The organism is Methanobrevibacter woesei (assembly GCF_003111605.1).
Classification (GTDB): domain Archaea; phylum Methanobacteriota; class Methanobacteria; order Methanobacteriales; family Methanobacteriaceae; genus Methanocatella; species Methanocatella woesei.
The window spans coordinates 112,757-170,427 of sequence record NZ_MZGU01000006.1 but is presented as its reverse complement, the minus strand read 5'-3'; the positions used below and the strand labels follow the sequence as shown (position 1 = coordinate 170,427).

Annotated in this window: 59 protein-coding genes and 1 tRNA gene (2 of these 60 running past the window's edge); 44 read left to right on the top strand and 16 right to left on the bottom strand. The window is 31.4% G+C overall.

Annotated features, from left to right (window positions below; all coding sequences use genetic code 11):
* Positions 1-17: the 3' portion of a 6-phospho-3-hexuloisomerase gene (hxlB, locus tag MBBWO_RS07190; RefSeq protein ID WP_116670217.1), read on the top strand. It extends 574 nt beyond the left edge of the window; the window shows 17 of its 591 coding nt (coding positions 575-591); its start codon lies off the left edge, out of view; it ends in the stop codon at positions 15-17.
* Between the two features lie 14 nt (positions 18-31).
* On the opposite strand, the gene fdhD is transcribed toward hxlB, so the two are convergent.
* Positions 32-781: a formate dehydrogenase accessory sulfurtransferase FdhD gene (gene fdhD, locus MBBWO_RS07185; protein ID WP_116670216.1), complete on the bottom strand. Its 750-nt coding sequence runs from the start codon at positions 779-781 to the stop codon at positions 32-34.
* A gap of 163 nt (positions 782-944) precedes the next feature.
* Complete coding sequence (locus MBBWO_RS07180; protein ID WP_116670215.1) at positions 945-1,952, bottom strand: Ig-like domain-containing protein; 1,008 nt, start codon at positions 1,950-1,952, stop codon at positions 945-947.
* A gap of 236 nt (positions 1,953-2,188) precedes the next feature.
* Between MBBWO_RS07180 and MBBWO_RS07175 the strand changes: the two genes are divergently transcribed.
* The 4 genes from MBBWO_RS07175 to MBBWO_RS07160 all read left to right on the top strand — a co-directional run bounded on the left by MBBWO_RS07175 (position 2,189) and on the right by MBBWO_RS07160 (position 7,214).
* On the top strand, positions 2,189-2,764 hold the full coding sequence (locus tag MBBWO_RS07175; RefSeq protein WP_116670214.1) for an FmdE family protein: 576 nt from the start codon (positions 2,189-2,191) through the stop codon (positions 2,762-2,764).
* A gap of 353 nt (positions 2,765-3,117) precedes the next feature.
* Positions 3,118-3,909, top strand: a complete 792-nt coding sequence (locus MBBWO_RS07170) for a formate/nitrite transporter family protein (RefSeq protein ID WP_116670213.1) — start codon at positions 3,118-3,120, stop codon at positions 3,907-3,909.
* Positions 3,910-3,938: 29 nt separating this feature from the next.
* Positions 3,939-5,996: a formate dehydrogenase subunit alpha gene (gene fdhF / locus MBBWO_RS07165; protein WP_116670212.1), complete on the top strand. Its 2,058-nt coding sequence runs from the start codon at positions 3,939-3,941 to the stop codon at positions 5,994-5,996.
* 6 nt (positions 5,997-6,002) lie between these two features.
* A complete protein-coding gene (locus tag MBBWO_RS07160; RefSeq protein WP_116670211.1) occupies positions 6,003-7,214 on the top strand; it encodes a Coenzyme F420 hydrogenase/dehydrogenase, beta subunit C-terminal domain in 1,212 nt (403 codons plus the stop codon).
* Positions 7,215-7,292: 78 nt separating this feature from the next.
* Here MBBWO_RS07160 and moaA read toward each other — a convergent pair whose 3' ends face one another.
* On the bottom strand, positions 7,293-8,234 hold the full coding sequence (gene moaA, locus MBBWO_RS07155) for a GTP 3',8-cyclase MoaA (protein ID WP_116670210.1): 942 nt from the start codon (positions 8,232-8,234) through the stop codon (positions 7,293-7,295).
* The gene (gene mobB, locus MBBWO_RS07150; RefSeq protein WP_116670209.1) at positions 8,230-9,300 is read right to left on the bottom strand and encodes a molybdopterin-guanine dinucleotide biosynthesis protein B; all 1,071 of its coding nucleotides are present in this window, start codon (positions 9,298-9,300) and stop codon (positions 8,230-8,232) included. The genes moaA and mobB overlap by 5 nt, the downstream gene beginning before the upstream one ends.
* 399 nt (positions 9,301-9,699) lie before the next feature.
* Between mobB and MBBWO_RS07145 the strand changes: the two genes are divergently transcribed.
* From MBBWO_RS07145 to MBBWO_RS07105, 9 genes are all read left to right on the top strand, one after another.
* Positions 9,700-10,161, top strand: coding sequence for a helix-turn-helix domain-containing protein (locus MBBWO_RS07145; RefSeq protein ID WP_116670208.1), 462 nt, complete (start codon positions 9,700-9,702; stop codon positions 10,159-10,161).
* 1 nt (position 10,162) lies between these two features.
* A complete protein-coding gene (gene fwdF, locus MBBWO_RS07140; protein ID WP_116670207.1) occupies positions 10,163-11,254 on the top strand; it encodes a tungsten-dependent formylmethanofuran dehydrogenase subunit FwdF in 1,092 nt (363 codons plus the stop codon).
* Between the two features lie 8 nt (positions 11,255-11,262).
* The gene (locus MBBWO_RS07135) at positions 11,263-11,493 is read left to right on the top strand and encodes a 4Fe-4S binding protein (RefSeq protein WP_116670206.1); all 231 of its coding nucleotides are present in this window, start codon (positions 11,263-11,265) and stop codon (positions 11,491-11,493) included.
* Between the two features lie 12 nt (positions 11,494-11,505).
* Positions 11,506-12,075: a molybdopterin dinucleotide binding domain-containing protein gene (locus MBBWO_RS07130; protein WP_116670205.1), complete on the top strand. Its 570-nt coding sequence runs from the start codon at positions 11,506-11,508 to the stop codon at positions 12,073-12,075.
* Positions 12,065-13,441, top strand: coding sequence for a formylmethanofuran dehydrogenase subunit B (locus MBBWO_RS07125; RefSeq protein WP_116670204.1), 1,377 nt, complete (start codon positions 12,065-12,067; stop codon positions 13,439-13,441). Before MBBWO_RS07130 ends, MBBWO_RS07125 begins: the two co-directional genes overlap by 11 nt.
* 6 nt (positions 13,442-13,447) lie before the next feature.
* Positions 13,448-15,160, top strand: coding sequence for a formylmethanofuran dehydrogenase subunit A (locus MBBWO_RS07120; protein WP_116670203.1), 1,713 nt, complete (start codon positions 13,448-13,450; stop codon positions 15,158-15,160).
* Between the two features lie 5 nt (positions 15,161-15,165).
* On the top strand, positions 15,166-16,041 hold the full coding sequence (locus MBBWO_RS07115) for a formylmethanofuran dehydrogenase subunit C (protein ID WP_116670202.1): 876 nt from the start codon (positions 15,166-15,168) through the stop codon (positions 16,039-16,041).
* A 77-nt stretch (positions 16,042-16,118) separates the two neighbouring features.
* Positions 16,119-16,415, top strand: coding sequence for a DUF2097 domain-containing protein (locus tag MBBWO_RS07110; protein ID WP_116670201.1), 297 nt, complete (start codon positions 16,119-16,121; stop codon positions 16,413-16,415).
* A gap of 113 nt (positions 16,416-16,528) precedes the next feature.
* Positions 16,529-16,828 (top strand): DUF2097 domain-containing protein, encoded by a 300-nt coding sequence (locus tag MBBWO_RS07105; RefSeq protein WP_116670200.1) that lies wholly within the window; start codon positions 16,529-16,531, stop codon positions 16,826-16,828.
* Positions 16,829-16,967: 139 nt separating this feature from the next.
* On the opposite strand, the gene MBBWO_RS07100 is transcribed toward MBBWO_RS07105, so the two are convergent.
* The 6 genes from MBBWO_RS07100 to MBBWO_RS07075 form a co-directional block, all read right to left on the bottom strand.
* Positions 16,968-18,647: a DUF128 domain-containing protein gene (locus MBBWO_RS07100; RefSeq protein ID WP_116670199.1), complete on the bottom strand. Its 1,680-nt coding sequence runs from the start codon at positions 18,645-18,647 to the stop codon at positions 16,968-16,970.
* Positions 18,648-18,753: 106 nt separating this feature from the next.
* Positions 18,754-20,109 (bottom strand): type I glutamate--ammonia ligase, encoded by a 1,356-nt coding sequence (gene glnA / locus MBBWO_RS07095; RefSeq protein ID WP_116670198.1) that lies wholly within the window; start codon positions 20,107-20,109, stop codon positions 18,754-18,756.
* Positions 20,110-20,348: 239 nt separating this feature from the next.
* Positions 20,349-21,098 (bottom strand): HesA/MoeB/ThiF family protein, encoded by a 750-nt coding sequence (locus MBBWO_RS07090; RefSeq protein ID WP_116670197.1) that lies wholly within the window; start codon positions 21,096-21,098, stop codon positions 20,349-20,351.
* A gap of 9 nt (positions 21,099-21,107) precedes the next feature.
* The gene (locus MBBWO_RS07085; protein ID WP_116670196.1) at positions 21,108-22,280 is read right to left on the bottom strand and encodes an aldo/keto reductase; all 1,173 of its coding nucleotides are present in this window, start codon (positions 22,278-22,280) and stop codon (positions 21,108-21,110) included.
* Positions 22,281-22,427: 147 nt separating this feature from the next.
* Positions 22,428-22,537, bottom strand: a tRNA-Met gene (locus MBBWO_RS07080).
* 107 nt (positions 22,538-22,644) lie between these two features.
* A complete protein-coding gene (locus tag MBBWO_RS07075; protein WP_116670195.1) occupies positions 22,645-23,256 on the bottom strand; it encodes a zinc ribbon domain-containing protein in 612 nt (203 codons plus the stop codon).
* Between the two features lie 127 nt (positions 23,257-23,383).
* On the opposite strand from MBBWO_RS07075, the gene ahcY reads away from it, so the two are divergent.
* On the top strand, positions 23,384-24,634 hold the full coding sequence (gene ahcY / locus MBBWO_RS07070; RefSeq protein WP_116670194.1) for an adenosylhomocysteinase: 1,251 nt from the start codon (positions 23,384-23,386) through the stop codon (positions 24,632-24,634).
* A 72-nt stretch (positions 24,635-24,706) separates the two neighbouring features.
* Positions 24,707-25,357, top strand: coding sequence for a DUF2119 domain-containing protein (locus MBBWO_RS07065; protein WP_116670193.1), 651 nt, complete (start codon positions 24,707-24,709; stop codon positions 25,355-25,357).
* Positions 25,358-25,528: 171 nt separating this feature from the next.
* Here MBBWO_RS07065 and fen read toward each other — a convergent pair whose 3' ends face one another.
* The 5 genes from fen to cyaB form a co-directional block, all read right to left on the bottom strand.
* A complete protein-coding gene (gene fen / locus MBBWO_RS07060; protein WP_116670192.1) occupies positions 25,529-26,512 on the bottom strand; it encodes a flap endonuclease-1 in 984 nt (327 codons plus the stop codon).
* A gap of 10 nt (positions 26,513-26,522) precedes the next feature.
* Positions 26,523-27,083: a chorismate--pyruvate lyase family protein gene (locus tag MBBWO_RS07055; protein WP_116670191.1), complete on the bottom strand. Its 561-nt coding sequence runs from the start codon at positions 27,081-27,083 to the stop codon at positions 26,523-26,525.
* A 9-nt stretch (positions 27,084-27,092) separates the two neighbouring features.
* A complete protein-coding gene (gene hacA, locus MBBWO_RS07050) occupies positions 27,093-28,346 on the bottom strand; it encodes a homoaconitase large subunit (RefSeq protein ID WP_116670190.1) in 1,254 nt (417 codons plus the stop codon).
* 9 nt (positions 28,347-28,355) lie between these two features.
* Complete coding sequence (locus MBBWO_RS07045; protein WP_116670189.1) at positions 28,356-29,525, bottom strand: homocitrate synthase family protein; 1,170 nt, start codon at positions 29,523-29,525, stop codon at positions 28,356-28,358.
* Positions 29,526-29,606: 81 nt separating this feature from the next.
* Positions 29,607-30,146, bottom strand: coding sequence for a class IV adenylate cyclase (cyaB, locus tag MBBWO_RS07040; RefSeq protein WP_116670188.1), 540 nt, complete (start codon positions 30,144-30,146; stop codon positions 29,607-29,609).
* Positions 30,147-30,338: 192 nt separating this feature from the next.
* Here cyaB and MBBWO_RS07035 point away from each other — a divergent pair, with 192 nt between their 5' ends.
* The 17 genes from MBBWO_RS07035 to pfdA all read left to right on the top strand — a co-directional run bounded on the left by MBBWO_RS07035 (position 30,339) and on the right by pfdA (position 43,915).
* On the top strand, positions 30,339-30,884 hold the full coding sequence (locus MBBWO_RS07035) for a TATA-box-binding protein (RefSeq protein WP_116670187.1): 546 nt from the start codon (positions 30,339-30,341) through the stop codon (positions 30,882-30,884).
* A gap of 12 nt (positions 30,885-30,896) precedes the next feature.
* Positions 30,897-32,447, top strand: coding sequence for a phosphoserine phosphatase SerB (serB, locus tag MBBWO_RS07030; RefSeq protein ID WP_116670186.1), 1,551 nt, complete (start codon positions 30,897-30,899; stop codon positions 32,445-32,447).
* A gap of 41 nt (positions 32,448-32,488) precedes the next feature.
* Complete coding sequence (locus MBBWO_RS08150; RefSeq protein WP_165807942.1) at positions 32,489-32,641, top strand: hypothetical protein; 153 nt, start codon at positions 32,489-32,491, stop codon at positions 32,639-32,641.
* A 108-nt stretch (positions 32,642-32,749) separates the two neighbouring features.
* Complete coding sequence (gene topA / locus MBBWO_RS07025; RefSeq protein ID WP_116670185.1) at positions 32,750-34,909, top strand: DNA topoisomerase I; 2,160 nt, start codon at positions 32,750-32,752, stop codon at positions 34,907-34,909.
* Between the two features lie 206 nt (positions 34,910-35,115).
* A complete protein-coding gene (locus MBBWO_RS07020) occupies positions 35,116-37,824 on the top strand; it encodes an STT3 domain-containing protein (RefSeq protein WP_116670184.1) in 2,709 nt (902 codons plus the stop codon).
* 60 nt (positions 37,825-37,884) lie between these two features.
* The gene (locus MBBWO_RS07015; protein ID WP_116670183.1) at positions 37,885-38,979 is read left to right on the top strand and encodes an OBG GTPase family GTP-binding protein; all 1,095 of its coding nucleotides are present in this window, start codon (positions 37,885-37,887) and stop codon (positions 38,977-38,979) included.
* A gap of 22 nt (positions 38,980-39,001) precedes the next feature.
* A complete protein-coding gene (locus MBBWO_RS07010) occupies positions 39,002-39,553 on the top strand; it encodes an adenylate kinase family protein (protein WP_116670182.1) in 552 nt (183 codons plus the stop codon).
* Between the two features lie 405 nt (positions 39,554-39,958).
* Positions 39,959-40,324, top strand: a complete 366-nt coding sequence (locus MBBWO_RS07005) for a ribonuclease P protein component 4 (RefSeq protein ID WP_116670181.1) — start codon at positions 39,959-39,961, stop codon at positions 40,322-40,324.
* A complete protein-coding gene (locus MBBWO_RS07000) occupies positions 40,293-40,550 on the top strand; it encodes a YhbY family RNA-binding protein (RefSeq protein ID WP_116670180.1) in 258 nt (85 codons plus the stop codon). Before MBBWO_RS07005 ends, MBBWO_RS07000 begins: the two co-directional genes overlap by 32 nt.
* Before the next feature lie 93 nt (positions 40,551-40,643).
* Positions 40,644-41,081 (top strand): 30S ribosomal protein S19e, encoded by a 438-nt coding sequence (locus MBBWO_RS06995; RefSeq protein WP_116670179.1) that lies wholly within the window; start codon positions 40,644-40,646, stop codon positions 41,079-41,081.
* A gap of 32 nt (positions 41,082-41,113) precedes the next feature.
* Positions 41,114-41,470, top strand: a complete 357-nt coding sequence (locus MBBWO_RS06990; protein ID WP_116670178.1) for a DNA-binding protein — start codon at positions 41,114-41,116, stop codon at positions 41,468-41,470.
* 7 nt (positions 41,471-41,477) lie between these two features.
* A complete protein-coding gene (locus MBBWO_RS06985; RefSeq protein ID WP_116670177.1) occupies positions 41,478-42,062 on the top strand; it encodes a DUF7411 family protein in 585 nt (194 codons plus the stop codon).
* A 21-nt stretch (positions 42,063-42,083) separates the two neighbouring features.
* Entirely contained in the window at positions 42,084-42,239 is a 156-nt protein-coding gene (locus tag MBBWO_RS06980; protein WP_004032463.1) for a 50S ribosomal protein L39e, read from the top strand.
* A gap of 12 nt (positions 42,240-42,251) precedes the next feature.
* Positions 42,252-42,497, top strand: a complete 246-nt coding sequence (locus tag MBBWO_RS06975) for a 50S ribosomal protein L31e (RefSeq protein ID WP_116670176.1) — start codon at positions 42,252-42,254, stop codon at positions 42,495-42,497.
* Between the two features lie 36 nt (positions 42,498-42,533).
* Positions 42,534-43,205 carry a translation initiation factor IF-6 gene (locus tag MBBWO_RS06970; RefSeq protein WP_116670175.1) on the top strand — a complete coding sequence of 224 codons (672 nt, stop codon included), beginning with the start codon at positions 42,534-42,536 and terminating at the stop codon, positions 43,203-43,205.
* Between the two features lie 24 nt (positions 43,206-43,229).
* The gene (gene rpl18a, locus MBBWO_RS06965; RefSeq protein ID WP_116670174.1) at positions 43,230-43,454 is read left to right on the top strand and encodes a 50S ribosomal protein L18Ae; all 225 of its coding nucleotides are present in this window, start codon (positions 43,230-43,232) and stop codon (positions 43,452-43,454) included.
* A 20-nt stretch (positions 43,455-43,474) separates the two neighbouring features.
* The gene (pfdA, locus tag MBBWO_RS06960) at positions 43,475-43,915 is read left to right on the top strand and encodes a prefoldin subunit alpha (RefSeq protein WP_116670173.1); all 441 of its coding nucleotides are present in this window, start codon (positions 43,475-43,477) and stop codon (positions 43,913-43,915) included.
* A 185-nt stretch (positions 43,916-44,100) separates the two neighbouring features.
* Here the strand turns inward: pfdA and MBBWO_RS06955 are convergent, their stop codons facing one another.
* The gene (locus MBBWO_RS06955; RefSeq protein ID WP_116670172.1) at positions 44,101-44,502 is read right to left on the bottom strand and encodes a hypothetical protein; all 402 of its coding nucleotides are present in this window, start codon (positions 44,500-44,502) and stop codon (positions 44,101-44,103) included.
* Between the two features lie 249 nt (positions 44,503-44,751).
* Here MBBWO_RS06955 and ftsY point away from each other — a divergent pair, with 249 nt between their 5' ends.
* The 11 genes from ftsY to MBBWO_RS06900 all read left to right on the top strand — a co-directional run.
* Positions 44,752-46,122 carry a signal recognition particle-docking protein FtsY gene (gene ftsY, locus MBBWO_RS06950; RefSeq protein ID WP_116670171.1) on the top strand — a complete coding sequence of 457 codons (1,371 nt, stop codon included), beginning with the start codon at positions 44,752-44,754 and terminating at the stop codon, positions 46,120-46,122.
* A gap of 1 nt (position 46,123) precedes the next feature.
* Complete coding sequence (locus tag MBBWO_RS06945; protein ID WP_116670170.1) at positions 46,124-47,605, top strand: sodium-dependent transporter; 1,482 nt, start codon at positions 46,124-46,126, stop codon at positions 47,603-47,605.
* Entirely contained in the window at positions 47,595-48,671 is a 1,077-nt protein-coding gene (locus MBBWO_RS06940) for a CapA family protein (RefSeq protein ID WP_116670169.1), read from the top strand. Before MBBWO_RS06945 ends, MBBWO_RS06940 begins: the two co-directional genes overlap by 11 nt.
* Positions 48,672-50,132 carry a sodium-dependent transporter gene (locus tag MBBWO_RS06935; protein ID WP_116670168.1) on the top strand — a complete coding sequence of 487 codons (1,461 nt, stop codon included), beginning with the start codon at positions 48,672-48,674 and terminating at the stop codon, positions 50,130-50,132. It begins immediately after the preceding gene.
* 181 nt (positions 50,133-50,313) lie between these two features.
* Entirely contained in the window at positions 50,314-52,404 is a 2,091-nt protein-coding gene (locus MBBWO_RS06930) for a DEAD/DEAH box helicase family protein (protein ID WP_116670167.1), read from the top strand.
* 4 nt (positions 52,405-52,408) lie between these two features.
* Entirely contained in the window at positions 52,409-52,558 is a 150-nt protein-coding gene (locus MBBWO_RS08145) for a hypothetical protein (RefSeq protein ID WP_165807941.1), read from the top strand.
* Positions 52,559-52,570: 12 nt separating this feature from the next.
* Complete coding sequence (locus MBBWO_RS06920; RefSeq protein ID WP_116670165.1) at positions 52,571-54,484, top strand: AAA family ATPase; 1,914 nt, start codon at positions 52,571-52,573, stop codon at positions 54,482-54,484.
* Entirely contained in the window at positions 54,477-54,896 is a 420-nt protein-coding gene (locus tag MBBWO_RS06915) for a hypothetical protein (RefSeq protein WP_116670164.1), read from the top strand. The genes MBBWO_RS06920 and MBBWO_RS06915 overlap by 8 nt, the downstream gene beginning before the upstream one ends.
* Positions 54,889-56,184, top strand: a complete 1,296-nt coding sequence (locus MBBWO_RS06910; protein WP_165807940.1) for a cobalamin-dependent protein — start codon at positions 54,889-54,891, stop codon at positions 56,182-56,184. The genes MBBWO_RS06915 and MBBWO_RS06910 overlap by 8 nt, the downstream gene beginning before the upstream one ends.
* An 80-nt stretch (positions 56,185-56,264) precedes the next feature.
* Positions 56,265-56,723 carry a dCTP deaminase gene (locus MBBWO_RS06905; RefSeq protein WP_116670162.1) on the top strand — a complete coding sequence of 153 codons (459 nt, stop codon included), beginning with the start codon at positions 56,265-56,267 and terminating at the stop codon, positions 56,721-56,723.
* On the top strand, positions 56,720-57,671 hold the 5' portion of the coding sequence (locus MBBWO_RS06900; protein ID WP_116670161.1) for a thiamine pyrophosphate-binding protein. 599 nt of this gene lie beyond the right edge of the window; 952 of the gene's 1,551 nt are visible here — the first part of the coding sequence; it begins with the start codon at positions 56,720-56,722; the stop codon falls past the right edge of the window. The genes MBBWO_RS06905 and MBBWO_RS06900 overlap by 4 nt, the downstream gene beginning before the upstream one ends.

The following is a 57,671-nucleotide window of genomic DNA, read 5'->3' as shown; positions in this document are numbered from 1 at the left end:
ATACTGTGCTTGAATAATTCATTTCTTTTTTTTAAAATATTACTCTTTCTGGGTTTGTATAGATATTAAAACGGTTTCCTCTTAAAAATCCAACGAGGGTGATATTTCCTTCTTTAGCTATTTTACAGCCAGATAAACTAGGTGCTGCATTTGAGACAAGCATTTGTATTTGGGCTCTGTCTATTTTTATAACCATATCTGCCGGCATTCTACCACTATATATAATATATGATTTTCTTAAATCAACACCTTCTAGTAATCCTGCACCAATAGCTTTATCAACTGCAACATGTCTACTTACATCTTCTTTTACAATGAATTTGTCTTCGTAAACTAATGCAGCAACATGTGCTCCTCCAGTGGCAGACCAGATTGCAGCTTTTTCTTTTAATTTTTCCATATTTTCTATTAATTCTTCTTTTGTCACTTTTAGTGTACTGGGGAGTGGATTAACTTCATTTATCTTGCAGCGTTGTCCACCAGATGCATCAGAACATAAAACTGTTTCTTTATCGGCTACATTTTCTTTTTTTACCTGAACATTAATAATGTCATCAGAAATAGCTATTGATTTGATGTCTTCTACATTATCAATTAATGATTCGCCAAGGAGATAACCTGCAGTAAATTCTTCTAAAGAGTCATAAATAACAGAAAATCTACGAGTAATTGTATTGTTAATTATCATTTCAACTATTTGGTCATTTACAACAACTTCCTTTTTCTCTTCTTTTATTCCATTTTTGTAGATTACTGCATCAATATTTTCTGTTAATTTCAAGGGAAATCCTCCTTTATAATTTATTATTTTTTAGTAAATTATTTATATAATTCTTATGGTATGTAGTTCATATCAATATAGAATAGGTGCCAAAGACTAATTTTAAATTAGAATTATAATTATTTTTATTTAAAAAAAGAGAAAAGTAGAAAAATTAAATTTTCTACTGTACAGTAACGGTGGTATAAACTAATGCATTTGCATAGAACATATTATCTATAATACCTACCATGAAAGTGTATTTTCCTTCAGGTAATCCAATTCCAATGGATGCAACACTATTTTCATCAGATATTGAATAATATGCAATATCATTGTAAACAAAGTATACTCTTTCTCCAGCTATAGGTTTACCGTTACTGGTTACTGTAAATTCTAACCTTCCATTTTTATTAATTGTAGTGTTTGTAACTTTAACACTTGTTGGCATTTTGTTAACAGTGATTTTATTTGAAGTTACTGAGCTACCACAAGTAGCTGTTATGATGTAGTTTCCTGGGTTGAGGTTGATGTTTAGTTTTGCTGTACCGTTTTCGTTGGTTATTCTTTCGTAGATAACTCCGTTAATGTTTAAGTATACTTTTTGGTTAGCAATTGGGTTTCCTTGTCCATCAACTACGGTCACATAGTATTGGGTGCCGTTTTTGTAGTATTTAATAACATTGTCTGAAGTTAAAGTACTTAAAACAGTTATTGTGGAATTAATGGAAGTTCCATTAAATGTAGCTGTTACAGTGTAAATTCCAGGGTTTAAATTAATAGCTAAACTAGCAATACCGTTTTCATTAGTAATTCTAGTGTAATCAATACCATTGATTGTAATGGTTACAGTTTGGTTAGCTAATGGATTTCCATTACTGTCAGTTATAGTCACTTCGTATCTAGTTCCATTTTTGTAAAACATCTCAAGATCTTCAGTAACTATTGGTGAAGTAATAGTAGTCTCATTATCTCCTTCTGTAGAGTTTTCTACAGGGATGTCAGTAGTGTCATTTTCTACTGGAGATTCAGGTGTGTCAGTTGTGTCATCTGGGATAGTTGGGATATCAGTTGTCTCATCTCCAACTACATCTACAGCTGTATCATTTACATCTGCAGCACTAACTGCTGAAATGGATAATAAAGAAACTAATAAAACCATAAATATTAATAGTTTTTTGGTAGTTTTCATTTTATCACTATTTTTTAAGATATTTTAAATTTCACATCCTGTAAAATTTTTTTTACACTTTACGTGTAACAATATAAGTATACTCTTTATGCAGTATATAAATTTTATTAGAAAAGATTTTTTTTTTAAAATTATTTAATAAAAAAGAAAGATATGTATTAATGTTTTTATTTAATAGTGTATGATGTGTAAATTATTCGATTTAATATTAATATAATATAATAAAAAGAGGTTTTATTATGAATGAAGAAGATTATATGGAACAGTTAAAAATAGCTGGTGACTTCCATGGTGAAATTTGTGGAGGGGTAACAGTTGGAACTAAAATGGCTATGTATGGTCTTGAATTAATGGGAATGGAATTAAATCAGAAACATAAAAACTTAATGGTCTTTTTAGAAAATGAACGATGTACTGCAGATGCTATTCAGGCAGTAACCAAATGTTCTATGGGTAAAAGATCTTTAAAACAAATGTATTATGGGAAATTTGCAGTTACTTTTTACAACATGGATACGGGCGAAGCTATTAGGATAACTGATGCTGATGCTAATAAAAAATCTTCATGTAAAGAAGATATTCCAGACATGATTGAAAGGTTTAAGACAACCCCTCCTGAAGATCTATTCAATGTACAAAAAGTAAAAATTAAGGAGCTTGATGAATCTCAAATTCCAGGAAATCCTCATAAAACAGAAGTTTGTTCAGTTTGTGGCGAAAAAGTCACTGATAATCATCATGTAATAAAGGATGGTAAAGTGATGTGTAAGGCATGTGCTGAAGGCGGTTACTACGAGGTAATTGATGAGTAATATCGTATAACTTTTCACATATCTTTTTATTTAATAATTTTTTTATTTTTTTTATTTCACTTATTTTTTTTAATATATTATTTTGAAGTTTTATATTATTATTTTACTATTTAATATTTTTGTTTTTAATAATTAAACGATTTTTATACGATATGTATTGTACTATAATGATTAATTATTATAGAAAAAAAATTACTTTGTTATATTTAAGTATTTCTTTTTAATTCTAATAACAAAGTCTTTTTATTATAAATTGAAAAATATTAACTACATAATACTAATGAACAGTGCTGATAATGGGTTCATATGTATTATATTTTTGATATGTAGGAAAGATAAAGAGGTTTGAAATTATGAGTTCATCTTTTAAAGCTCCGGCTGAAGCTGCAAAAGCTGTTGCAGCAACAGGCGGAATAAAAAATAATTCACCTATTGTGAATTTAATCTTGCTCTCTTTCTTAGCAGGAGCATATATTGCATTCGGAGGTTTACTTGCTGAAATTACTAATGCAGGTATGCTTGCAGCAGGATTCCCTGTTGGATTATCTAAATTCGCATTTGGTGCAGTGTTCCCTGTCGGATTGATGCTCGTTGTAATTGCGGGATCTGAATTATTCACAGGTAATGTAATGTATATGGTCATGGGATGTTTAAACGGTGAAGCATCCATTGGCGGTCTTGCTAGAAACTGGATTGTAAGTTGGATTTTTAACTTTGTTGGAGCATTATTCGTTGCATATGTATTAGCATATCTTGGAGGTGTTGTTGCAGACCCTACAATTTCTGCTGGTGCAATGACAGTAGCTGAGACAAAGATTGGTCTTTCATGGGATCAAGCATTCATTAGAGCAATTGGTTGTAACTGGCTTGTATGTTTAGCTGTTTACCTTGCATTTGCATCTGATGATATTATTGGTAAAATTTTCGGTATTTGGTTCCCAATCATGGCGTTCGTTACCATTGGATTTGAGCACAGTGTTGCAAACATGTTCTTCTTACCATTAGGTATGTTCTTAGGCGCTGAAGGTGTAACTTGGAGTACAATTATCCTCAACAACCTTATTCCTGTAACTTTAGGTAATATTGTTGGTGGAGCTATTTTCGTAGCATGTATATATTACTTTGTTTATGTGAGAAAGTCATAGTTTTAAATTAACATTTGGAGATTGTAAAAATGGTTGAGATTAAGTATGTACCAACAATCTGTCCATACTGTGGTACTGGGTGTGGACTTAATTTTGTTGTAAAAGATGGCAAAATTGTTGGTGTAGAACCTTATAAAAGACACCCAGTAAATGAGGGTAAAGTTTGTCCAAAAGGAAACTTTGGTTATGAATTTATTAATAGAGAAGACAGATTAACTACTCCTTTAATAAAAGAAAATGGTGAATTCAGGGAAGCTTCTTGGGATGAAGCATTAGATTTAGTTGCTAACAAACTTAAAGAAGTATCTGATGAAGATCCTAATAAAGTAGGATTCTATGCTTGTGCTCGTTCACCAAACGAAAACATTTATATTACTCAGAAACTAGCTAGGGTAGCTTGTGGTACTCAGAATGTAGACCATTGTGCACGTATTTGTCACGGTCCTACTGTTGCTGGTTTAGCTACTACCTTTGGTTCAGGAGCAATGACAAATGGTTTCGACAGTATTAAAGAAGCTGATGTTATATTCTGTATTGGTTCAAACAACATGGAAGCACACCCATTATTTGGACGTAAAATAATCCAAGCAAAACAAAATGGTGCTAAATTAATTGTTGCGGATCCAAGATACACACCAACTGCAAAATTAGCAGATGACTATATCGAGTTTAAAACAGGTACTGATGTAGCTTTATTAAATGGTATGATGAAAATCATTTTAGATAATGATTTACAAGATGACGAATTCATTAAAAACAGAACTAAAGGCTTCGAAGAAATGAAAGAAGTTGTCATGAAATATGACGTTGAAAAAGTTGCTGAAATTACCGAAGCTACTGTTGAACAAATTACTAACGCTGCATTAGATTATGGAAGAGCAGAAAAAGCAGCTATTGTATATTCCTTGGGTATTACCGAACACTCTCACGGTGCTGATAATGTAATGTCCTGTGCTAACTTAGCAATGTTAACTGGTAACATTGGTAAAGAAGGTACTGGTGTAAATCCATTAAGAGGACAAAACAACGTACAAGGTGCTTGTGATATGGGAGCTCTCCCTAGTGACTATGTAGGTTACAGAAAAGTAGCTGATCAAGAAACTACTGATTGGTTTAATGAATATTATGGAACTAACTTACCTGCAAAACCAGGTTTAACTCTTGTTGAAATGATGAATGCTGCTCATGCAGGAGATTTAAAAGTACTTTATATTCATGGTGAAGACCCAGTTCTCTCTGATGCAGATATTAAACACACCAAAGAAGCACTTGCTAACTTAGACATGTTGATTGTTCAAGAATTATTCATGACTGATACTGCAGAATGTGCGGATGTTGTTTTACCTGCTGCAGGTTGGGGTGAACAAGAAGGAACCTTTACCAATGGTGAAAGAAGAGTTCAATGTTTACACAAAGCTCAAGAACCACCTGAAGGTGCAATGTTAGATTGGAAGATTATGGAAGAAATTGCAGTTAGAATGGGAGTTCCAAGAGAAAAATTCCATTATGAATCTGCTGAAGAAATCTTTGAAGAAATCAGAGAATGTGCACCAATCTTTGCTGGTATGAACCGTGAAAGATTAGACACTCCTGAAGCACTTCACTGGCCATGTCCTTCAGAAGATGACCCATGTCAACCATTAATGCACAAAGATAAATTTGCACACCCTGATGGTTTAGGTGTTTTCCAAGCTCTCGAACACTTAGGTCCTGTTGAAGTACCTGATGAAGAATACCCATTATTATTAACAACTACTAGGATATTGTTCCATTATCACGCAGCAATGACTAGAAGATGTAAAACTTTAGATAATGAGGTTAAAACTGGATTCATCGAAATAAATACTGAAGATGCAGAAGAATTAGGTATCCTTAATAATGAAATTGTTAAAGCAAGTTCTAGAAGAGGAGAAATTGAAATTCCTGCTAGGGTAACTGATGATATTAAGAAAGGAATTGTAAACATTCCTATGCACTTCTCTGAATGTGCTGCAAACATGTTAACAAATTCTGATTCTTTCGATCCAAAATCTAAAATGGTTGAATTAAAAGCATGTGCTATTAAAGTAGAGAAAATCGAGGGGTAGTTAAAAATGGCTGTAAATGTAGATGATATGTATTATGCGTACTCTGCTAATAGTGATATTGCAAGTAAAGGTGAATATGGTGGGGTTGTTACCACTATAATGAAATATTTATTAGAAAACAATATCGTTGACGCTATTGTTGCTGTAGAGGAAGGAGTTGACATTTACGATGCAGTACCTTGCCTTATTACCGATCCTGAAGATGTAATTAAATCTGCAGGTTCAATTCATTGTGGTACCTTAAACTTAGCTAAATTTGTTTCAAAGTACCTTGATGGTTGCCGTGACATGAAAATAGCTGTCACTTGTAAACCTTGTGATGCAATGACTATGAGAGAATTAATGAAAAAGGGTAAAATCATTGAAGACAATGTAATCATGATTGGTGTAAATTGTGGTGGAACCATGTCACCTGTTCCAACCATGAAAATGATTGAAGAAGTCTATGAATTGGACCCTAAAGATGTCGTTAAAGAAGAAATTGCTAAAGGAAAACTCATCATGGAAACTAAAGATGGCGAAGAAAAAGCTATCAGTATTGATGAACTTGAAGAAGACGGAATGGGTAGAAGAGAAAATTGTCAAAGATGTGAACTTAAAATACCTTCAAATGCTGACTTAGCATTAGGTAACTGGGGAGTTATTGGTCCTTTAGCCGGTAAAGCTACTTTTGTTGAAGTATTCAGTGAAAGAGGTGCTGATGTACTTGATAAAGTTATTGAAGCTGGCGTAATTAACACTGAAGAACCAATCGAAAAAGGAATCACCATAAGGGAAAATATTAACAATATCATGCTTAAAAACTCTGCCAAGAAGAAAGCCGCTGATATTGAAGGTACTACTGGAGACATTATTGATGTTTTCCATGCATACCAAGATGAATTCTCCAAATGTATGAAATGTTATGGTTGTCGTGAAGCATGTCCATTATGTTTCTGTGAAGACTGCTGTCTTGAAGCAGAAGGTCCTGAATGGGTACCTGGTGGATACACTCCTGCAGCACCATTCTTCCACTTAACACGTATGGTCCATATGGTTGATGCATGTACCAACTGTGGTCAATGTTCTGAAGTATGTCCATCTGAAATTCCTGTTTCAAAAGTTTGGGCAACTGTAAACAACAAAGTAAAAGAAGTATACGGATACATGAGTGGATTTGACACTGGTGAGCCAATTCCATTTACTGAATATCCAAAAAAAGATAATGTACACAAATAAATAGAGTTTTTTAACTTTATTTATTCTTTTTTTTACTTTTTTTAAAATAATAAAAAATAGCTATTTTTAAAATAAGATTTAATCTTCTTTTTCATGAGTGTAAGGTTCACGATTATTAATACCTTTTATGTACTGTTTTTTAAGTATCTCATCATCTGCACCTTCACGCATATAGCTTAAAAGTTCAACAAGATTATCATTTCTAAGTAAACATGGTTTTACTTTACCATCAGGTGTTATTCTAAGTCTTGTACAGTTTTTGCAGAAGTTGGTATTTTCTATTGGTTTTACAAGTTCTATTTCTCCACCATCAATGAAGTATTTTTTACGATTCTGCATAAATTCCCTTGTTTTTATATCATCAGCTATTTTGGTTAACTCTTCTTCTAATGAAGTTAGATCATAATGGTACTCTGCATTGAATTTAGAGTCATCGCAGTTTTCACTTTCCATTAACTCAATAACTTGAAGGACGATACCATATTCTTTTGTGAAATAGAACATGTCTTTTACTTCATTTTCATTAATACCTTTCATTAAGACCATGTTGATTTTTACAGGGTTTAATCCAACCTCTACTGCTTTTACAATTCCGCGCTTTACTCTGTCAAGATAATCTCTTTTTGTTATGAATTTATAAGTTTCAGGATTTAATGTGTCAAGACTTACATTTACTCTATCTAAACCTGCATCTTTTAGCTTTTCAGCATATTTTTCAAGCATTGTCCCATTTGTTGTAATTGAAATATCTCTGAAATTTAATTTAGATATTTTTTCAATTATTTCAACAATATCTTTTCTAATTAATGGTTCTCCTCCAGATAATCTTACTCTTTGAATTCCAAGGTCTTTGGAAATTTCACAGATTTTATAAATTTCTTCAGGAGTCATTTCATCTTTAGAATTTACCATTCCATCATGATGACAGTAAATGCAGTTTTCATCACATCTATTGGTAATTGTGATTCTTAGTGAAATAATTGGCCTATTAAATGGGTCTTTTATAGCTTTCATTTTAATCTAATATTATTTTTAGTTCAATTTTATAAATATCTTCAATGTTGAAGTCAGTGTCTAGAGATTTTACCATTGCAAAAATAGATTCTTTCATAATTCCACAGACAAAGGTGTTTATCTCAATTGGTTTGTTGTTAATAGCTAATGTAATTTCTGCTTTTTCAACATTTCCTGATTCGATGCTGTTTATAGTAGTTTTTATCTTTTCAAGACTTTTAATATTGTAATCATCAAGTTTCAATGATTTTACAAGCCCTTCAACAGCATTTTTGATATAATTTTCTACAAATTTGTTAATAACTATTTCTTTATCATTAACTTTAATTAAGGTTGTTGTATCAGATAAGGAGATTATATTTTCTTTTAGATTAGGGTTGGCAATAACTAAATCAATTTTTTCAAAGTCTTTTACATTATATTGTTCGGTATTTAATGTTTTTATTAATCCGAGAGTTATTTTTTCAATAAAATCACTAACAAAGCTGTTTAATCCTACAACTTTTCCGTCAATAGCTAAATTTACATTTGTTTTATCTAATTCCTCGATTTTAATGTTTCCTTTAATTATATCTTTAGCTATTGATAAACCTTCATTATAACCGCAGGTTTTATGGAATAGTGTGTCAATTATGTCACAGCCTTTTTCTTCAATCATGTCAACTACTTCTTCTAATCCTTCTTGGTTTATTGATTTAGCATCTACTTCAGCTATTGTAAATTCATCAACAACATCTGGAGTAGTAGCTATTTTTGGATATGGATAACTTTTAAATCCTTCTATTATAACAAAGTCTACAGTTTCCATAGTTTTTATTAAGAATAATAATCTATCTAAATCAAGAAGTTTTCTAACATTAAAAAAGGTGGTTGCTCCAACTCCCACTACAACATCTGATCCTGCACATCTGTGTTTCCAGGTATCAGTATTTTCTCTATCCATTTCCATTTGGTGGTGGGAATGTTTAATGGAAGCTACTTTATATCCTCTGTTTTTTAACTCTTCAATAATTTTTACAGTTAATGAGGTTTTACCACTATTTTTTCTACCTACAACTGATACAATTTGCATAGTATTTACTCCTAATATATAATATACATGTTTTAGTATAAATTAGTTTATTTCTTTTATGTGTACTTACTACACATTTTAGGTGAACAAAAATTTTTAAGCTCAATCTGGCCGTTTTATCATTATTTTCGATTGATATTTTATTACAGTAAACGAACAGTTTATTTTAATTTTTTGCATAATATTTTATTTATATTAATTTATATATTATTTTAATCGATATTTTTTCTTAATTTTTTGTATTTACATTGATTAATCATTATTTAATTAAATTAACTATTTATAATTCTATTTTTTTTTAAAAATGTGTACTATTAACACAGTAATATTTAAATCTTCCGACTTGAGTTTAGTAGGCAACTATTTATTAATAGGATACAAAAGTTTATATCATTACACATGGTGGATAATATGCCAAAACATATTGCATCAGGTTTGAAATATTTGGCTGCTGTCAAGTTAAAAAATCAAGGTAAATCTCAGCAATTTATTGCTGATGAGTTGAAAGTTGATAGATCTACTGTTTCTCATTATTTTAATGGCAGAAATTTATCTTGGAATTCAATTGATGTTGCAAGGACTATTACTGAGTTAACTCCTTTCGATTTTTTAAAAATGGCCAGAGCAATTATTGATGAACCTGACCAATGTCGTAAAATTGTGAATATTTGTAAAAATAAAGAATATAATGCGATTATTGAAGATACATGTATTGGTTGTGGATTGTGTGTAAGTTTGTGTTTTATGAATGCTGTTTCTTTAGTGGCATTAAAATCACAAATAGACTCCATTAACTGTTGTGGTTGTCTTTCTTGTAAAGATGGTTGCCCAACTAATTCAATTAAAATTTTGGAGATTTAAAATGATCAAAAATATAAAAGATATTAAAGACAATGACTTTAAAATAACAAGGTCAGCAGACGAAGAAAGAAATTTGTCTTTTAGAAATGATGTCTGTATTGGTTGCGGTATCTGTGAATCTACTTGTCCTGTAGGCGCAATTGAATTAGATGCTGTAGCTCTTGATTCTCGTAAGAGATTTGACGTTTATTTCAGTGGTCATGATAAGATTGCTCAAAACATTCATAAAGATGTAAATCTCGAAAGAGTAAACATCAATGAAGACAAATGTGTTCTTTGTGGTATGTGTAGTGGATTATGTCCAGTAGATGCATTAGTATTAACTATTGATGGCGTCCCAATTTCTGAAATTGATGCTTATCCTCATTATGAATCTTATTCTGAAATCGATGACGATGAATGTATTTACTGTAAAAAATGTGAAAGTGCATGTCCTCGTGGTGCAATCACCATCGATAGAGTATTACCTCAACGTAAAGACTTAGTTACTGGTGAAATCTCTGTAGATGATGATGAATGTATTTACTGTGGAGTATGTAGTGAATTATGTCCTGCAGAAGCTATTTCAGTAAACAGTGAAAATGGTAATGAATCCATTGAAATCAACACTGATAATTGTGTTTACTGTCTCGTATGTAAAAAAGCATGTCCTGTAAATGCTATTACTGCTGTATGTAGGTCCTGTTCCTATGGTGAATACGATTTAGATGAAAGAAAAGCTGTTGTTAAAGGAAGCTCTATTATTGATGATGATCTTTGTATTTACTGTGGATGGTGTGAAGGTGTTTGTCCAACAAATGCTGCATCCGTTGCTAAACCATTTGAAGGAACAATTGAAATTAGTCAAGAAGATTGTCAAAGTTGTGGAACTTGTGTAGACGTATGTCCATGTGATGCTTTAGCATTTTTAGTAACTAGTGCACCAGGTCAAAAATTAGACCCAATGAGTGTAAAAGATCAATATTGTATCCGTTGTGGAGCATGTGCTAAAAGCTGTCCAAATGGTGCTATCACTGTAACCAGAACTGCTGTAAACAATACTCCTACCAAATCAGCAACTTGGATTGAAGCTTTAGATGCATTAAAAAACTAGGTGATTAAATGGAACTTAAAGTTAATCAAGATAATTGTTTAGGTTGTGGGGTTTGTGTTATTGCATGTCCTGTAAATGCTGCTATTAGTCCAGAAAACGCTGGAGGTAATGGTGCTAAAACTGAAGAAGTTATTATGATGGTAGAAAATGGTTTCATCAAACTTTTCAGTACTGATAAATGTGAAGAATGTGGAACATGTCAAATGTTCTGTCCTGTAAATGCTATATGGTTAGAATAGGGAGATGAATGTATGCATTACGCTAATACTTATTTAGAAAAACCTGTTGTTCCTGATGTAAAAATTACTGGAGAAGGTACCACTGATGTACTCAAATGTATGTTAAACACTGGATCTGACATTTACCAAGGAGCATGTAAAAAAAGAGGTTCTACTCTTAAAGAAGAATATAAGAACGCTTCAGGTACCTGTTATATGGACCCAAGGGACATGGCAAAATTAGGTGTTAACAACTGGGATACTGTTCTCGTAAAAACTGAATGGGGAGAAGTAGTAGTAAACGCGGCTGTATCAAGAGATGCACCTCATGAAGGAACTGTATTTATTTGTAAAGGACCTTGGGCTAATACTGTTGTAAGTCCTGATACTTACTGTTGTTCTGACCCTACATACAAAGGTATTCGTTGTACTGTAGAAAAAACCGACAGAAAAGTTTTACTCATGGCTGATTTAATGAGATGGGTATACAAAAAATACGTCGATGAAGAAGATGATGATGTTGTTGAAAACATGGAATCCTTAGGTGAATTACCTGTATACAAAGGACGTAAATGGGAGGAGTTGATTGACCATGACTTATGAACCACCTGTTACAGATTATGATTACATTGTCGAAAACTGTACATGCGCATTCTGTGGATGTAACTGTGACGACTTAGATTACTTAGTAAAAGATGGCCATGTTGTTGCTGTAAGACACGCTTGCAGATTAGGTGCAAGTAAAATTATGGAAGATATGGACCAAAGATTATTAGTTCCAATGATAAGGGATGAAAACGGAGAACTTATGGAAGTAGATTGGGACACTGCTTTAGACAAAGCTGCTGAATACATTGCTAACTCTATTAGACCAGTATTCTACGGTTGGTCTGAAACTTCCACTGAATGTATGAAAGAAGGTTTAGAATTAGGTGAATACATCGGTGCTGTATTAGATAACCAAGCAACCATTTGTCACGGACCAAGTTTACAAGCTGTACAAAACGCAGGATATCCTATTCAAACTTTAGGAGAAGTTCAAAACAGAGCAGATATGTGTGTTTACTCTGGAAGTAACGCAATGAACTCTCACCCAAGACATTTAGCTCGTTATGCTGTATTCTGTCGTGGATACTTCAGACAAAGAGGAAGATTTGACAGAACTGTTGTAACTATGGATCCAAAATTCTCAGATACTGCAAAAATGTCTGATAAATGGATTGGATTTGAACAAAACGGTGACTACGGTTTCTACAACGCTATCAGAGCTGTATTAAGAGGTAAAGAATTATACCAAGATGTAATTTCTGGAATTCCTAAAGAAGATATCTACGAATTAGTAGAAGAAATGAAAAATGCAGAATTTGGTGTTCTCTTCTTCGGTTTAGGTTTAACCCACACTTTATCAAAACAAAGAAACATTGATATAGCTATTAAAATGGTTCAAGACTTAAACAAATACAGTAAATGGGGTCTTACTCCAATGAAAGGTCACTTTAACGTAAACGGTTTCAACATTTTCATGGCTTTCGAAACCGGATTTGCATTTGGTGTTGACTTCTGTAGAGGATACGCTAGATACATGTTAGGAGAAACTAACACTATTGATTTATTAACAAGGAAAGAACCAGACTGTTTCATGGTTATTGCTGCAGACCCAGGTGCTCACTTCCCTAATGGTGCAAACCAACACTTAGCTGATATTCCAGTTATCCAAATTGATATTCACTGGGGTCCTTCCACTGAACTTGCAGATGTTGTTTTACCAGGTTCATTTATTGGTGTAGAATGTGGAGGAACCAGTTATCGTATGGATGGAGTTCCTATTTTCATGAAAAAAGCAATTGACAAACCTGAAACTTGTCGTGATGATGAATGGATTGTTCGCGAATTAAAAGAAAGAGTAATGAAACTCAGAGAAGAGCCAAACGTAGCTCCTAAATACGAACCAAATCCAAACGCATTATAAGGTGATATAATGGAATATATACTTAAAAATGGTATTGTTTATGATCCAGCTAACAAAATAAACGGAGAAAAGAAGGATGTCATGTTCAAAGATGGCATTATTGTAGATGAAGTTTCTTCTGATGCAAAAGTAATTGATGTAACTGATAAAATAGTTATGCCAGCTGGTGTTGACCCTCACGCTCACGTTGCAGGTCCTAAATTAGTTGTAGGTAGGTTATACAGACCTGAAGATTCAAGAAGAGGAGTTACTCAAAAAACTAAAGTAACTAGAGGAGAATCTGGATTCTCTATCCCAAGTTGTCCTGCAACTGGTTACAGATATTCAAGATTAGGTTACGGTACTGTTGTAGAAGCAGCTATGCCACCTCTTGAAGCAAAACACACTCACGAAGAAATCGCTACTATTCCAAACATAGATGTTCCAGCATTACCATTATTCGGTAACAACTGGTTTGTAATGGAATATGCAAGAGAAAACAACATTGATGATTTAGCAGCATTTGTATCTTACTGGTTAAAATTAACCAAAGGATACGGTATTAAAATTGTAAACCCATGTGGTAGTGAAGCATGGGGTTGGGGTATGAACGTACATGGTGTAAACGATAAAGCACCTTACTTTGATGTAACCTCTAAAGAAGTAGTTATTGCATTAGCAAAAGCTAACGAAAAATTAGGTCTTCCACACTCAATCCACATCCACCCTAACGACTTAGGACACCCAGGTAACGTACCTACTACTCTTGAAACTTTAGATGCTGTTAAAAACATTAAGAAAAGTCCTAAAGCAACCATAAGGGATCAAACTATCCACTGTACTCACCTTCAATTCCACTCTTACACTGGTAACAGTTGGAAAGATGCAGCATCTGGTGCTTCCGAAGTTGCAGACTACATTAACAAACACGACCACGTAACTTGTGATGTAGGTCAAGTAACTTTAGATGAAACCACTACTATGACTGCAGATGCACCAATGGAATATGATTTATTCAAATTATCCGGTTTAAAATGGGCTAACAAAGATATTGAATGTGAAACTGCAGCAGGAATTATTCCATGTATTTACTCAGGTAAAGCTCCTGTTGGTGCTTTACAATGGGCTATTGGTCTTGAGTTATTCTTACTCATTGATGACCCATGGAAAGTATGTTTAACTACTGACCACCCTAACGCAGGTCCTTTCATCAGATACCCAAGAATCATGTCCTGGTTAATGAGTAACCAAAGAAGAATGGAAATGATTGAAAACGGAGAAGTACACAAATGGGTACAAAAAAGAACCACTCTTGCAACTCTCGACAGAGAATACGACTTCTACGACATTGCTACTATTTCCAGAGCAGCACCTGCTAAAATCCACGGATTTGCTGACAGAGGAGCTCTCACTCCTGGTTACAGAGCAGATATTGCTGTATATGACATGAACCCTAATGATATTGATCCATCCAGACAATATGAAGACATTGAAAAAGGATTCTCTAATGCTTTATACACTATTAAAGATGGTCAAATCTTAGTTAAAGATAAAGAAATTGTAAAAGTTAAAGAAAGTCAAAATGTATGGGTTAACGTAAAAGGATATGAACATGAAGAACAAGCTGTTGTTGATAAAATCATGCCATTCTTCACCCAATATTACTCTGTAAAATGGGAAAACTATCCAGTACACGACCATTACGTATCCAACCCAATTAGAGTAGATGTTGAAAGATAAATGAGGTGTTTAATTTGAAAACAATAACTTTTGATCAAATAAAAACTTCTTCCATTGCATTAGAAATGGAGGAAATCATTCCTGATGAAATTTATGCATGGACTGAAGATGATTTTGCTAAATACCAAGTACCTATTGGTAATTCCAGATTCCCTATCACCGATTTCTTTGACATTACTGTTGAAGGAGAAGCTAATGGTCCTGAAGAAGTTAAAATGATTTTCAACGGTGACTTAAACAGAGTTAAATACATCGGTTGTAAAATGTCTGCTGGTGAAATCATCTGTAATGGTGATGTTGACCTTCACGTAGGTGCAGAAATGTCTGGAGGACACATTAAAGTTAACGGTAATGCAGCTGCTCATGCAGGAAGAGAAATGAGTGGAGGATTACTTGAAATCACCGGAGATACTAAAGAATTTACTGGTGCTTCTTACATTGGTGAATGGAGAGGTATGACTGGTGGAGAAATCATCGTTTACGGTAATGCTGGAAAACAATGTGGTGAATGTTTAACAGGTGGTAAAATCCGTGTTAAAGGTAACTGTGATATTTTAGCAGGTATCCACATGACTAAAGGTATTATTGAAATTGATGGAGATGTAAACCGTTGGCCAGGAGGTCAAATGAAAAACGGTAACATTGTAATCCACGGTTTCTTAGGTAGATTACTTGAAGGTTTCGTTTACGAAGGTCTTGTAGAAGATCCTGAAGTTGACGGAGAAGTATTCAAAGGAAAATACATTAAATATACTGGGGATATTGGTCTTAACGGTAAAGGTTCTTTATACTTAGATGCTGAAGCTAACAGAGAAAAAATGTCTGAATATGGAGAAATCGACGACGAATATACCTCAATTAGGGAATACAGGAATCTATAATTCTTCTATTTCCTTTTTTCTTTCTTTTTCTTCTTTAAATTGATATTTTGAATTTTTTTTATAGAGATGGTGTTAATTTGGTTAATGAAATTTTATTAACAGCTGATGAAGCTATTGATTATATAAAAAATGAAGTACAAATTAATGACACATTAGAACTTTCTTATAATCGTATTTTTGCTCCTGGTGAAGTATTAAGTATTATTGATGCTGATGAAGAAACTGGGGAAGGAATTAGAGTTAATTTACAATTAAATGGTGAAATTTTAAATCAGTCTGTTGAAATTGACTTAAATGAAATTAGAGATGATTTATTGGAAGTTCGCCATATTAAAGATGGTGAATTAACTGTCATTGAAATTGATTTCGATTAATCTTTTTTTATTCTTTTTTTAATTTTCATTTATAAAAACCATTTAGTTCGAATAAATACAAACAATTATTTATACTAGAAAGTTCATATTTATTTGTAACTAAGGTGAGTTAAATGAAAAGCTTAAATTTAACAGTTGATGATGCTATAAATTACTTAAAAGAAAATGTTGAAATTCACGATAAATTAGAGATTTCTTATAATAGGATTTTTGCTGAAGGTGAAGTTTTAAATAAAGATCTTTCTGAGTATTTTGGAAAACCTGGATTTAAAATGTTAATTAATTTAGATGGTGAAACTCTTAATCCTACTATAGAAATTGACTTTGATGAAATTCGTGATGACTTAATTGAGTTCCATCATTTCCCTAAAAATGGTGATGAAGAAGTTTATGTTTCTGTAATTTCTGAATAGTTTCAGTTGTTACATGTATATTTTTTATATTAATTATATTAATTAAAAAAGAAGTAGCTATAATTTTTATAGAATGATTAATTATTTTTCATTCTACTCTTTTAATTTTATTTTTAATTATAGCTTTTTTTATTTATTTTCATAGTTTTTCCATTTCTTCAAATGGTATTAGTTTTTCAATAGCTTTGACTTTTACATCAATATTCTGTTCTTTAAGAGCAGCTATTAAGTTAAGTCCACTTCCTGTAATAACTCCAAAATTATAGTTGTCTACTTTGGCATTGTAAACTAATTCTCTTGGTTTACCTATTTTATAGATTGAAAATCCAATATTGTTTAGTATATCTAAAAGATGGATTGTATAATCTCTTGCAACATAAGGGACTTCTTTTATTGAAGCCAATATTTTGTCAGGCCCAATATTTTTATTTATTGAAGTCATATTTTTTGATATGAATATTTTATGAGGATCCAATGAAGAACCGCTATAGGAAATCATATCAACAAATAGTGGGGGTTCAGTTAATTCTAAAAGGCCTCCATATTTAGGATTACTCATTATACCATTTTTAATTAATATTCCATCAATTGAAAGACTACAAATAGTAGCTATTCCGATTTTGCTTGGATCTTTTTCATTAGGCACTAATTTATAATAAGGATTAAGGTAGTCCTTATTGGAATTATAAGTTTTTCCCATCATATCTAAAATTTCATCAATATCCTCTTTGTTTACATAGGATACATTGGATATGATGTCTCCTTTTTCTTTTTCAATATCAAAATTAACTTCTTCTATTAAATTCCAGCTTTTTGAAAGTAAAAATGGAATTTTTTCATGATAACTAGTGTCTGCTGCTTTTAATATTGGTTTGCAGTTATTGATTGGTTTTAAAGTACTAAAGTCTCCAATTTCTTCTGCAATTTTAATATTTATGTTGTATTTTTCTTCCTGAGCAGCACAAAATGGAGTAATTCCACCAACAATGGCTATTCCAACCATTCCATCAGTAACAGGAACTCCCAGTGTGTTTTCTCCAGTATTTCCAATTGTTATAACTCCATTTATTCCTACTTCTTTAAGATTTTTAACGATTGTTTCACATTTTTCTTTAGCTACACTTGGCACTACTCTAAAGTTAGCAGGAATAACTCCATTTCCATCATTCACAACATCCAATACTGATGTCATACCCTTTGAAATAAATGCATCTAGTGGGGGAATGGATGTTTTCTTGTAGGAAATTAATTCTGTGAACTTGGTAGGAACATAATCCTCAATTTTAAGTAATCCTCCATAGAGAGGGATTGATGGTATTCCTTCATTTAAAAAGATTCCATCTGTTGTTGTTCCACAAACAGTTTTTATTTCATATTCATTCCTGTTTTCTATGGGGTTTACATTGATGTAGTTACTTGCAGATAATCCGCTTCTAAATACATCCATTATAATATCATATGCTTCTTTATCATAGATTGTTGAGGTGTTTACAACTACATTTCCTTTTTTAGTTCTGTAATCAAAATCAGTGAGGTAAATCATCTCTTCAAATTTTGACTGGATAAAATCAACCTGGTCATAGACCAGTCCCTTTTCAATCATTTTACGACCTAAATCTGTAATTTGTCGCCCTGAATATCCCATTTTTTCAGTATATCCCTTTTCATCTAAAATCTGCATGTGATATCTTACTGCTCTTTCACCTAGATTGAATCCTTTTTCTTTTAATTCATTAGCTATTAGTTTGGATCCAGTTGGCTTTTTTTGTTTATCCAATATCCTTAAAATTTCAATCATTCGATGTTCTGATTCTGTCATTTAATTCCTCCCCCACAGAAAAAGTTTAAATTTTAAATATAATCATAGCTGACTTATCAAATATCATTATATTCAAAAATTAAATAAAAAAAATAAAAAAGAATACTTAGATATCTAAGTATTTTCTTTGTTCATATCCGAATACTTGTACACGGTATTCGTCCCATTCTTTGTATTTTAATTCTAAGAATTTTTGACTGATGTGGTCACCTAAAGCATTAAGGATGTATTCATCTTCTTCAAGGGAGTGGTATGCTTCCCATAAACTGGAAGGTAATACTTTAATTCCTAAATCTTCTCTTTGTTCATCAGTTAATTCATAGATGTTGATTTCAGTTGGATCACCAGGATCTATTTTGTTTTGAATTCCATCAATTCCTGCTTCTAACATAGCTGCAAATGCTAAGTATGGGTTACAAGATGGGTCTGGGGCTCTGTATTCAATACGTGTTGCTTTTCCACGTGCTGCTGGAATTCTAATTAAAGTAGATCTGTTTTTAAATCCATATGCCCTGTACACAGGTGCTTCATAACCTGGTACTAAACGTTTGTAGGAGTTTACAATTGGGTTAGTAATTGCAGTTAATGCTGGGGCGTGTTTTAATAATCCTCCAATAAAGTATAATGCATCTTTGGATAATCCAGTGTCACTGTTTGGATTTGAGAATAAATTTTTGTCTCCTTTAAATACAGATTGGTGACAGTGCATTCCACTACCATTTACACCAAAGAATGGTTTTGGCATGAAGGTAACTTGATAATTTTTTTGGTCAAAGCTTGCAATATTGTCTACAATAGCTTTAATTGCTTGTTTAAATGTGATTACTGCATCTGCAGTTTTTAATGCATCTTTAAATTTAAATGCAATTTCGTTTTGACCAGGTGCTACTTCGTGGTGAGATGCTTCTACTTCAAATCCTAATTCTTCTAAGTTGAAAGTTAATTCTCTTCTAAAGTCAGGACCTTTGTCTAATGGTTCTACATCAAAGTATCCTGCTTCATCGTAAGGATATGGATTTCCTTCTTCATCAATATTTACAATAAAGAATTCAGGTTCTGGTCCAATATTGTATCTTAATCCCATTTTGGTAATTTTTGCTAAACTTTTTTTCAATATGCTTCTTGGGTCTCCTTCAAATGGTTTTCCTTCAGGAGTCCAAACATCACAGATAAATCTACATACTGCAGATTCTTCAGGTCTCCAAGATAATCTAGAGTAAGTTCTAATATCTGGTTTAAGGACAAGGTCACTTTCATTAATGTCAACAAATCCTTCAATAGAAGATCCATCAAATAACATTCCTTCAGTGAATAAGTCCCCTACATCTTCTTCTTTAAATGGGATTACAATGTTTTTTACATAACCGTTAATATCAACAAATTGCAATCTGATGAATTTAATATTGTCCTCTTTCATTTTGCTGGTTACATCAGCTATCATTTCTTCGGTAATTTCTTTCATTAAAAATCATTCTCCATAACATGGCTTATATCGGAAACATACTTCCAACCATGGAAATAGATTTCCACCTAATGGTATTTAAATCTTTTGCATAATATGATATTATTTATTTTATTTTCAATTATTTAATTTTAATGAATTAATAGCTATTTTTAATTTTTTTAGTTATATTCATTGTTTTATTAAACTTTTGTTTAAAAAAAGGAAAAATAAAAGGTTATTAATCTTATTATGTTCAATTATTCTATTGAAAATGTTGCTAGATTTAATAAATCAAAATTTAAAATTTCAGGAGCAGTAACAATTTTTCCAATTCCTGTGATAATTTTAAAAGCTTCAATTGCCTGCATACATCCAACAATATTTGCAGTAGGTCCTATGACGGGTGGTTTTTCACTAGCTAACTTATTAAGTTCATCTTTTATAGTTTCATCTAATTTTTTATCTTTTGATGGTAAATTGAACATTGTTTCATAATCTATATCTTTTTCATTTGTAAAAACAGTAATTTGACCTAATGTGCCGTGAATAGCTCCATGAATAAATGGAATATTATTGAATTTGGCATATCTGGATACAATTACTCTTGTTAATAGATTATCTAAGCAATCAATAATGATATCACTGTCATCAACTATTTGGGAGATATTTTCTTCATTAATATCATCTTTAAATGCAATAACTTTAGTATATGGATTAATTTGACGCACTTTTTCTTTTGCAACTTCTGATTTGGATAATCCAAGATTTTCAAAGTTGCTTAAAACTTGTCTATTGATATTGCTTAAGTCAAAGTAATCATTGTCAACTACATTAAGTTCTCCAACTCCCATTCGGGCTAACATTTCAATTACTTCACCACCAATGCCTCCACAGCCCATAACAGCTATTTTAGCATCTTTAAATCTTGTTTGTTCACTTTTTGTTACAATACTCATTTGACGTGTTACTAATTCCCAATATCCCATCTCTTTAAATCTTTCAGGCATTGTTACCACCTAATAATGGTTGAATTCCAATCCAAAGTATTCTGAAACTTTTTCAAGTTCTTCAGGTATATTTAACATTTGAGTACATATGAAATCACATTCTCCACAGTCAAGACAGTTATCTGCTCTTGCATTTTCACCAATTAGTGTAAAGTACTGTAATGCACTTCCATGTGGATTGTTAAGCATATGTCCTATATTGTACTCTTTAAAGCAGTCTACAATATTCACTCCATGAGGGCACGGCATACAGTACCCACAGTATGAGCATTCATTGCCTCTGTAGCTTCTATATTTTCTTGCTACTTCACGGATTAATTCACTATCTGATTCAGAAATAGAGTTGGGATAGCTTCTAGATGCGATTTCAATATTTTCTTTTACTTGTTCAAGACTGCTCATCCCACTTAAAACACAGTCCACATCTTCTCTGTCCCAAAGGTATTGTAAAGCCCATTCAACTGGAGTTCTTTTAACTTCGGCTGTGTTCCACATTTTTTGTATTTCTGGAGGGATGTTTTGAACTAATCTGCCTCCTCTAAGAGGTTCCATTATCATAGTTCCAATATTAAGATTTTTAAGATAGTCTAGACCCATTATCCCACTTTGGTAATATTCATCTAGATAATTCATTTGTGTAAGAACAGCTTCCCATTTAGGGTATTCATCAACAATTTCAATTAGATAATCAATTTCTGTATGTGCTGAAAATCCAACATGATTAATTTTACCAGAACTTAGAGCATCATCTAAAAAATCAAGAACTTCTAATTCTTTAACTTTTTTCCAGTCATTTTCAGTTAATGAATGAAGCATATAAAGGTCGATGTAATCAGTTTGAAGCTTTTTTAGCTGTTTATCAAGGTAATCATCGAAATCTTCTTTTTTTTCTATTAACCAGCATGGTGATTTTGTAGATACAAGCACATCATCACGATAGCTGTTTTCTTTTAAAAATTCACCAATGAAACGTTCACTGTTACCGTCTCCATCAAGGGATTCGCAATGATAAGGATAAGCAGTATCAATTATGTTGATTCCATTTTCAAGTCCATATGTAAGCATTTTGCTTGCTTCTTCGGTGTCTATTTTGTCATTGCTTCCTTTTGTTGGAAGCCTCATAGATCCAAAACCTAAAATTGAGACTTTTTCTTTGGTTTTTCCAAGTTCTCTGTATAACATTATACCCTCCATTTGAAAATTAGATGACTTAATAATAAGTTTATTTTGAGGATATTAAAATATTTGTATAAAACCAGTAAATTTTGTTAAAAAAGTAGTTAAATTTTATTAAAAATAGTTAAAAGTATGAATTCCTGGGATTAAAGATGCCGGGAGCGGGATTCGAACCCGCGGCCTCACGGTATCCCAGGAATAAGTCAGAGCACTGCTTTATTACCCTATGAGCCGTGCGCTCTAACCAGCTGAGCCACCCCGGCATCAGACATTTATATATAATATTTTTATAATATATAAGTATTTCGTTTTTTTACCTATTTCAACTATTTTTTCATATAAAAAATAAAAAAATAAAAGATTAAAAAATTTATTCATTGTTTTTAAGATATGCTCCAATGTATGTTCCAACAGAGTAAAGTGCAATAATTAAAACTAACACAAGAATAATTTCTATTAATAGGTTTGATGATGAAGATTCAATTGAGGAACTTGCATAAGATCCAGCACTTGTGTTTAGTGAATTAAATCCTGCTGAATTTAAGTTGGAATTAATAGCTTCAACTTGACTGTTTACTGCTTGTATAGATTTAATTCCAATTCCAAACATTGCTCCACTACCTAATAAAAGACAGCTAATAAATCCACCAATAGTTATTATAAGATTTCCTTTTGATTTATTCCAGTTTCCACATAAATATCCGAGAATAAGTCCTCCAATAAATGCAGAAGCAAATGCACTAATTGTATAAAGAATAATGGACATATCTGAGTCTGCAGCTATAAAACAGATAAATGAAAATATGAAAAATATAATTCCCGCTGTTAATAGAGAAAATATAATTGAAGTTAAAGACAGGTTATTGTCTGATGCTTGGATAAATCCTTCAAAATTTGATTTTCCAAGTTTATATCCACATATATCGCAGAATTTATTTTCATCATTCACTTCATTGCCGCAATTTGGGCAGATAATTTTCATAGAAAAACCTCTTCTTTTTTTGTTATTGTATCTTTTATTAATATTGCTATTTATCTTTATTTTTTGAGTAAATTTTAATATATGTGAAAAAATAAAATTAAAATAGTACTATTTTATTGGTGAGTTTATGAGTAAAGTTAAAGATATGTCATTGGCACCAGAAGGTGTTAGAAAAATTGAATGGGTTCAAAAACACATGCCTGTTCTAGAACATATTAAAAAGGAATTTGAAGAAACTAAACCTTTTGAAGGAATTACTATTGGTTCTTGCTTACATTTAGAACCTAAAACTATTAATTTAGGATTAACTTTACAAGCGGGTGGTGCTGAAGTAGCTATGACTGGTTGTAATCCTCTTTCTACTCATGATGATGCAGTAGCTGGTGGTGTAGAGTTAGGTCTTAATATTTATGGTTGGAGAGAACAGTCTGATGAAGAATATTATGAAACTATTAATGCAGTTCTTGACCATAAACCGGACATCATTATTGATGATGGTGCAGATATGATCATGGTTCTTCACAATGAAAGGAGAGATATTTTAGAGAATATTAAAGGAGCATGTGAAGAAACTACCACTGGTGTTCATAGATTGGAAGCTATGAATAAGGATGGAGCATTAGAATTCCCTGTTGTTGCTGTAAATGATGCTTACACTAAATATTTATTTGATAACAGATATGGAACTGGTCAATCTAGTTTTGATGCAATAATGGGTACAACTAACATGTTAATAGCTGGTAAAATAGTTGTTGTTTGCGGATACGGCTGGTGTGGTCGTGGTGTTGCAGCTAGAGCAAAAGGATTAGGTGCAAATGTTATTGTTACAGAAGTTAATCCAATTAGAGCACTTGAAGCTAGAATGGATGGATTTAGAGTAATGCCTATCCGTGAAGCTGTTAAAGAAGCTGATTTAATTATAACTGTAACTGGTAATATTAATATTATTCATGGAGATGACTTCAAATACATGAAAGACGGTTGTATGTTAGCTAACTCTGGTCATTTCAATGTTGAAATTAATAGACAAGATTTAGAAGCACAATCTGTTAGTGTAAAAGAAGTAAGAGAAAGTATTGAAATGTTTACTATGAAAGACGGCAGAAAAATCTATCTATTAGCTGATGGAAGACTTGTTAACCTAGCCGCTGCAAGGGGTCAAGGACATCCTGCTGAAATTATGGATATGAGTTTTGCTGTTCAAGCATTATCTGCTAAATACATCTTAAACAATGAATTGCCAGTAACTGTTCAAAAAGCTCCTGATGAAATAGATAACACTGTAGCTAGCCTTAAATTAAAAGCTATGGGTATTGAAATAGACTCATTATCTAATCGTCAAGTTGAGTACATGAACGATTGGCATGAAGGAACATAATCCTTCTATTTTTTTCTTTTTTTATTAATTAACAGTAGTTTTTATATATCTTATTTTTCTAATTTTTATTTGATGAGCTATTTTAGACATATTGATAATGGGGAGGGTTCCACTAAATTGTTTGTTGGTGGAGTCCATGGAAATGAAGGTAAAACTGCTTTTAAGTTTTTAGATAAGCTTAAAGAGGAAGACTTTTCCAAAGGTCAAATATTTATCTATAACTTTGATAAATCTCCATATATTTCTACTTTAGATGAAAAATATTTTGAATCTCCAATGGGTAAGACCATTTTGGAGTTAATAGAAGATATAAAACCAGATTTTTATACTGAACTTCACTGTTACAACATAAAAAATTTTGAGAAACTTACTTCAATGGATCGTTTCAATACCATTGGTGTTCCTCCTTTAATTGATATGGGAAATCATGTGTTAATGGGTTCTATTTCTCCAATTATCAGAACAAAATATTTCTCTGTTAATAATATCTGTAAAACTTTAGAATTTCCATGTTTAGATAAACTGAACGATGATGTTGTTGCTAAGTATAACTTTGACATGGATCTATCCTTCAATACTTATTTTAATATTTTAAAAACACTAGCTATAGAGCCTAATCGTAAATCTTATGAAAATAAGATGGCTGAATTATATCCTAAGCAGGTAGATTTAGCTATTGATTTTGCTAAGAAAATTTTTGGTGAATTTTTCCCACCTTACTAATTTTGTTTTTCCATTAACTTTATATATTAGATATTAGCATATTATGTAATATCGGAATACGGAAACCGTATGCCGAGTATTAATGTTGGTTAAAATATATAGGATTTAAAATAATATAGTTTGAAAAGTTGGAAGGTTGGTTTGTAAATTCTCAAGGCTTATGATACTCTCTTAAAACCAATCTTCTAAACTTTTTTGACTAGAGTCTAGTTTTTTAAGTTTTGAAAAAGTGTTTACAACTCTGTCTTCGGAAAAACCATGTTCATCACATAAAAAAATAAGAGCTTCTTCTGTTTTTGGTTTATTCCATTTAATTTTGTAATCTTTATTTACATTAGGATTTTTAAATAGGTCAATAACTTCATCAATATTTTGATTAGTTTCTTTTTCTAATTTAGCTATTGATTCATCAAGTTTTCCTTGTTTTGCATATTTAAAAGCAGTTTTGGCACCTACTCTATATAATCCTTCATTAAAATCAGTTCCAATGAGAATTCCCATCTTAATGAGATCTTCTTGGCTAATAGCTAGTTTTTCAAGAACTTTTTTAAGTTCATAAAATTCCAAATTGCCTAAATTAGAATTAATGGTTAAATTTCTAACAACTCTATTTGCACCAAAAAGCAAACAATCATAATCCTGTGAAGAAACTGCCCATGCATCCCCCTTTTGAACCATATATGATGCCTGAGCTTCACCTTCTCCGGCAGCTTCAATATATGGAATTCCCATTAAATCCAATAATTTTTTAGATGATTCAATAATTTCCGGAGATAACTTTGCTGAACGGGAAGCATATTTCTTAGCTTGAGCCATATCATGATTTTCAAGGGCTTCTTTCCATTTTTTTTCAGATTCATCACGTATTTCTCTTCTTTTATCAACAGTATTCTTTTTAAGTTGTGATGATTTTCCGTCAAAAATGTAGATAGGCTTCATCCCTTTTTCAACAATTGATGCATTCCTATAAAGGATTCCACTTAAATGAGAGGTTATATTTCCATCATAGTCCATTAATGGAGTTCCATCTCTTTGGCGAATGCTTGATAAGAATTGATAAAGGGTATTAAATGCATCAATAGCTATTGTGCGACCTTCAAGATACTTAAAATTAATTGATTCCGGTTCTATAATGTCTTTTAATTTAACACCCATTTTTACCACCTTAAATTTTTGTAAAGCTACTTATTGGAAATACCTCTTTAATCCACATTAAAATATCCTTGTTGTTTATAATCACATAGTCTCTTGCAAGCATGTCTTCATCTGTTTTAAAAAGATTTTTTAATGTTTCATTTGGTTTTTCAATGTAAATATTATTGATTTCTCTTCTTGATTCAATTTGATAATTTTTTAAAATTCTTCCAATTGGGATATCTGCTCTAATTAAATCTTCTCTAATTTCATTACTGACTCTTTTTAGAGGAACATGGGAAAGTGCATAAATTAAAGGTTTATCATCTTTATGCATTATAACTTCCCTATAATTTATCTCATCACCTACTTCCACATTGACATATTTTGATGTAGATTCTGTTGCCTTTTCAAAATGTTGTTCAAGGGTTGTTAAGGTGATTTTTCCATAGAGCACATCTAAAATAGCTGTAATTGATCCGTCTGTTGTTAAAAGAATTTTTTGAGTGTTTGAAAAAGTTCTTGACTGTTCTTTTTCAACACTATTTATTTTTTCAATTAATCCTTGGTTAGCTTCATTTTTAGAGGCCATTTTAATCAATTATAAATCTTTTGGATGGGTAATAACTCCTTCAATAGCTGATGCAGCAACCACTTTTGCATTAGATAGGTATACTTGGGATTTCGGATCTCCCATTCTGCCTTTGAAGTTCCTGTTTGTTGTTGAAATACAAACTTCTCCTTCAGATAATACTCCCATATGCCCACCAAGGCAAGGTCCACATCCAGGATTACAAATAATTGCTCCAGCATCAAGGAAAGTTTCAATGTAACCTAAATCCATTGCTTGTTTGTATATTTCTTTTGAAGCGGGTAAGATTAAAAGTCTAACATCATTATTAATCTCTTTACCTTTTAAGATTTCATATGCATCTTTTAAATCAGATAATCTACCATTTGTACAGGAACCGATTAAACATTGGTCAATAGCTGTTCCTTCGACTTTGGATATGTCTTTAACATTATCCACATCATTTGGACAAGCTATTTGAGGTTCCATATCTGTAATATCATAGGTTAATTCTCTTTTATATGGGGTGTCTTTATCAGATTTTACAATGTCTAATTGGGATTCAGTTTTACCAGTTCTCTTGCAGACATAATTAATTACATCTGAGTTAGGTTCCATAATTCCATTTTTAGCACCCATTTCAATAGCCATATTACACATGGTTGCTCTTCCTTCAACACCCATATTTTCAATGACTTCTCCACAGAATTCAGCTGTCTGATAAGTAGCACCAGCTATTCCCATATCTCCGATAATATTTAAGATAATGTCTTTTGGTGCAATGTATTCATCTGCATCTCCAATGACTTCCATTTTATTTGCTTCAGGAACCATAAACCAGTTTTTACCTGTAGCATATACCATTGCTAAATCAGTAGCCCCCATACCTGTGGAAAATGCTCCGAAAGCACCATAAGTACAAGTATGTGAATCTGCACCTACAATAACTTTTCCAGGTTCAACAAGACCCATTTCTGGAAGAACTTGGTGACAGATACCTTCTCCATGAATATAATTTTTACTAATGCCTTGTTCTTTTATGAAATCTCTGCAAACCTTTTGGAACTCTGCAGATCCAATTGTATTTGCAGGAATGTTATGATCAAAGACAATAGCTATTTTTTCGCTGTCCCAGACTTTATCAGCTATTTTTTCAAAAGTTTTAATAGCTGGTGGAGATGTTCCATCATGTGACATAGCCAAATCAACATCAATTTCAATTATTTCGCCAGGAACTACTTCATGGCCAGCTTTTTTTGATAAAATCTTTTCAGTAATATTCATAGATTTCGCCTACTCTTCTTTGCTACAGCTTTTTACTATTTCTTTGAAAACATCATCGTTAATGTATTTTCCTTCTTCTCTGCTTTCTTTTACTTTTTTAACGATTTCAATAAGTTCATCATCACTTACTTCTAATCCGCAGCCATCTAATTTTGCTTTTACAGCTCTACAACCAGAGTGTTTTCCTAAAACAAGCTGTCTTTTTTGCCCTACTAATTCAGGAATATATGGTTCATAGGTTAATGGTTCTTCAATAACTGCATCAACATGGATTCCAGATTCATGTCTAAATACATTTTTACCAACAATTGGTTTATTATATGGTACTTCAAGGTTGCTGGCTTTTGATACAAGTTCAGATAATTCTTTAATGTATTTTGTTTTAAAGCCTAAATCTTTACCATATAATATTTTAAGAGCCATAATTAATTCTTCTAAGGATGCATTACCTGCACGTTCTCCGATTCCATTAACTGTTGTGGAAATTGCATTTGCACCATATAATAATCCTGTGATTGAGTTTATAACCGCTAATCCAAAGTCATTATGGCAGTGAAGTGCAATATCTATTTTAACATCTTTTCTAAGTTCAGTTAATAAATATTTCATTCCTTGGGGAGTAATAGCTCCAACAGTATCTGCTATATGGACTCTGTCTGCACCATAGCTTTCAGCTTTATTATAAATCCTTTTTAAGAAATCTAAATCAGTTCTGGTGGCATCTTCTGCTGAGAATGCAACAAAAAGACCATGGTCTTTAGCATATTCAATTGCATCCATACCCATATTTAATGCTTCTTGACGTCCAATATGCATTTTATGTTCTAAATGGATGTCAGAAGTTCCCATAAAAGTAATTACTCCATCTACATCACAATCAAGAGCAGCATCAATATCTGCTGTTTTTGCTCTAGCGAGAGAAATAATTTGAGCATCTAAATCTTCATTAACGATTGCTTTAACTGATTCTCTTTCTTTTTTAGAAACTATTGGAAAACCTGCTTCAATTTGATGAATTTTAAATTGATCAAGTTTTCTAGCTATTGTTAGTTTATCTTCAAGTCCAAAACAGACTCCTGGAGTTTGTTCTCCATCTCTTAATGTTGTATCGTAAATAGTAATATCATCAGGGAAATTTAATTCCGCTTCTTTATTATAATGGCTTATATGATACTTCAAAATAGTCACTTCTCTTATAATTATTTTTATTAAGTTTACATTAGGTTTTTTAAATATATATAATATAGTGGAAATTATTTTTTATAATTGCTCTAATAATTCAAGATAAGAAGTCCTTTCAAAGCCATCAGTGATTCCTAATTTTTCAAATAATTTAAATATGCTCTCTTGTGCTTCTTTATAGTCGCTTCCATCTTCAAGACCAATTTCAATTTCCATGTAAGGTTCTAATCCTTCAACATCATCTAAACTTATCTCAAAGTTTTCATATGAATAGTAATCTCTGTTTTTTCTAACAGCTCTAACTTCTTTAAAACCAATATGTTCAAAAATTTGTTTGGCTTTAAGGGAATCTTCAATAGCCATTTCAACTTCTTCACGTGTTTTACTTTCATTGTTTATTTTTGGACCTTTATAGGTTATGAATATATGTTTTACGTCTTTTGAAATGGTTGTTCTTATTCTTAAAGCTTCATCAGTTTCAGCGAAATCAACAATAGGGCTGTTAAAATATAAATCTTCTTGAGATTCAGTTTTTGTTTTTTTAGCTCCAAGTTCATCAAGTTTTTTTCTCATAGTGTCAAAATTTTCAATTTTTGCTTTAACTTCTACTTCAATCATATTATCTGAACCATTGAATTAATTTAAAAATTTTTAATTTTCATATTTTTATTAGCTATTTATTTATAATAAACATAACTTTATATAGTATTTAAATAAAATTATTTATTAGTAAAAATTTAACTTTATTAATTTTTTAATTTTAAATTAAATTTTACTATACTCATTTTAAAAACGATTGGAGGTTTTAGATTGACCGATGTTGATATAAAAATTGAAAACATTGTGGCTTCTGCAAGCATTGGGAAAGATATTGTTCTCACTGAAGTTTCTAAAGCTTTAGAAGGTGTTGATTTTAACCGTGAACAGTTCCCAGGTTTAGTATTTAAACTTAAAGAACCTAAAACTGCTGCATTGATTTTTAGTTCAGGAAAACTTGTCTGTACTGGTGCGAAGTCCATTGACGATTCAAAATTGGCAATTAAAAAAACTGTAGATTTAATGAGGACTGTAGACACTGAAATTCCTCATGAATTTGAAATTAAAATTCAAAACATTGTGGCTTCTGCAAACTTAGAATCCACTTTAAATTTAGAGGCTGTAGCTTTAGAACTGGAAGATACAGAATATGAACCTGAACAGTTCCCAGGATTAGTATACAGATTATCTGATCCTAAAGTAGTGTTATTATTATTCGGTTCCGGTAAGGTTGTTTGTACTGGAGCAAAAACACGTAGTGATGCCAAACTTGGTGTCGAAAGAGCTTACGATAGATTAAGTGAGCTAGATTTAATATAATTGGTGGTATAGTTGATTAAACTTGTAGTATTTGACTTAGATAATGTTATTATTGATGGTGAAGCAATAGATGAGATAGGAAAATTAGCAAATGTTGAGGAAGAAATAGCTGAAATTACTGAAAAAGCTATGCAAGGTGAAATAGACTTTGAAACTTCTATTAAAGATAGAGTAAAACTTCTTGAAGGAACTTCTATGGAAGACATTCAAAAAGTTGCAGATGAGCTTCCTTTAATGATGGGTGCTGAAGAATCTATCAAATCTTTAAAAGATGATGATTTAAAAGTAGCTGTAATTAGTGGCAGTTTTGATGTAGTTGGAGATGTAATTAAAGAAAAATTAGGTTTAGATTACGTATTTACCAACAGTTTCACAGTCGAAGATGGTAAATTAACTGGTGAAGTTGAAGGTCCTTTAGTATCTGGTTCTAAATTAGATGTATTAAAAGGTCTTCTTGAAGAAAATGATATTGACATTGAAGATGTTGTAGCTGTTGGTGATGGAGCAAATGATATCTCCATGATTGAAGCAGCTGGTTTAGGTATTGCTTTCAATGCAAAACCTAGTGTAAAAGAAATCGCTGATGTAATTGTAGATGAAAAAGATTTATCTAAAGTTGCTGAAGAAATTAAAAATCAATTAACCGCTAATGACACTGAAGAAGAAGCTGACGAACAACCTGATGAAGAAAAATCTTCTAAGAAAAATGGTCTTCCTGAATCTAATTTTGTTCTTGCTGACACCATGGAAGGTGTAAAACAACAAAAAGATGAAAAAGAAGCTGAAATCTCCAAAATCGCAGAAGAAAGGGATGAATTCAACAAAGTAGCTAAAGAACAACGTAAAATACGTGACCAATTAAACACTGAGTTAAAAGAAAACTTAAATAAAGCTATTGAATTCAGAAATGAGCGTAATAAAATTAATAAAGAAGTTGAAGAAGCTAAAAAAGAACGTAATGAAGCTAACAATCAACTTAAAAACTTAGAATGGTCTTCTGGTAAACGTGACAAAATCAAAATAGAAAACGAAATCAAAAAAATTGATAAAATCATTGAAACTCGCGTTTTAGACATTAAAAAAGAAAATCAACTTGTTAAAAATGCAAATGATTTAAGAAAACAATTAATGGAAATCCACGAAGATGAATCTATTAAAGGAGAAGCACAAAACCTTAAGAAAATCTCTGAAGAAGCACATGCAAAAGTTATTGAACTTTCTGAAAAAGCTCAAGAAGCTCATGAAGAAATGCTTACTTACTTCAGAAAAACTGATGACATAAGGACTGCAGCTGATGAAGCACACAAATTATTCATCGAAGCTCGTAGAAATGCTTCTGCAAAACACGAAGAGTTCAAAGCTGTTTTAAGCGACATTCATGTAATTAATAAAAAATTAGGAAACAGAAGATCCAAAAAGAGGAAATCTGATAAACAATCTTCTGGTTCTAACAAAAACCGTGAAGAAAAAGAAAAAGCTGAACACATCTTTGAAAAGTTCAAAAACGGTGGAAAAGTATCTACTGAAGAACTTTTACTTTTACAAAAATACAACATAGGTTAAATTCACTTTTAACCTTTAACTTCTTTTTTTAAGGTTATATTATGTGTGACGATTCCGAGAAAATTGAAACTTGTTATTTGTGTGGAAAAAAATTTGACATGAATAAAAGTGAATTAGCTTATTATCGTTACGATAAGTATCCTATTTGCGATTATTGTGCTGAATTTTACAGTTTCTACAAAGAAGATATTTAATTTACTTTTTTTTTATTCTCAATATTTTTATAGAAATAGTTTTATATTAGAACTTTTTTTAAATATAATACCGTTGATAACTTATCAAATATGTGAGGTATTAGATTAATGCATGAAGTAATAATATGTGAGAAGCCTACATCTGCTCAAAAGATAGCTCAGGCTTTAGATTCTAAGGCTAAAATGCAGAAATATAATAAAAAAGTTAAATATTGGGAATTAAATCATGATGGAAAGGATATAACAATTGTATCTGCTGTTGGTCATTTATATTCTTTAACACCAGATAATCCTAAAGATAAAGTTTATTTTGACCTTCATTGGGCTCCATTATATGAGATTGATAAAAAATCTAAAGCTTATACTAGAGACTATGTAAATGCTATTAAAAAATTTGCTAAAGGTGCAGATTCATATATTCATGCTTGCGATTATGATATTGAAGGTACTTTGATAGGTTATACTGCATTAAAATATGCATGTGGGGAAGATTCTCTCAATAAAGCATCCCGTATGAAATTTTCCACTTTAACAAAAAAAGATCTCTTGGATGCATATGAAAACCGTATAGATATTGATATGCATCAGGTAGATAGTGGGATAGCTAGGCATGTTCTTGATTATTATTTTGGTGTTAACATTTCTAAAGCTTTGATTTCTTCTGTAAGTAAAGCTAAATCAAGATATTTGAAATTATCTGCAGGTAGGGTTCAAACACCTACTTTGTCTATTTTGGTAGATAGGGAAAAAGAAATTAAAGATTTTGTGCCTGAACCATTTTGGATACTTAAAGCACTTTTAGAAAATGATATTGTTGCTGAGCATGTGGATGGTAAAATATTTGACCCTGAAAGGGCTGAGGAAATTCTAAGCAAATGTAGGGGCAAAGATGGTAGTGTAGATAAAATTAAATTATCCAATTCAACTACTAAACCTCTAGTTCCTTTTAATTTAGGAGGCCTTCAGGCTGAAGCATATAATGTTTTCAATTTCTCTCCTAAAAAAACACAAACAATTGCTCAGAATTTATATACAGCAGGATATACTTCTTATCCTCGTACCAGTTCTCAGAAACTTCCTGAAAGTCTAGATTTTAAAAATATTTTCAATGGTCTTAAAAACAATAAAGAATTTAAAGTTCACATTGATCAGCTCCCTTCTAAATTAAAACCTAATGAAGGTAAAAAAGAGGATGCTGCTCACCCAGCTATTCATCCAACTGGAATATTGCCAGATAAACTTGATAAAGATGAATTAAAAGTCTATCAATTAATCGTTTATAGATTTATTTCAGTATTCTTTGAAGCTGCTAAATTTGAGTCAATGAACACTACTGTCAATATTGCAGATGAGCTATTTTCTTTCAAAAGAAGAAGAGTAACTCATAAAGGATGGATGGAACATTATCCATACAGATCTATTGACAATGAAGAATTCCCTGATGTTAAAGAAGGGGATACAATAGCTGTTGAGGATATTATTTCTGAGGAAAAAGAAACAAAACCTCCTGCAAGATATAATCAAGCTTCCCTTATCAAAGAATTAGAAAAAAGGGAACTTGGTACTAAAGCTACCCGTGCAGATATTATTGCTAAATTAGAGGATAGAAAATATATTTCAGGTACTAAGATTGAGGTTACTCAGCTTGGTGAAAATATCATTGACACTTTAAAGGAGTACTGTGCTAACTTAACTAGTGAAGAGTTAACAAGAGAGATGGAGCTTAAATTAGAAGGTATTGATGAAGATAAGTCCTCTAAAGAAGAAGTTATTGATGAGGGTAAAAAAGAAGTTATTACAATCCTTGATGATATTGGTAAACATGAAAAAGAGATTGGTTCCAAATTGTATGATTCCTATCAGGAAACCAATATTGTTGGAAAATGTTCCTGTGGAGGAAATCTCATTAAAAGATACTCTCCAAAAACTAAATCTCATTTTGTGGGTTGTACCAATTATCCGGAATGTACAGTAGCTTACTCTCTTCCTAAGGGTGCAAGATTCTTAAAGAAAACATGTGAAAAATGTGGTCTTCCTATGATTTCCTTTGGAAGGAAACCGCCGACTCATGCATGTCTTGACCCTAATTGTGGTAAGGATAAGACTAAAACTCATAATCCTGAAGTCGTTGGTAAATGTCCTGAATGTGGTAAAGATTTAGTTAAACGTTCTGGACGTTATGGTGACTTTATAGGATGTAAAGGTTTTCCTAAATGCAGGTTTACTGCATCTGTTGATGAGTTGGATTCTATTCTTAAAAACTCTTAATTTTCTTACTTTTTTTAATCTTAATTTCTTTTTTTATACAAAATACTTAATAATGTTAAAAATAATAGATATATCTTAATAAAAATATTTGTAATTTTTAAAATATTTTTATGATATCAAATTAAATTAGTTATTTTTAATGACTTTTTTATTTTTATTCGTTATTTTAATAAATAACATGTTTATAAACAAAATAGAGGATTTTGATGAATAAGAAAACAATATTAACAATAAGTAAATCAGTTATCATCATTTTAATATTGTTAGCCGCTGTTTTCGCATTAAGAGTACCTGCAGCTGATTTAAACAGCCTCCCTAATGATGTAAAAGGGGATTATGTAGATGCTCAAGGTCTTCCTTATTTTAGTGAAATGGATTCATATTATAACTTAAGGTTGACTGAAAATTTTGTTGATCATGGTTATGCTGGAGATGAAGTGGTTAATGGTTCTGTGATGGATATGCACAGATATGCTCCGGATGGTGGTGAACTAAATTATGAGTTGGGTATCGTTTATGTAACGGATTTCTTGAATGATATTGCAAACATGTTTGGTTCTTATTCTGTCAAGGAAGTTGCATTCTGGACAGGAGCTATTATATCTTCTTTAGCTGTTATTCCAGCTTATATTTTCGCAAGAAGATTAACTAATGATTATGGTGCTATAACTGCTGCATTAATTATTGGTTTAGCTCCAAACTACTTTGCGCACACATTCCCAGGATTCTTTGATACAGATATGTTCTATTACATATTTTCATTGTTCTTTATCCTATTCTTTATGGAATGTTTGAAATCTGATAACTTAATTTATAAGATTATATTTGCTGTATTATCAATTCTTTCAATTGGACTCTTTTCCATGTCTTGGACTGGTTATGTCTTCTATGTGGCACTTATGGGTCTTTATGCGGTAATATACTTGATTGCATCATTTGTATTGAAAATTGGAAATGATCATGTTGAAGATTATCCAAGCAGATTAAGTTGGTTCCTACATCAAAAAGACTTTTTATCAGTTGTACTGGTATTAGTGATAGGATTTATCGGTTTAGCTATTCTTAGAGGATTTGATGGAGTAACTGGAATCTTTTCACAAGTATTTGGATTACTTAACTTGCAATCTGCTTCTGTTGTTATTGGTGGTTTCCCTAACGTACTTATATCTGTTGCAGAGATGCAGATGCCTGCTTTATTAGGTTCAGGTATGGGTTCAGCATTTTTAGCTAATACTTCTGGTGCTGTAAATGGTATTGGTGGTATTTTAGTATTATTCGCTGGATTAATTGTATTATATGCTTTAATTGTCAGATTATGGAATTTAAGATCTGCAAAAGTTAAAGATACTAGTAAAAAACCTCCAAAATCTGAAAGAAAATCTGCTGCTGAGAAAATTGATGCTAAATATAAATTCAAATTCTCTTTAGGTGATCTTGGTAACTTTACTTCTAGTGAGGATTTATACACTACAAAACGTATCACTTTAATGTATGGTTTATTATTCATTATTTGGACTATTGTAGCTTGTCTTGCTGTAAGTAGAGGTTCAAGGTTTATTACTACTTTAGCACTTCCATTTGGTCTTATGGCAGGTATAGCTGTTGGATATTTAGTGGATTATATTAAAGCTAATGAGATTAAGGATAAATTCTTAATGGCAATTATCGTTCTTGGCGGTTTCTTTGCTGCATTCCCATTAGTTACTATTAATATGACTTATGGAGTCTTATTATTCGCTGTAATAATCGTTCTTGGAGCTATATTTATTTATGCTAAAAGTAATGCTGATGATTTGAAAAAATTGCCTCTTAAAAAGTATCTTGCAGTAATAGTTGTTGTATTGGCTTTAGTTTCACCTTCTGTTTGTGGAGCTTATCAAACTGCAGATCATGTTGTTCCAGGTACAAGTGATCCAATGTGGAATGCAATGACTTGGATTGATGAAAACATGCCTGAAGATACTGTAATAACCTCATGGTGGGACTTCGGTTATCTATTTGAAATAGCTGCTGATAGGCAAGTAACCTTTGATGGTGGTTCACAATCTGGTGAACGGGCCTTCTGGTTAGGTCAGGCTATGACAACGGATAATCTGGAATTATCTGCAGGTATATTTAGAATGTTAGATACTACAGGTGATAGAGCTGTTGATGCATTAGATGAAATTAATGGAGGAAACACTAGTCAAACTACCAGTATATTAATTGATATCTTACCAATGACAGCTAGTGATGCTAAAAACACTTTAATTAACACTTATCATTTAACTGACGCACAGGCCAATGAGGTAGTTAGTTACACTCACCCTGAAAATCCAAGACCAGTTATATTTGTAGCAAGTTCAGATATGCTACAAAAAGCAGGTTGGTGGACTTACTTTGGTCAATGGGACTTTGAAAAGCAAAATTCAACTAATTACCAATATTACTTGCCAACTTCAGAGGCTACTGTTGAACCAGGTCAAAGTGCTAAAGTTAACATGTTAAATGAATCTGGTATGGCTATTAATGTAGTAATTGACAGAGGTACTGGTAATAACACTACAACTGCAGATATTGAAACAACTTATGCATCTAATGGAAGCCAAATCATGATTAATGGCTCTGAATACAACCCATTAAATGCATCAAGATTAGTCATTGTTGAAGACGGGCAAATGGTGAAAAATGAATCAATCAATGGTTCAAATGGTAACTACACTTTATTCTTAATGGGTGTAGGAAACACATATACTCCAATTATTATGAGTAGCATCCTTGAAAATTCAATGTTTACTAGATTATACCTGGAAGGTGGATTTGGTCAAAACATATTCACTCAAGTGCACTCTGAAGAAGGAGTATCCCTATGGCAAGTGAACTTTAACAATACTGCTGCAGGTGGAGCTAGTACTTCTACAAACAGCACTAATTAGGATTTCATATCCTAATTTTTCATTTTTTTAAGTAATTTTTAATTTTAATATGGTGATTTTGTGGGAATTGAGGAAAAAATAAAAGATATTGAGGATGAAATTAAGAAGACACCATATAACAAAGCAACTTCACACCACATTGGTAAATTAAAAGCTAAACTTTCTAAATTAAAAGAAGAATCTATACAAAGAAGCAGTTCTGGAAATAAAGGACAAGGTTTTCATGTTAAAAAGTCTGGAGATGCTACTGTTGTTTTAGTTGGTTTTCCATCTGTTGGTAAATCTACTTTATTAAATGAGATTACTAATGCTGAAAGTAAAGTTGGAGCTTACCAATTTACAACCTTGGACATTGTTCCAGGTATTATGGAGCATAAAAATGCTAAAATTCAGGTTTTTGATATTCCTGGAATTATTACTGGAGCAAGCACTGGTAAAGGTAGAGGAAGAGAAATTTTATCTGTTGCAAGAACTGCAGATTTAATTGTTGTTGTTTTAGATGCTTTAAATCCTCAACATTTAGATATTATTCTAAGAGAACTTCATAATATTGGAATTAGGCCTAATGAAAAAGAACCTGATGTTACTGTTAAACGTAAAAAACTTGGAGGAGTTCATGTCTCTTCAACTGTTCCATTGTCTCATTTAGATGAAAAAACTATAAGGTCTATTGTTAATGAGTATGGTATGCATAATGCAGACATTCTTTTTAGAGATGATGTAACTATGGATCAGTTTATTGATGTTCTTGATAGAAATAAATCATATGTTCCTATGTTGATTCTTTTAAATAAGGTGGATCTTGTAGATGAAGCATACCTTAATGAAATTAGAAAACAGATACCTGAATTTATTCCAATTTCTGCAGATAAAAAAATGAATATTGATAACTTAAAAGATACAATATTTGATAACTTGGACCTTGTAAGGGTTTATCTAAAACCGCAAGGTAGAAAAGCAGATATGGAAGATCCATTAGTTATTAAAAAAGGTTCTACTGTTATTGATGCTTGTGGAAAACTTCACAGGGAATTTGTTAAGAATTTCAGGCATGCTAAGGTATGGGGAACTTCTGTTAAGTTTCCAGGTCAGAAAGTTGGTCCTGACCATGTTTTAGAAGATGAGGATGTTTTAAGAATTATTCTTAAAAAATAATCCTTTCTTATTTAGTGATACTATGGCTCAAGTTATTTTTATTAGTGGAACTCCAACAGTAGGTAAAACAACCATATCTGAGAAAATAGCTGATGATTTAAATGCAAATCTTATAAAAATTAATGATTTAGCTATTGAGAACGGTTTTGTTTTAGGAATTGAAGAAGAAAAAGGATATAAAGTTATAGATATTGATAAATTAGATGATAAACTTCAGGAAGTTCTCAATTCATTTTCTGATGATGAATTGGTTATTGTAGAAGGCCACTTGTCTCATCTATGTTCAAATCCTGATTGTGTCATTATTTTAAGGGCACATCCTAAGCTATTGAAAGAAAGATTAGCTAGTAGAAATTATTCTCAAGCTAAAATTAATGAAAATCTAGAAGCCGAAGCTCTTGGAGTCTGTGCTGTTGAAGCATTTGAACTTCATGGAGATAAGGTTAATGAAGTGGATGTAACTGATTTGGCTATTGATGAAATAGCTGATGTTATTAAGAATATTATCTCAGGTAAAAATAGCTATCCTGTTGGTAATGTTGATTTTATGGATTGGATTGTTGAAAATTCATAATTAAACTATTTTTTTTTAAAGTAATGTCCTCTATCAAAATACTGGTTACTTGATTTGTTAAATAAAATGAATTACTCTGTTGATGAGATAATATCGGTTATTGATTATTCAGTTACTGAATTTACAGGTCAAGCCAGTTTGATGATATGGTCATGTTAGTTTTAGAATACTATAAATAATATTTCAATATAAATATTATCTATAGATTTTTTCTCTTATTTTATGCGAATATTAAAAACCTTTATAAATGGTTATAAACATATTTATTTCTAATATTCATAATAACCTAAGGTTAATTTTTTAACTATGGTTTTTGTTTTATTATGCGCAAATCATTTTAATTCAAATTCTTGAATATTATATCCTATTTTAATAGTTATTTTTTTATAATTATAGAGGGATATCTTGAGTAGAGGAAAAAAACCAAAATGGATGATTGATATAGCTAATGAAAGGATGAATATTCTTTTTAAGAATGCTGAAGAGCAATTTCTCACTCATCCTGAAAGATCTCATCGCTATGTTGAGATGGCATTAAAGTTATCCACTAAATACAATACTAAAATTCCTGAAGTGTGGAGTAGAAGGTATTGTAAAAATTGCAATAAATTCCTTTACTATGGCCATAATTCTTCAGTCCGGCTAATTAACGAAAAAGTTAATATTTTTTGTGAAGAATGTGGACATGTTATGAAAATTCCTTATCAGAGGGAGAAAAAAGAAAAAAGGAGAGCTAAATATGAGTCAAGAGAAAAAAGAACTGATGAATAGGGCTCTTTCTGCTATGACAATTAATATTGGAAAAGCTGCTGTTAACGATAATGTTATTGAAGAAATTAAACGCCAGCTTAAAGCTAATGAAATTGTTAAGCTAAAATTTGCAAAAAATGTAGCTAAAAATAAAGATGATTACATTAACGAAATTGTCCAAAAAACTAGATCCAAACTAGTTGATGTAAGAGGACATGTAGCTATCATTTATAAAAGACAACCTTAACATTGCTTAAATTTAGAGTTACGGGCCTTAGAGGGTCATAAATTTACAGTCGATTAAGAGGACAATTATTTAATAGATTATTGGAGGATTAATATGACAACTGTATTTGATGTACCTGCTGATACATTAATTAATGTAGTAGCGGAAGAATTTAAAAACAATGATAAAATAAACCCACCTGCATGGTCTAACTTTGTAAAAACTGGTGTTCACAAAGAAAGAAAACCAGAAAACGCTGATTGGTGGTTTATAAGATGTGCATCTATCATTAGAAGAGTGTACATGGATGGACCTGTTGGAGTTATGAGTTTAAGAACCTTCTACGGAGGTAAAAAAGACCGTGGAGTAACTCCTGAAGTATTTAGAAAAGGTAGTGGTGCTATTATCAGAGGAGCACTTCACCAATTAGAAGATGCAGGATATGTTGAAAAAGTTGAAGGTGGAAGAGTTGTTTCTCCTGCAGGAAGATCTTTCTTAGACAAAATTTCTGGAGAAATCATTAAAGATATTCCTGAACTTGAAAAATACTAATTATATCATAAAAAATAATGGGGGAGTTTGATATGAGCGATCTTGATGAAATACGTCGTAAAAGAATGGCTGAGTTACAAGCTCAACAAGCTGCTGCACAAAATCAAATGCAACAACAAGCACAACAACAAGTACAACAGCAAGAAATGCAAAGACAAATGGAGGCTCAGAAAAAACAGATTTTATCTCAAATCTTAACTTCTGAAGCTCGTAATAGACTTGCTAACTTGAGATTAACCAAAGCACAATTAGTTGAACAAATTGAACTTCAATTAATTCAATCAGCTCAAGCTGGTAGTCTTAGAGGAAAGGTAACTGACGAGCAATTAAAAGTACTTCTCAGCCAAATAGCTGGTCAGAAAAGAGAAATCAAAATTACAAGGAAATAGTTATAGTATGAAAGCTTGTGTTTTATACAGTGGTGGAAAAGACAGCTCCTTAATGGGTGTTACTTTACATAGATTAGGATTTGATGTAGAGTTATGCACTGCAAACTTTGGAGTTTATGATTCTTATATTCCAGCAAGTCTTTCAGCAGAATCTCTTGGTTTTACACATAAAGTCTTAGATTTAGATTTTGAGATTTTAGATAAAACTTGTGATATGATTATGGAAGATGGATTTCCTAATGATGGAATCAAGTTTTTACATGAATCTGTAATCGAAGAGGTTGCAAATAGCTATGATGTAGTTGCAGATGGTACACGTAGGGATGACAGAACACCTAAACTTAATAAAAATCAAATTAGAAGTCTTGAAGATAGAAAAGATGTGCAATATATAAATTTAGATAGTTTTGGATTTAAAACTATTAAAACAATAACTTCTAATCTCTTTGAATTCTCTTATGAGAAAAGTAACAAGGATAACAGTTCTGATTATGAGGTTGAAATAAGGACTCTAATTGATGAAAAAGGTGGAAATTCATTGGATATATTCCCAGAGCATTATCAAACTCGCGTTATTGGATATAAAAAATGATTATTATTTACAGGTGAAAAAATGAGTAGAAATAAACCATTAGCTAAAAAATTAAGAATGGCAAAAGCAAATAAACAAAACAGAAGAATTCCAATTTGGGCTTATGCTAAAACTAATCGTAAACTTAGATACAGACCTAAACCTAGACATTGGAGAAGAAACAGCCTTAAATTATAAGGAGGATTTTTCATGGAAAGAGTATACACTATCCCACTTAGAAATGTTAAAAATGTTCAAAGGACTATCAGAGCTCCTAGAGCTATAAGAGAAGTAAGAAACTTCTTAACTAAACATATGAAAGCAGAAGAAGTAAAAATTGATGCATCTATCAATCATATGATTTGGGAAAGAGGTATTCAAAAAATACCTTCTAAAATCACTGTTAAAGCAGTAAAAGATGATGATGGTGTTGTAGAAGCTACTTTAGCAGAATAGATACATCCTTTTTACAAAGTCTAAGAGGTAATTACCATGTTAAAAAGAATAGATGTTGTAGGAAATCCTAATATTGGAGTATTTGTTTTATCAACTGACAATATAGCTATTGTCCCATATGGTCTTTTAGATGAAAAGGCGGACATTATTAAAGAAGCTTTAGAAGTTGACATAATAAAATCTTCAATAGCTGGTAGTAACCTTATTGGATCTTTGGCTGTAGCTAACTCTAAAGGTATTGTTGTTTCACAATATGCTTTAGATAAAGAAGTTGCACAATTTGAAGAACTTGGACTTAATGTTGCCAGATTACCTGGAAATTATACTGCTGTTGGAAACATTGTGGCAGCTAATGATAATGGGGCTATTGCAAGCCCATTCTTAACTGGTGAAGCTCTTGATGTGCTTGAAGAAACTTTAGATGTTGATGTTCAGTCTTCATCTATGGTTGGAAGCGACATTATCGGTTCTTTAATCACTGTAACAAATAAAGGATTTTTAATTGATAAAAGAGCTCCTGAAAGTGAAGTTGATTTCGCAACTGAAGTATTTGGTGTAGAAGGAGATGTAGGTACCGTTGGTAGGGGAATTTCACTAGTTGGTGCTTGCACTTTATCTAATTCTCATGGTGCTATTGTTGCTAAAGATAGTACTGGTCCTGAAATGGCTAGAGTTGAAGAAGCATTAGGCTTTTTAGATGATTATTAAACAAATAAACTCCTGAGGAATATTATGATAACTAAAATTTACAGAGTTAAAGGTACTTTTATAATGGGTGAAGAAGCTCATAAATTTGTAAAAGAATATAAAGCTACTTGTGAAGCTGATATTGAAGAAAAAATTTATGAACGTTTTGGAAGCAAACACGGTATTAACAGAAACCAAATCAATATTAAAGAAATTACCGAAATTGCTCCAGAAGATGTTGTTGACCCTATTTTAAAAGAAATTTTATAGATTAAATTGTAGGTGTTATTATGGAAGATCAGCAAAAATTAGAAGGATTAGTTAATGAAATTAATATGTATAAACAACAAGCTGAGTTAATCCAACAACAAATTGAATTAATTCAAGCTTCCATTGCTGAAGTTGATACATTGACCAACACATTAGATGAATTAAAAGGAAATGAGTCTATCGAAGCATTTGTACCTGTAGGTGCTGGTTCTTTCATTAAAGGGGATCTTAAAGACACTGATGAAATTATTATAAGTATTGGTGCTGGATACGCTATTAAAAAAGATGTTGAAGGTGCTAAAAAAATTATTGCTGGACAAAAAGAAGACCTTAAAGACAGTCTTGACAAAATGTTAGCTCAATTACAAAGAACAACTGATATGGTTGGCTCTTTATCTAATCAAGCTAATCAATTAGCTGCAGCTGCTAGAGGTCAAATGTCTGCAACTAATTTCCAATAAACTTATTTTAATTTCTTTTTTCTATTTTTTAATAGCTATTTTTTCTTATTTTTTTTGTATTTGATTTTTACATCTGTTTTTATGAATTTAAAAAAGTAGCAACTGATGTTTCAGATATATTTATTTTAAAAAAAGTTATTTTTGAAATAGCTATTGAGTTGTAGGTGAATTAGCTCACCTTTTATTTAAACTTCAATAGCTTGACCTTGTGTAAAGGTTAATAGTTCCTGTGTTTCAATTTCTTTGTTTTTATCATCACTTAATGTGATTTCTATTTTATCTACTTCTTCATCGAAGTATAAAGTGTAGGTATTTTCATCTACTTCTCCAACAAGGCTGTATGCTGTTGAATTAATTAATCTATCTCCTTTATATCCGTCAAATTTTAGGATATGCATTTTATTTTCATTGATATCGTCAACTTCAAGTCTTGCATCCACTTCCCATGCACCACGCTCTGGATTAGATGATTCTCCTGAGTAAACTATTTGACAGTTAATATGGTTTTCATAGATTAATTCTACAGATAATGCTACAACTCCAATGAAGATTATTACTATAACTGCGGCAATTATTTTTCCATCCATATGAATCAATTAAATTTTTGTTATTATTTAATTTAAAGTTTTTACTTTATTGTTAATTTCTTGTCTCTTTAGCTATTTTTTTAATAATTGTACCTATTAATTTTCATTTTTTATTCTCTTTTCTTATTAAATAGCTGTACAAACATTAGTTTAATTTTGTTCTTTTGGAACTTTTAAAGTGCTTTATTTTAAGTATAATGAATTATAATAATTAATAATGTTATTAATTTTTATAGGTTGGTTGAGACTTTGTTTGAATCATTGAAAAAAAAGTTTTCAAGAACTAGTGATAAATTAGAAGAAGAGCTTAAAGAAGAAGCTCAACAAGAAAACAATCTTGACCCTGATGAAAAACCTCAAAAGAAAAGGTCTTTTTTCTCTTTTGGGCGTAAAAAAGAAGAGCCTAAAGAAGAGGAAGCCACTGAGCAGTTAGCACTTGAAAGTGGTGAGGATAATTCAGGTGAAGAGGTTGAAGAATCATCATTATTATCTAAAGAAACTACTGATTCTGAAGAAATAACTAAAGATAAACCTGAAGAAGAGAAAAAATCATTCTTTTCCTTTGGTCGCAAGAAAAAAGAAGAGTCTCTTGAAGAAGAAGCAGATGATGAATCTGCTGAAGAAACTGAAGATGGCTCTGAAGAAGAAAGTGGGGATAAAAAATCCTTTTTCTCCTTTGGTCGTAAGAAAAGTGAGGATGATGAGGAATCCAGTGGAGGATTTTTCTCATTTATTCGTGAAAAGACTATTTCTGAAAAGCATGTAGAAGACACACTTTGGGAGCTTGAAATGGGGCTTCTTGAAGGTGATGTAGCTATGGAAGTAGCTAGTGAAGTTGTTGATTCTGTAAAGCAAAATCTTGTTGGTAAAAAGATTAAAAGAAGTAATGATATTACAGAGTACACTTTTAATGCACTAAGAGATGCAGTAGCTGAAATCATTGATATTCCAGGTAAAAACATGACTGAAATGATTGAAGAGAAGAAAGCTCAAGGAGAGCCTCTTGTTGTTATGTTTGTTGGAATTAATGGTACTGGAAAAACAACTACTATTGGTAAACTGGCTAATTACTATCTTAAAAAAGGTTACACTCCAGTAATAGCTGCTAGTGATACTTTTAGGGCAGGAGCTATTGAACAGGTTAACTATCATGCTGATAATGTAGGTGTTAAACTTATTAAACACCAAAAAGGTTCAGATCCTGCAGCTGTTGCATATGATGCTATTGAACATGCAAGAGCTCAAGGTAAAGAATTAGTATTAATTGATACTGCTGGAAGAATGCAAACTAATACTAATCTTATGGATGAAATGAAGAAAATTAAGAGAGTAGCTAATCCAGATTTAGTTATTTTTGTTGGAGATGCATTAACTGGTAATGATGCAACTGAACAGGCTGTTAAATTTAATGATGCCATTGATGTTGATGGTGTTATCTTAACTAAAGCTGATGCAGACAGTAAAGGAGGAGCATCTCTATCTATTGGTTATGTAATTAAAAAGCCAATTTTATTCCTTGGTATGGGTCAAGGATATGATGATATTATGGAGTATGATGCTCAATGGATGTTAAATCAGCTATTCTCAGAAGATGAAGAAGAAGTAAGTGAAAGTGAGTAATATGTCTAATGAAAGAGCCCAATGGGATGGTAATTTCGCATTTCTTATGGCTATGATTGGGTCTGCTGTTGGTTTAGGAAATATCTGGAGATTCCCTTATATCTTCTATACCAATGGTTCAGGTTCCTTTATGATTCCTTATATCATAGCTATTGTTGTGCTTGGATTATCATTTTTAATATTGGAGTATGCTTTAGGTTTTAAATATAAAACATCAATTTTAAATATTCTCAGAAAGGTGAAAGATAAGTTCCAGATTCTTGGTTGGCTTGTACTATGTATTATCTTTCTGATTTGTAGTTATTATGTATGTATTGTTGGTTGGGATTTAATCTACCTGGTGTTAAGTTTTGTTAAAGGTTGGGGTGCTGATCCAAATGCATTCTTCTCTAATTCTGTTTTACATGCATCTGACTTAACTTCAAGTATGTTGTCTGTTGTTCCGGTTGTTTTAGTGTCAACCTTTGTTGTATGGTTAACAACATGGTATATTTCCCACAGAGATCTTAACGATGGAGTATCTAAATTCAGTAAAATAGCTGTTCCATTACTTGGTATTCTAGATGTGGTTATTGTTGTATTTGCACTTACCTTGCCTGGTGCAGGTGTTGGTCTTACTCAGATGTTTTCACCATCATGGGATGCATTGCTTGATACTAATATCTGGTTAGCTGCATTTGGACAGGTAATGTTCTCATTATCTTTAGGTATGGCTATTGCAATGACTTATGCAAGTTACCTTCCTAAAAAAGCTAACTTAACTAAAAACATCGTTACTGTTATCTGTGCAAACTCTGGTTTCGAAGTATTTAATGCAGTTGGAATATTCTCCATTTTAGGTTTCATGGCAATGACAACTGCCCTTCCATTTAGTGAAGTTATTACAGATGGAACTGGTTTGGCATTTATTGCATTCCCTGAGGTCTTTAATTTGATGGGTGTTGGAGGAAATATTTTAGGTCCGATATTCTTCTTATGTATATTTATTGCAGGTTTAACTTCTATTATTGCACTGGTAGAGCCGATGAGTTCATCATTATCTGATAAATTTGGATTCTCAAGACAGAAATCAGTTACTATTGTGTGTGGTATTGGATTTTTAGTGTCTCTATTATTTACAAGTCAATATGGAAGTACAATCCTTACAATATTCGACGCATTCTTAAATAACTGTGCTTTAGTTGCATGTATTATTCTTGAATGTCTTGTATTCGGTTGGTTCTTTGATATGGATTCATTAAAAGAAATTGTAAACAGGAATACCTTATTTAAAGTAGGTAACTGGTGGAAATTGCTTATTAAGATAATACTTCCAATAATCTTGTTTATATTGTTAGTATCAGGTATTGTTTCAACTGTACTTACTGGAGATACAATTACTTTAATAGTTGAAGCTATCTTAGTTGTTGTTTTAATTGTTGCTCCATGCGTACTCTATTATTTAACTAAAGTCTTTGGAGTTGAAAGGAGACATGCAAATTAAAAAGCATATGGTTGTTTTAATTGCGATTTTAGTAATCCTTTTAGCTGTTGCTGTGGTGGCTACTGTACTGCAAGATGATAATGTCTCACAACCTAAAAATAACGCTTCAGTTGTAGTTACAGGGGATGTTATGTTTGCACGTAAAATGCCTGGTGTTCTAGGTGATGATCCTTTTAGGAACGTGGCAAATGTAACTTCCACTGCAGATGCACTTCTAATAAACTTTGAAAATGCAGCTACTAATTCAGGTAATGCTGTAAAAGGGGATGTTCCTTTAAAAACATCTCCTGATTATGTACACTATGCAAAGAACAATAATGTAACAGTTGCATCACTGGCCAACAATCATGCATTTGACTATGGTATTGATGGAATGCATGACACAATGCAGGCTTTAAAAGATAATGGAATAATACCAATTGGTGCAGGGGATAATGCTGATGCAGCTCACAGCCCTGTTAATCTGGATTTAAATGGACGTAAAGTTACAATCCTAAATTATATGGATTCAAATAACTTTGCAGAATACAGCAATGAGGTAATGCCTGTTGCAAATGATGCATCTGCAGGTTATTCTGCCTATGATTCAGCAGTTGCCGCTGAACAGGTAAAACAGGCAAAAGAAAATGGTTCTGATATGGTTATTGTTTACTTCCATTATGGAAATGAGTACTCAAGAAGTCCAAATGATGATCAGGTAGCTATGTCACATGAGGTAATTGATGCTGGTGCAGATGTTGTTCTAGGCTCACACCCTCATGTAACACAGGGAATTGAAGTTTATAATGGAAAACCAATCTTTTACAGTTTAGGTAACTTTATTTTTGACCAGTCAAATCCAGCTACTCACAGAGCATATTTTGTTGGAATAGATATGATAAATGATACTGGTGTGTGTACAGTTTATCCAGTGGATATTGTAAACTACATTCCGCAATTTATGTCTGCTGGGGATGGTAAAGGATTATTAGCGGAGTTAAATCCGCAATGTGAACAATTAAATGTCACTGATGAAGGAGTTGGAAAATTACAATTTAATTTAACTTATGGAGAAAGTAGTGGTTAGATGGCAAATCAAACATGGGACAGTTCCCTAGCATTTCTAATGGCAATGGTAGGGGCAGCAGTAGGACTTGGAAATATATGGAGATTCAGCTATGTTCTCTACTCAAATGGTGGAGGATCATTTTTCATTCCATATATTTGTGCAATTTTAATAATGGGTATTCCTTTTTTAATATTGGAGTATGGAGTTGGATTCAGTTTCAAGGATTCCTTTGCCAATATTCTAAAAAAGATTAACCCGAAATATGAGATTATAGGGTGGATTCTAGCGCTCTTTGTATTTATTGTCTGTTGTTATTATCTGGTAATTGTAGCATGGGATGTACTTTATCTGGTTGCAAGCCCAACACAGGCATGGGGTGTAGATCCTGAAGCATTCTTTGCAAGTTTTGTTGGTGGAACTTCTAATTTAGCTAATGCAGGTACAATCATTATTCCAACATTGATTTGTGTTGTAGCTGTATGGGTTATTTTATGGTTTATTTCACATAAACAGGTAGATAAAGGAATAGGAAAGGTTTCTAAGATTTTAATTCCAACATTATTTATTATAATGGCTGTAATTGTATTTTCAGCTCTTATGCTTCCTGGTCATGAGCTTGGAATTAATACTTTACTTACACCTAACTGGTGGGCACTTACTGATGTTAATATTTGGCTTGCTGCTTTTGCACAAATTATCTTCTCACTATCTATGGGTCAGGCAATTGCAACCACTTATTCAAGTTACTTAGATAAAAATGCAAAGTTGAACGATTATGTGTTAATTGTAGTTGTTTCAAATTCAGCATTTGAAGTCTTCACTGCATTTGGTGTATTCTCCATTTTAGGGTACATGTCTCTTTCATCAGGTGTTCCAATTGAAAGCCTTATTGCAGAAGGAACAAGTTTAGTATTTATTGTGTTCCCAACAATCTTCAACTCCATGGGAGTAATTGGAATGATTCTAGCACCATTGCTCTTCTTGGCAATTTTCTTTGCAGGAATCACATCAGCTATTGGATACTTTGAACCATTACTTGGATCACTTACAGACAAACTCGGAATTGGACGTAAAAAAACAGCTTCAATCCTTTCAGTTATTGGTCTTGCAATTTCCCTACTCTTTGTAACAGGAATTGGAAGCTATTTAGTAAGTCTGGTAGATGGATTTGTAAATGAGTTTGGAATCCTTATCTTAATTGCTGTTCAATGTATAATCTTTGCATGGATTTGGGGTATTGACCAACTTGTGGATATTGTTAATCAAAACTCCCGTGTTAAAGTTGGAACCAAATGGAAAATAGTTTTAAAATATATCTTACCAACAGCATTGATTATAATGTGGGCATGGGGATTAGTAGGACTCTTTGCTTCTGTAACAACCTTCGAGCTAATGGTATATGTTATTTTAGTTGTTGGAATATTCCTAGCAGCTGTTGGACTTACTAAGTATAAAGGGAAACCTCAAAACACTTCATAGAAAGTAATTTCGTTGTTTTTCAAATTACTTTCTTTTTTTTTAATAGAATTATTTATACTTCTATTATTAATTGATGTATTTTGATGATATTTATTTAAATCAGTTCTATTGCTTTTTTTCAATATATTTAAGTAGTGTTTAAATTAATATATGATCATATGATCATGTTTGGTGTGTTAGATTGAGTTTTAAAGATCTTGATTTGGAGTTACATTACGATTCTGAGAAGTACGATCTTATTGAAGAGTTTTATACTCCTGTTTTATCAGAAGCTGTGGAATATTATAGGGCTGTTGGATTTTTTAATTCAAAAAGTTTAAGTTTAGTTGCATCAGGATTAAAAAAATTTATTTTAAATAAAGGTAAGATGAAGCTTGTTTGTGGTGCAGATCTGTCTCCAGAAGATGTAAAATCTATTGTATTAGGATATGAATCTCCTGATGAAATATTAACAAATAACTTTTTTAAAGATCTTGATTCACTTGAAGATCATATTAAAAAAGATCATATTCAAGTTTTGGGATGGATGATTGCTAATAATCTGTTAGATATTAAAATTGCATTTAAATTGGATCACTTTGGCAACCTAAAATCAAGAGAGGATGGTATCTTACATTATAAGATAGGTATTCTAAAAGATTTTCAGAATAATTATATTTCTTTCAGTGGATCAAATAATGAAACTGCTGCGGCATGGTCAAAAAATATTGAAAGCTTTGATATTTTTAGAAGTTGGTATTCTGGTGAATCTGATCATTTATTAGAACATATTGATTTATTCAATAGGACATTTATGGGTAAAGATGAATTAATTAAAGTAATTGATGTTCCTAATGCAGTTAAAAATAAATTAATTGATATGTCTCCTGTTGAGTTTCATGATTTAAAATTCCATGATGTTAAATCAGAAAATAATATTAATATGGAAAATAAACCTGTATTATTTGAATATCAAGTTGAAGCAATTGATAATTGGTTTAATAATGGAAAAAAAGGAATATTTTCAATGGCTACTGGAACTGGAAAGACATTTACTGCATTAGGATGTTTAGATAAACTTCTTGATGAAGAAAATAAATTAGTGATTATAATTTCAGTTCCGTATCAACATTTAATTCAACAGTGGAAAAGAAGCATAGAACAATTTGGAATTTTAAGTAAAATAGATAAAATTTTAACTGTGGATGGCACTAATCCAAAGGGAAAAACTCAATTTAAAGAGTATCTTCTAAAAATTGATTTAGGATTTTTTAATAAAATGATTGTTTTAACAACACATGTTTCTTTAGCAAGTGATGAGTTTACCGATTCTATTAAAAATAAAAATATTCATTCTAATTTTTTATTAGTGGGTGATGAACTACATGGTTTAGGATCTCACACTCGTTTACAGGGTTTGTTGAATGAGTATGATTATAGGTTGGGGTTAAGTGCAACTCCTGAAAGAATGTATGATGATGTTGGAACTAATAGTCTGTTTAATTTTTTTGGGGATATTGTTTATTCTTTTGATTTAGAGAAAGCATTAACTGAAATAAACCCACTCACTAATCTAACTTATTTAACTCCTTATGAATATTATCCTTTTTTTGTTGAGTTAACATACGATGAATTATATGATTATGAAGAAATTACCTCAAAAATTGCTAAAGAATGTAATGATAAAGGAAATAAGAATATTAACTATAAAAAGGTTGAAGGATTGTTATTTAATAGGGCTAATATTCTAAAAAATGCTAAAGACAAATTTGATAAATTGCGTTTAATACTTAATGAACTTGAGGATAAAGATAACTTATTAATTTATTGTAGTGAGAAACAAATTGGTAAAGTGTTGGATATAGTTGGAAATGAATTTAATTTGTCTGTGAAGTCTTTTACTAATAATGATAATTCTAAGCCTCAAAAATCAAATAATTTTAAATCAGATAGGGACATTATTTTAGAAGATTTTAAAAATGGGTTTTATAGTTGTATTGTTTCTATGCATTGTTTGGATGAAGGAGTTGATGTTCCTTCAGCATCTAAAGCTATTTTAATGTGTAATAGTACTAATTCAAGGGAATTTATTCAACGTGTAGGTAGAGTTATTCGGAGGCATGAAAAAAAGACTTTTGCTCAAGTTTATGACATGATTATTAAACCTTCTAAATTTTCAGAATTTTCAGAAATTGAAAGAAAAATTTTTCTTAAAGAAAAGGAGAGAGCTGATAAAATAGGTAAGTTAGCACTAAATAAATCAAGTTATGTTAAAAAAATGTATGGTTGTTGATAGTATGGATGATATTGCTATTTTAAATCTTTTAGAAAAGAAGTCTAAGAATAAAAAGTTATTTGAATTTACAAAGGATATATTCTTTATTGAATATAAGTATGAAAGAGACTGGAAAAAGAAGTATGATAAAATCATTGATAAATATATTTAATGGAGGGTAATAATGCGTATTCAAGAAATATGTCTCCATAACTATAGAATTTATGGTGATTTAAAATTATTTTTACCAAAATCTGATAAAGATATTCAAATTATAGTGGGAAAAAATGGGGTTGGAAAAACTACCTTTTTAAATGCAATTAATTGGTGTTTATATGGTGATGAGCCTCATGCATATTCTGAAGAAACTGGTTTGCCTATTTTAAAATTAAATGCTTCAGATGATATTGTTAGTGTTAAACTAGTTGTAGGTACTAAAAATGGAACTATAACTTTTTCACGTGAAAAAATTGGTAACCGTGAATCTATTCTTCATGTTGAGAAAAAAATGAAAAATGGAGAATTAATAAAATTAACCAAACAAGATGAAGTTTATATGGAAGTTGATGGGTTTGTTCCTCAAATGATAAGAGAATTTTTCTTTTTTGATGGAGAGCAACTAGATAACTATTTTTTAAATTCAAGAACAAGGAATATTGAAGGACAAGTTTTTAAGTTGTCAAATATTGTTGTTTTGGAGGAAATGATAAACCATTTATCTAAAAAAGTTTCATCAATTAATAGATCAGCAGGATCTAAAAATAAAAATCTAGATAGTTTAAATGATAAAATTGCAATTAAAGAGGAATCATTGAATAAAGAAAAAGAAAGAAAAAAATCTTTAATTAAAGATATTGAAGATGCTAACAGTCAAATTGAATTTTTATCTAATATTTTAAGAGGTATTCCTGATATTGACAAATTGGAAGATAAAAAAAATAAGTTAAAAAAGGATATTGCTTCTGTTGAAGATAAATTGGACGATATTGAAAAAAAACGTGCTAGTTTATTAGTGTTTAATTCATCTAAAGTATTGTTGCATGATGCAATTTTTGAATTTTCAAAGTTTATTGATAATAAAATAGAAAATAATGAGTTACCAGAACGTGTTGATGAAGATGTTATCCATGAAAGTTTAGATAATAATAGGTGTGATGTTTGTGGTAGGGAATTGGATGATGAATCTATTGAATACCTTAAAAAATCATTAGCTAATTATAAATTGTCAAATGATTTATCTAAATTGTTATTGGATTATAATGGCGAATTAAAAGTGCATAAAAGGGATATTGATAGGTATAAAGTTCAATATGATAATTTAGTTGAAGACACAATCTTTTTTGAGAATAAACTGGATTCTTATAAAAAAGAACAACAAGAAGTTGATTCCCAATATATTGAACATGAAGGAATATCTAAAAGTTTCCATGAAAGAAAAGAACATGAAAATAACTTATCTAAGAACAATCAAGAATTGGGTGCTGTAAATAATAATATAAAATATTTAAAAGATGAAATTGCATCTTTAAAAAAAGAATTGGAAAAAGCAATGGATAAGCAAGCAAAGACAAAAATCTTGAATAAAAAGAAAAAATTATGTGAAGATGCACTTGAATTAGTTAAATCAACTAAACATGATGTAATGGATTATACTAGAAGACAAATTCAAGATTATACAAAAAATACATTTTTTAAGTTGTTGTGGAAAAAAGGCACTTATGTAGATGTGGTTATTCCAAAAAATTATATGTTGGAACTTATTCATTCTCAGACTAATGAGAATTCTTTAGGTTCTGCTAGTGCTGCTGAAAGAGAATTGTTAGCATTAGCTTTTACTTTAGGAATTCATTCAGTTTCTGGATTTAATTCACCTTTATTGATTGATACTCCATTAGCAAGAGTTTCTGATGAGCATAGGGTTAATTTTGCAAAGACATTACTTGAAATTAGTGAAGATAAACAAATAATTTTATTACTCACTCCTGCGGAGTATTCTGAGGATATAAAGGTACTATTTAATAATGAACATGTTAATGAGTATACAATTACTCTAAGTGGTGATGAAACTATATCTAATATTGGTGGTAATGATGGATAGGGTTTATGTTGATGATGAAACATTATTTTTTTATAATTCTTCTCGTTTAATTGGAGATAATGATTTTAATTTAAATGTAGGGCATAAAGAAAAATTTATATTGGCAATGGCATTTGGTTTTAAATTGGGGCATAGGACTCCTTTAAAAAAAGAAAAAGAATTAACTTTATTAAAATATTTTAATTCTAAAGATATGTCTTTACTTTATGCTGTTGCATATGCCAGTACTAAAGATGAGAATATTTTAAATAATGAGGATGAAATTATTAGAATCTGCCAAGAGTATGCGAATACGGGAATCCATTTTATTAATAATTTAGAAATGATGTCTTCATCTGAAAACTTTTTATTAGAGTTTGAAAAAGTAATTAATGATCAAATTAGATATATTAAACGTGATGATAATGAGTAATTTTAATGATTTATTAAAAGGAGTTAGAAAAGTCCTTTTAATAGATCCTGCTTTTCCATTATCTAGAAAAAGTCATAACCATGCAGATTTATTGCCAGTGGGTTTGTTAAAAATATCAAGTTACTTAAAATCTAGAGGTATTGAAACAAAATTAATAAGATTGAGAAATCAGTTATTGAAATCAGATCTTGATTTTGATCCTGATTTGATTTTAATAACTTCAGTTTTTACATATTGGGCAAATGAAGTTAAAAATGCTGTTGATTTTTCGAAACTTCATTTTCCTAAAGCTTTTACGGTTGTTGGTGGAGTTTTTGCTTCATTAATGCCAGAAAAATGTAAAGAGTTTACTGGTTGTGATTATGTTAATGAGGGTATTATTTTAGAAGCTGAAGATATTAAACCTGATTATTCATTATTGGGGGAAGATGAATCAAAGATTGATTATCAAATTGTTCATTCTTCTAGAGGTTGTGTGCGAAAATGTGGGTTTTGTGGTGTTTATAAAATAGAACCTACTTTCAAATGCAAGAAATCAATTCAAGAGGAAATAATTCGTAAAAAATTAATTTTTTATGATAATAATTTATTAGCTAATGAGTATATTGAAGAGTTACTTAAGGAATTAGTAGAATTAAAAAATTCAAAAGTTATATCTCGTTGTGAATCTCAAAGTGGATTTGATGGTAGGATTTTAAGACAAAATCCAAATCTAGCAACTTTATTAAAAGAGGCGGGATTTGTTAATCCTAAATTAGCATGGGATTATTCAGTAAAATCTCATAAAAAACGAAAAGAAGAAATTGATATTCTAGTTGAAGCAGGATTTAAACCTAAAGATATATCTATTTTTATGATTTATAATTATGATTTGGATTTTGTTGAACTTGAAGAAAAAAGAATTTATTGTTTTAAATGGGGTGTTCAGGTATCAGACTGTCGTTATAGGCCTTTAAACAGATTGGATGATAATTATAATCCTTATGCTAAAAAACCTCAATCTAATGAAGATTATCATATTAATCATAATTGGTCTGATGAAGAGGTTAGGCAGTTTAGAAGAAATGTTCGTCAACATAATATTTGTGTTCGTCATGAAATGGCATATTATTCTAATGCTGCAGAAAGAAAAAAAATACCTAAAGAAGATTCATTAAAATTCAGATCAATGAGTTTTGAGGAAGTGAAAAATTATTTGTCTGATGCATGGAATCCTCTGGAAATAAATTATCCAAAACATACTAAAACATCTTTAGATGATTTTTTAGTTAGTGGTGAAAAAAAATAGTATTTATTTGTTGTTAAGCTGAAAGATAAAAAAGATATATTTTTCCATTAGAAGATAATAGTTTAATTAGATGTGATAAAATGCTTGGTGAAGAAGAATTAATTAAATTATTCCCTGATTTTGCTGAATTGGTCCAACCTTCAGGTATAGACCTCCCTTTAGATAAAATTTACACTCAGGAAAGTGAAGGCTCTCTTATTGACAATGAAAAGAATCTTCCAGAAATTAAGGAAATGGAAGGTCCTGTATACACTTTAAAACCTCATACTGCTTATCTAGCTAGTATTGACAGGAAAATCAAAATACCTAAAGGTTATTCTATGCTTTATTTACCTAGATCCACTCTTTTAAGGTCTTTTGTTTCAGTCCAGACTGCTGTTGGTGATCCTGGCTTTTACGGAACCTTGATGTTCATGATTTACAACCATGGTGACTATGAATATAAAATCAAGCAGGGTGACAGAATAGCTCAAGGGGTTGTCTTTAAAGTTGAAGGCTCTGGAGAGTACAATGGTTCTTATCAGGAAGAGGAAAAATGAATCTTGCAGATAGATTAGTTGAGCTTCTAGAGGAGTTTCAACTAAATACTATTTTTGGAATTCCTGGTGAGCAGATTCTTCCTTTCTACAAGGCACTAGCTAATTCTAACCTTAATCATATTCTTGTTCGCCATGAACAGGCTGCAGCTCATGCCTGTGATGGTTATTTCAAGTCCTCAGGAAAACCTGCAGTTTGTGTTGCAACTGCTGGTCCCGGTGCTCTTAATCTTGTCATGGCTGTTTCTACAGCATTTAAAGACAACATTCCAATGCTTATTTTAACTGGGGACAATCCAATAGCTAGCAAAAAAACAGATGAATTCCAGTCTTTTCCTTTAAAAAAGATTTTCAAGACATGCACAGTAAAGTCCTTCAATCCTCATACTGCTGAAGAAGCTGTTGATAATTTTGCAAGGGCAATGCATTTAATTAATCGGGGACCTGTTCATATTAATCTCTCAAAGGATATTTTACTTAATGAGATTAATAAAAAACCTTTAAAAAATTATGATAATCATTTCTTTTACAATTACAACAAGATTCAGAAATTCATTAACAAATCAGAAAGGCCTTTAATCATTTTAGGTTCAGGGGCTCTTGAATCTAAAGAGGAGATAAGAGAAATAACTGAAAAGTATCAAATACCTGTTGCTACAACTTATCCTGCCAAGGGGTTAGTGGATGAAAATGAAAAGCATTCTTTGGGCCTTATTGGAAACAGGGGTCTTGAAAGGTCAAAATATGCCTTTGAAAACTGTGACTGCATAATAGCTTTAGGTACGCGACTCTCTGAAAGGACTATTAAAAACACTGATGAAGTTAAAGACAAATTAATCCATGTAAACATTGACAATAACTGCTTAAAAGGTAAATTCAGGGTTCATGGACCTGTTAAGGAATTTATCAATCATATTAACTTTAATAATTCTTCTAATTGGCTTTCAGATA

Excerpts from the sequence above, each read along its gene's own strand:
- MBBWO_RS07180 (WP_116670215.1), bottom strand. The coding sequence starts at position 1,952 with ATGAAAACTACCAAAAAACTATTAATATTTATGGTTTTATTAGTTTCT.
- MBBWO_RS07170 (WP_116670213.1), top strand. The coding sequence starts at position 3,118 with ATGAGTTCATCTTTTAAAGCTCCGGCTGAAGCTGCAAAAGCTGTTGCA.
- fdhF (WP_116670212.1), top strand. The coding sequence starts at position 3,939 with ATGGTTGAGATTAAGTATGTACCAACAATCTGTCCATACTGTGGTACT.
- MBBWO_RS07160 (WP_116670211.1), top strand. The coding sequence starts at position 6,003 with ATGGCTGTAAATGTAGATGATATGTATTATGCGTACTCTGCTAATAGT.
- mobB (WP_116670209.1), bottom strand. The coding sequence starts at position 9,300 with ATGCAAATTGTATCAGTTGTAGGTAGAAAAAATAGTGGTAAAACCTCA.
- MBBWO_RS07145 (WP_116670208.1), top strand. The coding sequence starts at position 9,700 with ATGGTGGATAATATGCCAAAACATATTGCATCAGGTTTGAAATATTTG.
- fwdF (WP_116670207.1), top strand. The coding sequence starts at position 10,163 with ATGATCAAAAATATAAAAGATATTAAAGACAATGACTTTAAAATAACA.
- MBBWO_RS07135 (WP_116670206.1), top strand. The coding sequence starts at position 11,263 with ATGGAACTTAAAGTTAATCAAGATAATTGTTTAGGTTGTGGGGTTTGT.
- MBBWO_RS07130 (WP_116670205.1), top strand. The coding sequence starts at position 11,506 with ATGCATTACGCTAATACTTATTTAGAAAAACCTGTTGTTCCTGATGTA.
- MBBWO_RS07125 (WP_116670204.1), top strand. The coding sequence starts at position 12,065 with ATGACTTATGAACCACCTGTTACAGATTATGATTACATTGTCGAAAAC.
- MBBWO_RS07105 (WP_116670200.1), top strand. The coding sequence starts at position 16,529 with ATGAAAAGCTTAAATTTAACAGTTGATGATGCTATAAATTACTTAAAA.
- MBBWO_RS07100 (WP_116670199.1), bottom strand. The coding sequence starts at position 18,647 with ATGACAGAATCAGAACATCGAATGATTGAAATTTTAAGGATATTGGAT.
- glnA (WP_116670198.1), bottom strand. The coding sequence starts at position 20,109 with ATGAAAGAAATTACCGAAGAAATGATAGCTGATGTAACCAGCAAAATG.
- MBBWO_RS07090 (WP_116670197.1), bottom strand. The coding sequence starts at position 21,098 with ATGCCTGAAAGATTTAAAGAGATGGGATATTGGGAATTAGTAACACGT.
- MBBWO_RS07085 (WP_116670196.1), bottom strand. The coding sequence starts at position 22,280 with ATGTTATACAGAGAACTTGGAAAAACCAAAGAAAAAGTCTCAATTTTA.
- MBBWO_RS07075 (WP_116670195.1), bottom strand. The coding sequence starts at position 23,256 with ATGAAAATTATCTGCCCAAATTGCGGCAATGAAGTGAATGATGAAAAT.
- ahcY (WP_116670194.1), top strand. The coding sequence starts at position 23,384 with ATGAGTAAAGTTAAAGATATGTCATTGGCACCAGAAGGTGTTAGAAAA.
- MBBWO_RS07065 (WP_116670193.1), top strand. The coding sequence starts at position 24,707 with ATGAGCTATTTTAGACATATTGATAATGGGGAGGGTTCCACTAAATTG.
- fen (WP_116670192.1), bottom strand. The coding sequence starts at position 26,512 with ATGGGTGTTAAATTAAAAGACATTATAGAACCGGAATCAATTAATTTT.
- MBBWO_RS07055 (WP_116670191.1), bottom strand. The coding sequence starts at position 27,083 with ATGGCCTCTAAAAATGAAGCTAACCAAGGATTAATTGAAAAAATAAAT.
- hacA (WP_116670190.1), bottom strand. The coding sequence starts at position 28,346 with ATGAATATTACTGAAAAGATTTTATCAAAAAAAGCTGGCCATGAAGTA.
- cyaB (WP_116670188.1), bottom strand. The coding sequence starts at position 30,146 with ATGATTGAAGTAGAAGTTAAAGCAAAAATTGAAAATTTTGACACTATG.
- MBBWO_RS08150 (WP_165807942.1), top strand. The coding sequence starts at position 32,489 with ATGTGTGACGATTCCGAGAAAATTGAAACTTGTTATTTGTGTGGAAAA.
- topA (WP_116670185.1), top strand. The coding sequence starts at position 32,750 with ATGCATGAAGTAATAATATGTGAGAAGCCTACATCTGCTCAAAAGATA.
- MBBWO_RS07020 (WP_116670184.1), top strand. The coding sequence starts at position 35,116 with ATGAATAAGAAAACAATATTAACAATAAGTAAATCAGTTATCATCATT.
- MBBWO_RS07010 (WP_116670182.1), top strand. The coding sequence starts at position 39,002 with ATGGCTCAAGTTATTTTTATTAGTGGAACTCCAACAGTAGGTAAAACA.
- MBBWO_RS07000 (WP_116670180.1), top strand. The coding sequence starts at position 40,293 with ATGAGTCAAGAGAAAAAAGAACTGATGAATAGGGCTCTTTCTGCTATG.
- MBBWO_RS06995 (WP_116670179.1), top strand. The coding sequence starts at position 40,644 with ATGACAACTGTATTTGATGTACCTGCTGATACATTAATTAATGTAGTA.
- MBBWO_RS06990 (WP_116670178.1), top strand. The coding sequence starts at position 41,114 with ATGAGCGATCTTGATGAAATACGTCGTAAAAGAATGGCTGAGTTACAA.
- MBBWO_RS06985 (WP_116670177.1), top strand. The coding sequence starts at position 41,478 with ATGAAAGCTTGTGTTTTATACAGTGGTGGAAAAGACAGCTCCTTAATG.
- MBBWO_RS06980 (WP_004032463.1), top strand. The coding sequence starts at position 42,084 with ATGAGTAGAAATAAACCATTAGCTAAAAAATTAAGAATGGCAAAAGCA.
- MBBWO_RS06975 (WP_116670176.1), top strand. The coding sequence starts at position 42,252 with ATGGAAAGAGTATACACTATCCCACTTAGAAATGTTAAAAATGTTCAA.
- MBBWO_RS06970 (WP_116670175.1), top strand. The coding sequence starts at position 42,534 with ATGTTAAAAAGAATAGATGTTGTAGGAAATCCTAATATTGGAGTATTT.
- rpl18a (WP_116670174.1), top strand. The coding sequence starts at position 43,230 with ATGATAACTAAAATTTACAGAGTTAAAGGTACTTTTATAATGGGTGAA.
- pfdA (WP_116670173.1), top strand. The coding sequence starts at position 43,475 with ATGGAAGATCAGCAAAAATTAGAAGGATTAGTTAATGAAATTAATATG.
- MBBWO_RS06955 (WP_116670172.1), bottom strand. The coding sequence starts at position 44,502 with ATGGATGGAAAAATAATTGCCGCAGTTATAGTAATAATCTTCATTGGA.
- MBBWO_RS06945 (WP_116670170.1), top strand. The coding sequence starts at position 46,124 with ATGTCTAATGAAAGAGCCCAATGGGATGGTAATTTCGCATTTCTTATG.
- MBBWO_RS06940 (WP_116670169.1), top strand. The coding sequence starts at position 47,595 with ATGCAAATTAAAAAGCATATGGTTGTTTTAATTGCGATTTTAGTAATC.
- MBBWO_RS06935 (WP_116670168.1), top strand. The coding sequence starts at position 48,672 with ATGGCAAATCAAACATGGGACAGTTCCCTAGCATTTCTAATGGCAATG.
- MBBWO_RS08145 (WP_165807941.1), top strand. The coding sequence starts at position 52,409 with ATGGATGATATTGCTATTTTAAATCTTTTAGAAAAGAAGTCTAAGAAT.
- MBBWO_RS06920 (WP_116670165.1), top strand. The coding sequence starts at position 52,571 with ATGCGTATTCAAGAAATATGTCTCCATAACTATAGAATTTATGGTGAT.
- MBBWO_RS06915 (WP_116670164.1), top strand. The coding sequence starts at position 54,477 with ATGGATAGGGTTTATGTTGATGATGAAACATTATTTTTTTATAATTCT.
- MBBWO_RS06910 (WP_165807940.1), top strand. The coding sequence starts at position 54,889 with ATGAGTAATTTTAATGATTTATTAAAAGGAGTTAGAAAAGTCCTTTTA.
- MBBWO_RS06905 (WP_116670162.1), top strand. The coding sequence starts at position 56,265 with ATGCTTGGTGAAGAAGAATTAATTAAATTATTCCCTGATTTTGCTGAA.